This window comes from Streptomyces sp. NPDC000878 (genome assembly GCF_053599695.1).
Genome location: NZ_JBSFMT010000009.1, coordinates 56,867 through 110,094, shown reverse-complemented (window position 1 = coordinate 110,094; position 53,228 = coordinate 56,867). Strand labels below are relative to the sequence as shown.

The window sequence follows — 53,228 nt, the reverse complement described above, 5'->3', positions numbered from 1 at the left end:
CGGCTACTGTCAGTAGCGGTGACCGGACTTGAACCGGTGACACAGCGATTATGAGCCGCTTGCTCTACCGACTGAGCTACACCGCTGTGATGCGATCGGACCCCGCCTTGCGACGGGGGCCTCTCACACCAGAGCCCCAATACGGAATCGAACCGTAGACCTTCTCCTTACCATGGAGACGCTCTACCGACTGAGCTATTGGGGCGAGCGATGAAGACATTACACGCTCGGCCACCGTTCACCCAAATCCGTTTCGCGATACCCGTCCTGCCCTGTTCCGGCCCCCGTTCCGCACGCCGAAAACCCCTCCCCCAACAGCCCCGAAGCCCCCTCCTGAAACCGCTCCCACACCCCCTCGCCAGGGATCTTTCCCATCCGGCGGACCACACCGGTACGACTATTCCGCTCCTCCGCAACACGGACGGATGCCCGCCCTAGGCTCGACTCACTCTGCGTGATCTTGCGTCCCCCCTTGCGCGCAGCCGCCCCCGAGCACAGGAGCGCGATGCCCGACAGCCAGCCGCAGCCGCCCCACTCCTCGTCGCCCGCTTCATCGGGGGACCCGGCGGCGCTCCTCCTCTGCGGCGCGCGTCTCACCGACGGCCGGACCGTGGACGTACGGCTGGGCGGCGGTCGTATCGAGGCGGTCGGCACGGTCGGAAGCCTCAGCGCGTACGCCACCCGCGTGGACCTCAGCGGCTACCTCCTCCTGCCGGCCCCCGCCGAACCGCACGCCCACGGCGACACGGCCCTGTCCGCCGACGCCGACGGCCCGGTCTCCTACGACCCGCAGGACGTCCAGCGCCGGGCCACCGAAGCGGCGCTGCTCCAACTGGGCCACGGGGCAACGGCGCTGCGCTCACACATCCGCATCGGGGACGTACAGGGGCTGGGCGCGCTGGCCGCCGTACTGCAGGCGCGGCGGGCGCTGCGCGGCCTCGCCGAGCTGACGGCGGTGGCCATGCCACGGGTCCTGACGGGCGTGGCCGGGGTGGACGGTCTGGCGATGCTGCGGGACGCGGTGAAGATGGGCGCGTCGGTGGTGGGCGGCTGCCCGGACCGCGACCCCGATCCGACGGGCTACGTCGAGGCGGTTCTGGAGGTCGCCTCGGAGCACGGCTGCCCGGTCGATCTGCACACGGACGGTGACGACCCGGCCCGGCTGGCCCGCCTGGCGGCGATGACGGGCGGGCTGCGTCCCGGTGTGACCATCGGCCCCTGCGGCGGCCTCGGCCGGCTGCCCGCCGAGGTGGCCTCGCGGGCCGCGGACCAGCTCGCGGCGGCGGGCGTGACGGTGGCGTGCCTGCCGCAGGGCGGCTGCGGGGGCGCGGAACGCCGTGCCACGGCTCCGGTACGACTGCTGCGGGCCGCCGGGGTGCGGGTGGCGGCGGGCAGCGGCGCGCTGCGGGACGTGGCGAATCCGGTGGGCCGCGGGGACCCCCTGGAGGCGGCGTACCTGCTCGCCTCCCGCCACGGTCTGCGCCCGGAGGAGGCGTACGACGCCGTGAGCACGTCGGCGCGGGCGGTGCTCGGCCTGCCTGAGGTGCGCGTGGAGGCGGGCTTCCCGGCGGAACTGCTGGCGGTCCGCGGCGACCGCCTGGCCGGCGCACTGTCCCTGGCCTACAGCCGAATCGTGGTGCACAGGGGGCGCGTTGTGGCACGGACGAGCGCGGTACGGGAGTACTGCAACACCCCGGCAGCGGCGGCCCTGGACCTGCCGAGGCAGGGGCGTACGGAGCTGTCGTGAGATGAGTGTGCGGGCCCTGTGGGAGCTGTGCGGCGAACGGGTCCGTCCGGGCGTACGGTCGAAGGCATGCGCATTGTCATAGCTGGAGGTCATGGTCAGATCGCACTGCGGCTGGAGCGTCTGCTCGCCGCGCGCGGTGACGAGGTCGCGGGCATCATCCGCCGCCCCGAACAGGGCGACGACCTGCGGGCGGCCGGCGCGGAACCGGTCGTCTGCGACCTGGAGTCGGCATCGGTGGAGGAGGTCGCGGAGCTGCTGCGGGGCGCCGACGCGGCGGTCTTCGCGGCGGGCGCGGGCCCGGGCAGCGGAACGGCCCGCAAGGACACGGTGGACCGGGGCGCGGCGGTGCTGTTCGCGGACGCGGCGGTCCGGGCGGGGGTACGCCGACACCTGGTCGTGTCGTCGATGGGCGCGGACCCGGCCCACCAGGGCGACGACGTCTTCGACGTCTACCAGCGCGCGAAGGGCGAGGCGGACGCGTACGTCAGCGGCCTGGACGCGCTCGACTGGACGATCCTGCGCCCCGGCGCCCTGACGAACGACCCCGGCACGGGCCGCGTACGCCTGGAGGCCGACACGGGGCGCGGCGCGATCCCCCGCGACGACGTGGCCGCCGTCCTCACCGAGCTGCTGGACACCCCGGCGACAGCGGGCCTGACACTGGAGCTGATCGGCGGCTCGACACCGATCTCGGTGGCGGTCAAGTCGGTGGCGGGGAACTGAGGGCGCGGCGACGAGGGGCGGAGGCCGGGGCCGACCGGCAGGGTCCGGCAGGGTCAAAAAGGGCTCTAGAAGAGGGGCAACTGGCCGGGGAATTCGGGGACGACGTACCCGTCCAACGCGGGCTGGGCCGCCCCGAGTTCCGCCTGCCGCCGAGACCCGGGGCACGAGACGAGTTCACCACTCCCCCGGGCTCCCGGCGGATCGTGCCGCGCGAACCTCCCGGCGACGACGGCGATCTCCCGCCGGCACTCGGGACAGCGCCGACGACGGGACGACGACACGAACGACGGTCGTGACAGCGATGACATGGGGTCACTCTCCCTCATGGCCTCGGCGCGTTCCGGCAACGAAAAGGCCCTCTTTCCACTGCGTTATCGCAGTGGAAAGAGGGCCTTTTACCGTGGCGGCGCCAGGGTTCGAACCTGGGTAGGCTGAGCCGGCAGATTTACAGTCTGCTCCCTTTGGCCGCTCGGGCACACCGCCAAGGTTTGCTGCCCTTCGAACCGCTTTTCGGCGGTGCTCCGTGGCAACGACGTAAACGATACCCGATGCACAGGGGTGCTTCGCCACTCGATTGAGCGGCGCTCGGGGGGTAGGGGGTGGCTACGCTTATGCGGATGCGGCCCGGGACGTACGCCGGGCTCGGCTGCTGCCCCCACGCATGCCGATACGCAATCCACAGATCACGACAAGCACCCCATACAAGGAGCCACAGGACATGGCCGACTCCAGTTTCGACATCGTCTCGAAGGTCGAGCGGCAGGAGGTCGACAACGCCCTCAACCAGGCCGCCAAGGAGATCTCCCAGCGCTACGACTTCAAGGGCGTGGGTGCCTCGATCTCGTGGTCCGGCGAGAAGATCCTCATGGAGGCGAACTCCGAGGAACGGGTCAAGGCGGTCCTCGACGTGTTCGAGACCAAGCTGATCAAGCGCGGCATCTCGCTGAAGGCCCTGGACGCCGGTGAGCCGCAGCTCTCCGGCAAGGAGTACAAGCTCTCCGCGTCGATCGAGGAGGGCATCTCCCAGGACAACGCGAAGAAGGTCGCGAAGATCATCCGCGATGAGGGCCCCAAGGGCGTGAAGGCCCAGGTCCAGGGCGACGAGCTGCGCGTCAGCTCGAAGAGCCGCGACGACCTTCAGGCTGTCCAGGCACTGCTCAAGGGCAAGGACTTCGACTTCGCGCTGCAGTTCGTGAACTACCGGTGACCCGAGCGGCTGACCTGCACTAACGGGAAATCGTTGCGACCGGAGGGCACAACGCGGGCACATCGCCGAGGACCGCCTCGACGGCCGCCCGCGTTGTGTCCTCGTCGTCCGGCCAGAGATGGGTGTAGATGTCGAGCGTGATCGACGGCTTCGAGTGACCGAGCCGACGCTGAACGGTTTTCACACTCTCGCGGTGCTTGATCAGCGCTGAGGCGTAGAAGTGCCTCAGGTCGTGCATGCTCGTGCCCTCCGGCACGCGCACCGGTGCGGGCTCCTCGCCCTTCGGCCGGCCTCGCTGCACCCACGCCGAGTACGCCTCCGCGTAGGCCTTGTTGAGCGACTCGTTCGCCCGCTCTTCCATCCGCGCCCACACGTGCGACCAGCTGGCCCGCTTCAGCACCACGCCGCGTTCGTTGGTCCACAGCATGGTGGCCTTGCGCCGCTTCGGCTTCCGCGTGTCCGTACGGTCCTCGATGTCGACCACGGCGGCCGGGTACTGCTGGAGGTGGGCCGCCAGGGCGTCGACCGCGAGGCCGACCAGGGGCACGGTGCGGTAGCTCTCGTGCGTCTTCGGCTCACCGAGGTACGGCTCGGGAGGCTCCTCCTCGTCGGCGTCGACGTCCTTGTCCGGAGTGATGAGCTGCTGTCGCACCGTCACTTCCCTGCGCAGGAAGTCGACGCAGTCCACCTCCAGGCCGAAGACCTCGCCCTGGCGCAGCCCGGAGGCGACGGCGAGCAGGATCATCGCCCGGTACCGGGCGGGTGCCGCCTCGATCAGGGCGCGGACCGCGTCCTGGTGCAGGGGCACGATCTCCGGGCGGCGCACCTCGGGGAGCTTGATGCCGGCGCACGGGTTGATGGCGATCGTCCGGTCGCGTACGGCGGTGTGCATCACGGTGACGAGGTAGGAGAACGTGACCCGGAGCGTGGATGCGGCGAGGACCTGCGACCGGTCCTTGACCCAGGCCTGGATCTCCGAGGGGCGGATCGTCACGATCGGGCGGTCGCCGAACGTCGGGTAGATATGGATCCGTAGACCCCGCTCGACGCGCGAGGGCGTCGTGCCCTTGTGCACGGCGGACGTCCGCCAGCGCTCAGCGACCGCGCGGAAGCTCTCCTTGCCGGCCGCCGGGTCGACATACAGGCCGCGCGCGAGGTCGGCCCCGATCGTGTCCCCGCGGGTGTCGGCCTGACTGCGCTTGGCGAAGTTCTCCTTCTGCTGCTCCCCCGCCGCGTCCCGCCAACGGACCTGCCAGCGCTTGCCCTTGCCGTGGTCCTTGCTGGGCACCAGGACATTCGTCTTGCTGGAGTGCGCGGCGCAGGGCTCGGCGCCCTTCTTCGGGCGGGAGAGGTGCCACCGGTCGTAGACGCTAGCCATCGGCGGACTCCCCCTCGCGCTTGACTTCCTCAGTTTTCTCCCGGAGGCCGATGATCGACCTCATTCGGCGCTGATCGATAGTGCCGCGGGCGAGCGCATCGGCAAGAGCCGCAGACAGCTGAGCCCGGGCCTCCATTTCTTCCTTCACCAGCGGATCAGCAGCATCCGGGTTATCGCCAGCCTCGCGCTCCTCAGCATCGGTGACGAGCTCCAGGAGGCTGACCTGAAGCAGCCGCAGGGTATCGATGCTCCCGGTCAGCATGGGTGCGAGCTGCCTCAGTGAGTCGATGTTGGCACGCCGGAGCCAATCCTCCGGGGCCTCCGGCGCCACCACTTGGGCCAGCCTCATGGCATCCACTGACGCATTGGGCAGTGCGATAGCTCCCGTCCGGGCCGGCCCGTGGGGCGCAAGGAGAAACGGGACCTCGCACTCAAGCACCAGGGCAAAGGCGACCAGTTCGGCCGCTGTAAATGCCCGCTTGCCCTTCTCCGCCGAGTGCACGGCCTGCCGACTCCAGGGCTTTTCGAGATACACGCCAAGAGCCTCGCCTAGATCTGCCTGCGACAGCTCCTGCTGCGTGCGCAGCTTGGCGATGTTCCAGCCGATGACCTCTTCCAACCTCACATCGAGCACCTTTCGTCATTGCCGACAATGACATACGGCGACGATGCAAGGCAAGCGTTGACAGCCAGTCGAGCGGGCGTCATGCTGGGGAATGTCAGTCATTCCAGAACGGACATGGAGGGCGTCAATGCCCCGTGCCACCGTGCCCCCGCCGGCTCCCGATCGTCGTCCGCTGGCCACCGCGCAAGAGGTTGCCACCTACTGCGGCGTGCCGATCGGCACGGTCTACCAGTGGAGTTCCAGAGGTGGCGGCCCGAAGTTCATTCGCGTCGGCCGCCATCTGCGGGCCCGCTGGTCCGATGTCGAGAAGTGGCTCGACGCCCAGACCATCGCCGCGTGAAAGCGGCCCCCAGCAGGCGCGCCAACGCCTGTGATCCGGGGGCCGGAAGCACCAAACCATCCATCCCTGAACAGCCGAACGGCGGCGCGGGCCGTGAACCCGTTGCGCCGCCGTCGAAAGGAGCTTCACGTGAAGCGTACGACCCTCTCCGCGCAGACCGCCAGTAGGCCCGCCATCGCCGAGGCGCTCGCCCCGACCGGCCACCCGCACCCGCTCCTCACCGAGCAGCCCCGCCGGCACCCCGACACCGAGCAGCCGTTCGCCGCCACGCAGCGGGCGATCGCCGGCGCCGTGAACGAGGCGCTCGCCGGACTCGTCGACCACCCCCGGGACCTCGCCGAGCAGCTGCACGCAGCGGTCGACGACGCGTCCGCGCAGCACCTCGCGCGGCCGGACGTTGGAGACATGCAGCTCGACGAGGCTCGCTCCTCGGAGGCGATCAGCACCGCGTGGGAGGCGATGGACCGGGCGCTGGCCCTGTCGACGGACCGCGCCAGCACGGTGCGTGCGCTCCGCAACGTCCTCAACATGGCCATCGCCGAGGCTGGCGCGTGAACTCCCGTCACGGCCACGACAGCCCCCGCCTTTCCGGGCGGGGGCCCGTCGTACGCGCCGTACCCGACAACGCCACCACGGGCGAGATCACCGCGCTCCGCGCCGAGACGCAGGTAGCCGCGCTCGGAGTGCACAGCTGGCCCCGGTACGGCTCCCCGGACTGGCTCCGCCTCGATCCGCAGGACGCGCGTGTCTACGTCGCGACGCTGGAGGCTGCCGAGCTCCACCGTCGTGCCGAGGCCGAACGGGCTCGTCTCGACTGGCTCATGGACAACGAGCCCGACGTCTGGTGGAGGGAGATCACCGACGACGCCAGACGAGAGACCTGCCGTCGCGTGCGGGCCGCGAAGTCCATGGAGGCCGCCGTCGACGTCCGGGCCAGACAGGCCCGCGCGGGCAACCGGCCGCCGCACAAGCTCACCGCTACCCGGGGCTGGCCGCCCATCGCGATTCCAGGCCGCCCCGGCGAGTACCTCACGTACCAGGAGACCAGCGAGTGACCACCCCGTTCGATCCCGCAGGACCGCCGCCGGACATCCGCGCGGCGGGCCTGCGGGGTCCCGCCATCGCCCGGACCGACTCGGGGCTGTACGTACCAACACAGCCCGTACGGCCGGACCCCGAGACGATGTCGGGCGAGGAGTACCTCGCTGCCTGCGTCGCGCAGATGCGCACGGAACTCCTCGACACCGACGGGCTCGACAAGATCCCGTCGCTCGAACCGCTCCTCGGCGACCTGCTCCAGCTGAACACCGCCGCGCGCTTCATCGGCCCGTCGGGCACCTTCAAGTCGTTCCTGATCCTCGACATGGCCGGCCACATCGGAACAGGCATGGACTGGCACGGCCACTACGTCCGCCAAGGCACTGTCGTCTACCTCGTCGCCGAGGGCGAGCAGGGCATCCGCAAGCGCGTCCGCGCGTGGGAGCAGCACTACGGGCTCCGCATGGACAACGTCCTCTTCCTGCCCCGGCCCGTTCAGGCCAAGTCACCGGAGTGGGCCGTGTTCATCGAGCTGGCGCGTCAGATGGACCCGGCGTTCGTCGTGATCGACACGCAGGCCCGCGTCTCCGTCGGTGTCGAAGAGAACTCCAACAAGGAGATGGGCGAGGTCGTCAAGCGCATGGACGACCTGCGGCGGGCGACCGGGGCCTGTATCGGCCTGGTGCACCACACCGGCCACGTCGGCGAGCACGGCCGCGGCGCCTCCGGCGTGAAGGGCGCCATGCAATCCGAGATCAACATCTCGAAGAAGGGCGACCGCCTCGCGAACATCGTCCTCACCGTGAAGTCGTCGAAGCAGAAGGACGAGGAGGAGGGCAACGACCTCCAGTTCGGGCTGAAGCGGATCAGCATCGCCCACGAGGCCAAGCCCGACGGGCGCCCCGTCACGTCCCTGGTTGTCGAGTCTCTCGACGCGCTACCCGAGCGCGGCCCGGAGCCCGGCTCCGTCGACTGGATCGTGCAGCAGCTCGACAACGCGAACGTTCCCTACACGTGGGGGCGCGTCCGCATCACCGAGCAGCTCATCGAGATGGGCGTCAAGGTCCGCAAAGAGAAGATCGAAGAGGCGATCCGGACCCGCAAAGCACGGGCCGAGAAGCGACCTCAGAACCTGCCCCCGAACCTGCCCCACGCCTCACAGGGCGAACCTGCCCCGACTTTGGGGGCAGGGCAGGACGAAACCCCAGATCAGACCTGCCCCGAGTAGCCCGGGGGCAGGTCGGGGCATGGCGCCTCAGACCTGCCTGCCCCCTCCCTCTCTCTCAGGAGGGGGCAGGTGGGGCACCCCGGCCACAGGAGACCGACATGGAACCGCAGCACACCGACTACCTCATCGGCCACATCAACCCCGCAGCCATCGCCGCGAACTACCAGTGCGGCCACTGCACCGCCGACACCACCACCCACACCGACGACAACGGCACCGTCCGCGTCGCCGTCCACCACGACGACGGATGCCCCGTCCTCACCGGTGCCCTCTCCTCCGCCCCCGACGTCGCCCGAGCCGTCGCCGGACACCTCCCCGACACCTTCAAGGCCTGACCACGCGCCGCCGGGCATCCGGTTCCGGCCCCCCCTCGCGTCACACGCGCGCGCGGGTACATCGAGATCCCAGTTCAGGAGCACCATGCAACTCCAGCCCGCACAACTCCAGTGGAACGAACGCGTCGCCACTGAGGCCCGCAAGCGTGGCTTCACCGTGTTCGTCCAGCAGCGCACGAACCAGCGCCCGCACGAGCCCGCCTTGATCCTCACCCGCGGCCCGCGCATTGTCCTGGTGTGGCTGCGTACGGGGCGCCGTAAGCCGCTCCCGCAGGTCGACCAGCACCGCGAGGCCGGCCGTGAGGCACACCTGTGGTACCCGGCTGACTGGCCGTTCGTCGTGTCGACGCTGCTGCTCGATCCGCCCGGCAACGACGGCGTTCCCCGTGGCATCGCGGCCTGATCCGGCGCGGTCGGCGCCCGCGGTCATCGCGGCCGGCGGGGTGTTCCTGCCCGCCGAGGTCTGCCACCCCCTGTGGCTGGCCCTGCGCAAGCAGCTCGCCCACCACCGTGCCGAGGGCGGGCGCGTACGGCCCGAAGTCGCCGCGGCCCTGGACACGTTGCGCGCGGCCTCGCTCGCACACCTGTCCGCTACTGGACATCCCGCGCGGACATCACTGGACATCGAGCCACCCTCAGCCCATGACCGCCTGGTCACGACCGAGGAGCTTGCCGGCCGTCTCGGCGTGACCGGGCGTCACGTCCTCCGCCTGGCCGCCGCCGAGGGGATCACCCCCGTGGCGCGTGGCCGATGGCTCCCGGACGATGCCCAGCACCTCGTGAACAGCCACAGGAAGGCCGCCGGATGCCCGCCACTACTACGGAGTCACCCGACCCACTGACGATGACCGACGCCGAGGTCGCCGCGATCCTCACCGACGCGCGACACGAAGCCGAACAGGCCGCGAAGGAACTCCGGACCGCCGAACTCGTACTGCGCGGCGAGTTGGAGCCCGTGCCCGGCTACTCGGCGGAGGAACTCACCCCCGCCCGCCTCGCCGAGCTGCGCGCCGCCGCCGAACACGCCACGCTGCGAGTGCCGGCCGCCGAGCGCCGCCACGCCGAGATCCATGCCGCGCGCAGCGAGGCCCGCCGCACGAAGATCAGGGAGAAGATCCGCGCCGAGGCCGCCTCCGACCTCGACGGAGCCGAGGCCATCATCACCGCCCTGGACGCGTACGAGGCCACGGTGCGCGGACTGTGTGAAGCCGTCGACGCCCACAACGGACGCATCACGAAGTGGTCCAGGCTCATGGGCCAGGCCGGTATCCAGCCGATCCAGGGTGAGGGCCGCGGCAAGGACGCCCTCGCCCACATGATCGGTGGGGACTCCGCGACCGTGGGACAGAAGGTCTACCGGAAGATGCGGGGCGCGCCGCTCCTCGCCGTCGTCCTGCACCGTGTCCTGGAGCAGTACCCGCGGGACTTCCGTCTCTACGACGTGAGCCGCGAGCTGGCCGACAAGGGCGACCTGACCGACTCCAACGGCCGCATCGACGTGCACGCCCTGGTGCGGAGGGACGCCTGATGACCACCGAGCCGCCGCCGAACCCGTTCACGGTCCATCCCAACGAGGACCCCGACCACCTTGCCGCCCGCCAGTCCCGCATCGACTTCGCCGCGAAGGCGCAGGAGATCCGCGACAGCCGCGTGTGGGCCGAGGACTACAAGGCCGAGAAGCTCGCCGAGCTGTACCAGCAGCACGAGCAGGAGATCAGCGAGGCGTACGGACGGCTCACCGAGCGCCGTCAGGCCCGCCTCGACTACCTCAACGGCCTCGTACCGTCCGGCCCCGGCATCCCCGACGACGCGTCCCCCGCAGACCGCGCCGTCCTCGTCGCCGCGTTCCGTACCGCGCTGGAACAGACCAAGAACGCCCCGCGCGACCAGCGCGGACGGCTCCTCGCCGAGGCAGCACGCTACGGCGACGACGCGATGCAGCGCGCCGTACTCCAGCACGCCTCCGACAGCGGCGACGTCAACCTCGTCAACGCCTGGGTGGCCGACACGCACGGCGTACGCGGCTACAGCGACGAGAAGCGGCAGCTGAGGAGCGCCCTGAACAGCGGCCCCGGCAAGTCGGGGTGGGACTACAAGGACTTCCACACCCCGCAGCTTCCGCCTGAGGTCGCCCGGGCCATATCCGCCTGACCCCCGCCCGGCCCTGACCGGCCGGGCTCTCTCCAGCCCTACCGGTTGCCTCAGGCAATCAGAAAGGAGCCGGACCCATGGCGCTGACCATCGGCCAGCTCGTCGGGTTCATCCAGGCGGACGACTCCGGCATGCGCCGCGGCCTCGACGACTCCGAGCTACGCATGCGCGGCTTCCAACGCGACGTCAACGGCCGCCTGCGCGACATCCACGGCCGGTTCGTCGACGAGTCCGAGACCATGGCCCGGCTCCTCGGCGACAACCTCGGCGACGGCGCCACCCGCGGCGGGCTCGGCATGGTGGCCGCGATCAGATCTGCGCTACGCACCATGCGCCGCGACACCGACGACCAGACCCGCAGCACCTTCCGTCTGCTCGCCAGACTCGGCAGCGCTGGTGGAGACGACACCGGGCGCAGCCTGACCCGCAGCATGCTCAGCGCCCTCGCCAGCACGCTCCGGGCGGGGATCGGAGCCGCGTTCAGTGCCGGCATGTCCGGGCTTCAGAGCGTCACGTCGTCGTTCTCGTCGAACCCGTACGTCGGCGCGATCGGCGCCGCTCTGGCCGCGGCGATCGCGGCTGTGGCGCTCCCGTTCCTTGCCGCGCTGATCTCCGGCGCCGTCATCGCGGTCGGTGGTCTGGCCGTCATCGGTGTCGGGGCCGCGTTGCTGAAGAACGATCCGGAGGTCAAGAAGGCCGCGGGCAGCCTCATGAAGACCGTCAAGGACATCTTCCACGGCGCGGCCAAGCCCATGGCGAGGCCTCTGGCGGAAGCTCTGAAGAGCCTGGAGCAGACCGCCCGCGAGGTCGCCCCGCAGATCGACCAGGTCTTCCGCACGGTCGCCGAGAGCGGCATCATCCAGGACCTGACCGACGGCATCAGTGCCCTCATCAAGAACGCGTTGCCTGGCTTCCGGAAGATGATGGAGGACTCCAAGCCGGTCTTCGAGGGCGTGAAGCAGCTGCTGTCCGACATCGGCGAGGGGCTCGGTCTGTTCTTCGCACAGATCGGTGGAGGCGCGCCCGGCGCCAAGAAGGCGTTCGAGGACCTCGGTACGTTCATCAAGGGCGTTCTGATCATCTCGGGTGCTGTGATCGCCAAGCTGAGCGACATCTACGTCAGCGTCCGCGACTTCATTGACGACGTCGTTGGCCGCTTCCGGTGGATGTACGACGTACTGGTCGGGCACAGCATCGTCCCGGACACGGTGAACGCCATCATCAGGTGGTTCGCAGGGCTTCCCGGGCGCGCGGCTTCGGCGCTGGCCAGCCTGGGGCCGCGGATTGCCGGGGCTGCCTCGGGGGCGCTGAGGTCGATGGCTGGCCGCGTCTCGGCCGGCCTTTCCAGCACAGTGTCGTACCTGCGAGGCCTGCCGGGTCGGGCCCGTTCTGCTCTGGGCTCGCTCGGCGGGGTGCTGCGGAACGCTGGCCAGAGCTTGATCCGTGGCTTCATCGACGGCATCGCCTCGATGTTCGGGAGCGTTCGCTCCACCCTCGGCGACCTGACCTCCAAGCTCACCGACTGGAAGGGCCCCGAGGACGTCGACAAGCGGATCCTCACTCCGGCCGGCCGTCTCATCATCCGGGGCTTCCAGGCCGGGATCGACGACCAGACTCCGGCGCTGCGGGCCCAGTTGCAGCGGCTCACCAGGGGCCTGCCCGGCATCGCGCTGCCTGACTACGCGATGTCCGGCGCAGGCATGGGGGCCTTCCCGAGCGGCTCGGCAACGCCGCAGCCGCAGCAAGTGCGGCTGGACATCAGGGTGTCCGGCGAGGCGGAGATGACGCGGCTGATCAGGGGCATCGTCGCGACTGGTCACGGCGGTAACGTCCAGGCCGCGTTCGGCCGAGGCAGAGGGTAGGAGCCGCAGATGATCATCAAAATGGACGGCACCCCGTACCTCGCGGCCGTGGTGTGCAGCGGCACCTACGGCGCGCCCGGGGCCTGGACGCTGCACTTGGTCACCGAGGACGGCGAGGACATGTCCGAGGCCCTCATGAAGTGGGACCCGAGCCCCCTTCCGATCCCGCTCCTGTCCCGACTGGACGCCCTCGCGCTGATGGGGTTCGCCGTGGTCACGGGCGGCGTCGACGCGTGGAAGTGGAACGAGCGAGCAGACGGGGACGGCAGCTACTTCGTGGGGATGACCCCGGTCCGGCCCCTGCGGGACGACGAGCGGGCGGTCACGGCCGCGCCAGCGCTGGAGAGGTTCCACGTCTGAGCCATGGCGCCCGGCCCCTCGCGGTAAGGGTGCCGGGCGCCGCTCGTTGCGCGCAACCGGGCCGCGCGCCCTCGCCCGTCGCGCAATCCTCCGCAATCTGTCTGCGTAGCACGGCTATCCGCCGCATCCTGGGAGCCCACCAACGAGAGGGAGACAGGCCATGGCCCGACGGCTCCGCATGCTCGGCACGACCAGCGACGAAGGCAAGTGCCCGACCCTGTACGAGGACCTGGACACGGGCGAGGTGCTCGTACAGGGCAAGCAGGCCGACGCCGAGGACATCGAACAGATGGCGGACCCTCTCTCGGGGGAAACCCTGGTCGTCGTCCCGCGTGAGCTGCTGACCCGCTTCGCCCCCAAGGAGTAGACCGCGTGCCGCAGTTCATCGACGACTCGACGTTCGGCACGCACTTCGAGACGTTCGAGCGCACCGCGTGGCGGCTGGAGACCCGCCGCGGCTACGCCTCCGACCGCACGGGCCCGAACTGGGCCCGCTGGAAGGCCGGCGGGGACGTCGGCCATGACACCCCCGGCGCGTGGGGAGAGAACATCCAGGAGCAGACGGCGGCCGGGAAACGGTTCGAGCGCATCCGACTCGTCGACGACCCGCCGACCGACGGCCAGCGGTTCCTCCTCGCACGGGCCACGAACAACGAGGCGGCGGGCGAGGACATCCGCTATCTGTGGCGCGCGGACGCCGAACGCCTCGGTCTGCCCGCGGTCGACTTCTGGCTGTTCGACGACCGCCGCGCCCTGGTGCTCCACTTCGACGACGCTGACGAGTACCTCGGCGCCGAGCTTGTCGAAGACCCCCCGCGCATCGCGGAGTTCTGCCGCATTCGGGATGCCGCCTGGCCTCACGCGATCAGGCGTACGGACTTCGTGGCGCAGGTAACTTCGAGGGTGTGAGCACTGACTTCCAGCAGGCCCGTGAAGCCCTCGGTGCGCGGCTACGTGAGCTGCGCACCGAGGCCGGCCTGAACGGGAAGGACTTCGCGGCCCGGATCGGCTGGCAGCGCTCCAAGGTGTCGCGGCTGGAGAACGGCAAGCAAACAGCCTCGGCGGCCGATGTCGAGGCGTGGGCGCAGGCGGCCGGGGCCACGGAGGCCGCCAGCGAGCTGAAGGGCCGAGTGCGCGGCCTGGAAACCTCGCACCGCAGCTGGAAGCGGCAACTCTCCGCCGGTCACCGTGCTGTGCAGGAGGCCCACGTTGTCCAGGAGGCCGAAGCCGAGGTCATCCACCTCTTCGAGTCCGGGATCATCCCCGGCATCTTCCAGACCCCCGAGTACGCCCGTGGCATCCTCACCGACGTGTCCAACCGGCTGGGTACACCGAGGGACATCGAGGAGGGCGTGCGGGCCCGTATGAAGCGCCAAGGAGCCCTGTACCAGCCAGGCCACCACTTCCACGCGCTCGTGTGGGAGGCCGCGCTGCACGTCGTACGCTGCGCCCCCGAGGCCATGGCCGCGCAGCTCGACCGCCTCACCTCCGTGATCGGCCTCGACACGGTGACCCTCGGCATCATCCCGTTCGGCATCCGTACGCCGTTCTCGCCAAAGCACGGATTCTGGATCATCGACGAGCGGCTCGTCATCGCCGACACCTGGAACGCCGAACTCTGGCTCGACTCCGACGAGGACGTCGCGCACTACCGCAAGACGTGGGAGCTGCTGAAGGACTCGGCAGTCTTCGACCACCAGGCGCACCGCCTGATCATGCGCGCGAGGGCACAGCTCAGCCTCGCGTAAGCAACCCGCCACAACCCGCGGACCTACATGCGCAATCCCGCGCAATCGGCGAGCGTTGCCGCAACCGAACTCCCTACGGTCCTGGCCATGGCCGCAAAGCCCACCCGATCCACCAAACAAGCGGGCCAGGACTGGCTTCTGTCCTGCACCACCCAGCCCACCGACGTCTGCCGTCAGTGGGACGACGAGGAGTTGGCGCCCTTCCGTACAGGCGCCCACTGGCGTGCGGCCGAGGCTCCATTGCTTCAGTCGATGCACGCGATGAAGCGAATGGGCTGGAAGTGCCTCGGCCCGGTCCTCGCCGATGCGGAGGCGAATCTCGCATGGTGGCTGCTGCCGCCGACCGTCGGTGACGAGCTGGACGACATACGGCCCCTCACCGTGCACCCGGCTGGGTGGGTCCTCCGGTGCCCGCCAGTCCTGCACGCGGTCGGCGTGCGGATGTGGCTGGAGCGGCCTGACGGGTCTGGCCGCCTGACCGATCCCGTGCTTCTCGGTGCTGCGTTCAGCCCTGGTGGCGCTCGACTCTCCATGGAGGCATCCAGATGACCCTGACCACCACGGCCGCCGAGGACACAGACACCCCGCCGTTCGAGGAGCTGCTGCTGAAGGCAGCCGTCACGCCCCGCGATCAGGCCGCCGTACGGGCCTTGGTGGAGGAGGGGCAGATCCTCGCCTGCGACACCGTCCGCAGGGATCTGGTCTGCCATACCGATGCAGGGGGCGTGGAGTTCACGTGGCAGCACCTCGCCTGCAACCTCTACGGCCTGGGGCTGGACGAGTCGGGGCGGGCGTTCGTCGACCTCGTCCTGTCCATCGCGTGGCCGCATCAGACGAGCCTGGTGCGCGTGATGGACCTCGACGAGCAGCGCCTCGCGATCGTCCTGCGCGCGATGATCAGCCTGTCGGGGGTTGAGACGCTGGCGGTTGGTACGCGCCTTTAGAGCTGCGGTCGGTCCCGTCTCCCCCGTCGGGGCCGGCCGCTCTGACGCGGGGCAGTGATCTCGTGTCCGCTGTTCCCGCAAGAGGACGGCCCCCGGACTGGTACGCGTGTCCAGGTCTGGGGGCCGTTCTCGTACGGGGAGGGAGGCGGCTCGGGGGAGGCTGACCCGCCCGTTTCCCGTTTCCGACAGGTGCGGTGATCCGCCTCCCTTGCCTCCCTGAACTGGCATATGCGCAGGTCGAGCCCGGGGAGGCAGGGCAGGGAGGCGGTAGGGAGAACTCCCCAAGATCTAGGCGGGTCCCTCCTCGTCGTCGATGTCCGCGACGTCCTCGGCGAACCGTTCCAAGATGGCGTCCTGGACGCGCTCGCGGGCGACGACCATCACGCCGTTGGACTTGTACTGCTCGGCCCCGTACGGCTCCAGCGCACGCTTCAGGTCCGTCGGCCCCCAGCTGCCGTACTCCTCCGGGTTCCGGGCGGCGAGACGGTGCAGCACCTCCTGCGCGAGGACGCGCGTGTCGTCGGCGAGGATCGCGGCGACGTCGGCGAGCGGGTCGGCCGGCTCGAACGTCGGCTCGTCGACGACGGCCGGGCCGCCCTCGTACAGGCCCATCGCCCGTACGACCACGGGCGTCACCTCGTCGACACCCTTGTCGGGGTCACGCGCCACATAGTGGGCGCGCACCACCTCGAACGGCTTGTTGCTGAACCCCACGGTCACGGCCGTGCCCACGTCCTCGCCAGGGATGAGGGTGGTCGCGGTGACGCCGGCCTTGTGACGGCCGGAGCCGAGCAGCCCGTCGTTCGCGACGTGGTCGCCGACCGCGAACGCCACCCTGTGCGAGGTGTTGCGGGTGACGTCGCGCGGCAGGCTGTCGGCGGTCGGGGAGACGGTGACCCAGATGAGGGTGATGGCTGTCTTGCGGGCCTTCTTCATCACCTTGATGGCCAGCTCGGCGGCCTCTTTGCCGTACTCCTTGTGCATGAAGAGTTCGTGGCACTCGTCGAAGACGACGACCTTGGGCCGCATCCGCGGGTCCTTCAGGGCCAGCTCCCGTGTCACCTTCGTGGCGCCCTCGCCGAGTTCCTCCAGCAGCTTGCCGCGGGTGGTCACCTCGTCGCGCAGGTTGCGCAGGGCCTTGAGTGCGGCGTAGATGTCCTCGTCGTCGTCGCCCTTGACCAGGGTCTGAAGCCGGGGCTTGAGCGGGTCGTAGTCCGTGTTGTACGCCATGACGTACGCCTCGACGATGACGATCGGGTCGAGGATCGCGCCGAGCAGCAGGGCGATGACCAGCGACGACTTACCCGAGCCCATGATCCCGCCGACCATGTAGTTCGCCGCCATCAGCTTGCCGATAATGGCCTCGCCGCGCTGGGAGACGGCGACCGGCACGCCCTTGAAGTAGTCGGTCGTGCCCTCGGTGAGCAGCGGCCACGGCGGGACCGGCCCGGACAGCGAGCCCTGGTCGGCCACCCACAGGTCGAGGGTGCCTGGCTGCTTCGGGGGCTCGGTAGGCCACACCTCGACGGGCTTCCTGAGCAGGTTGTGGGCGAGGACGTTCTTCTTCCCGCAGATCATCTCGACGGTGACGCCCATGGGCAGCTGGAGCTGTGTGTGCCAGCCGGTCCCGGAGCGGGTGGTGGGCTGCTCCCAACGGGGCTGCCAGCCGTCCTTGATGGCCTTGTTGAGCGGGGCGATTCCCAGGTTGCCGAGCGCGCGCAGGATGGCGCCCTCGTCGGGCACGACATCCCGCTCGTCGCCGCCCGTAGGCAGTGCCCACGACGGTGCGGTCTGCCGGTGCCGGCCGACGGCCCACACACCCATGAGAGCGAGCCAGGGCAGGGAGTACAGCAGCGGCTCCCACAGCACACCCGCGATGAAAGCCACCCATCCGACCAGCTCAATGACCGTATTCAAGGGGGTCAGGATGTCTCGGACGTCGTGGTTGTACCAGGCCAGCATCAGGCCGACCATGAGCAGCACGCTGCCGGTACTGAGGACGGCGGAGGCGATGGCCTTCGGGGCGGTGAGGATCATCTGCAACAGGTCCATGCGCCGCTTGTGCCTGGCGAACCTGTACGCATACGCCCGCTGCTCCCACTGCCGTACGAGTTCCTCGTTCCCCGCGGCCTCGGCCTGGCGCATCATGCGCGCGTGCATGGCGGTCGTGCGGGCCTCCCAGGTACGGCGGGTGAGGACGCGGGTACCCCCGACGACGTACGCGCCGTGGCGGACGAGGATGCGGTACGCGGTGTGCTCGCGGGCTTCGACGACGACCCGCCGGAGGCTGGCGATACGGACGCGGCGGCGGGGCTGTACCTCGGTCGCGGGTACGGGGGTACCCGCTGTACCTGCGGGTGCGGGTACCTCGGGTACAGGTGTACCTGTCGGGTCGGTGTGGGCGGGTGCGGTCGTGTCCGTCATCCTGGTTCTCCGTCGTTCCTCTGGGACGTTCGGGACACGGGGCGGCCGGTGTACCTGTGCCGGGTACGGCCGCCCCGTGGTGTACCTACTTGCCGTTCGTGCGCTTGCGGGCGCGCTCCTTGATGCGGGCGATGCCGCGGTCGATGTCGGGCTGGTCCTGGATGTTGGCGATGGAGCGGCGGGCGCCGCGGACCTCCAGGCGGACGATCTGGAACTTCTCCCAAGCGGTCAGCTTCGGCTCAGCCACGGTCGGTCTCCTCGGCCGTTACGCGGGCGATGGCGGCCTGGGCGCCGGCGATGTCGGCCCACAGGGCGCCGACCCTGGTGAGGTCGGCGAGCCGGGACCTGATGTCGCCGTTGCTGATGCACCGTTCGGCCTCGGCGGCCAGGCGGGCGGCTCGGGCGACGGCGTCCGTCGCCAGGGCAAGGTTCGTCCTGCTGGTCATGCGGCACTCCCTGGTTGTGGGCCGGGCTGTCCGACCCCACCGCACCCCCGCAACCGTGGGGCAGATGCCACGGTTGGCGGAGGACGGAAGGGCAGGTCAGCGGCCCTTGTTGAAGTCGCGCCACATCGAGCGCAGGACGATCAGGCAGGCGGTCGCGCAGCACGCGCCGATCGCGACCGCGACGGCGAACAGGGCACCGACCAGACCCACGGACACGATCACGCCCCCGATGACGAGCCACTTCCGGGCCTCGAACCGGGGCGGTGCCTGGTGCTGGCACGGCGATTGCTGAGCGTTCAACAACTGCTGTGCCTGGAGAACGGCCGCGATCATCTCCAGCTGTCTGGAGTTGGCGGCTGCCTCCACGGCCTCACGGGCTGCATCGGAGATCTCCTCGCTCACCGACCCCACCCCCGCAGGCGGGCCAGGCTCGGCCGGACCGCGAGGCCGAGCGCGAACGCGACGACGAGGGGCTGCGAGGCGAGCGCCGCCACGGTGGCGACGACCAGGGCGAGCAGCGCCGGGAAGACGAGCAGGAGACCGAGCAGCACACCGAGGAGAACCCACCTCACGGCTTCACCCCACGGTGCGCCTCAAGAACGGTGTCCGCGGTGGCCCGGATCGCCGCCCGCGCGGCAGCCCGGTTGTGCTCTGCGGTGTCCGGCGTCTGCATCGTGCTGCGCAGCACGACCAGCGCCGCACGCAGCGGCTCGTCGAGCCGGAGCGCGAGCACATCGTCCGCCACAACGGTGCCCGCCGTGAGGGACGCCGGCGGGGGCTGCTTGTGGAGGTCCCTGCGCACCGTCTCCTTGGAAACCCCCAGCTCATCCGCGATCTTGGCCGGGCCCATGCCACGCTCCGTGAGGTGCGCGACAACCATCCGGCGGACGCCAACCGTCATGCCACTCATCGGCCACCCCCGAGGAGCGCGTGCAACTCGTCGGCGAGGTCGCGCAGCCGATCGGTGTACCTGTCGAGAGCACCCGCCAGGTCGTACAGGCCGACCGGGTTGAGGGTGACGCCCTCGATGATCAGCGTGAGGTGGGCCTCGGTGAGGCGGCTCGCGTGCTCGGCGAACGGGCCCTGAACGAGCCCGGCCGCGCCGAGCTGCTTGCCGCGGAAAGCGAACGCACGGGCGGGGCTTCGGTGGAGGAAGTCGGAGCGGCACCCGGCGGGCTGTCCCTCGTGGCCGGCGCACCAGGCCGGTTCGGGGATCGTGATCTCGCCGTGGTCGAGGGTGGGCACGGTGACCGTGCGGGGCTCGGTGCTCATCGACCGGCCCCCGCACGCGTGGCACGCCAGTGCCGGTATCCGACGGGCGGGTGTTCGGCGAGCCGCTCGCGCAGGTAGGTGGTCGTCCACTCGATGCCGAGCGGGTGCTCTTCCAGGGCGCTGCGGAGGGCGATCTTCGCGTGCATGGCGCGGTCGTTGAGGACGCGGTCGTGCGTCTCGGTGTCGCCCATGGTGGCGGGCGAGGGGATGTCGAGGGCTTCGAGGACGGCCGCGAGTAGATCGCGGACGGCACCCTGCGGGGTACGGTCCTGCATGGGTCTGACTCCTTGATCGGAAGGGGTTCGGATCAAGGCGCCGTTCGGTGGTGACACACCGGGCGGCGCCGCTCTGTCTGCGCGAGGCAGACGAGCGGAGTCGGGGAGGACCCCGGTTGCGCAAGGGCACACTCAGGGCACAAGACCCCGAATAACGCTGCGCAACAGTGACAAACACTGTCAGTAGTTTTTGCACGTCAACCGCCCTATCGGCGCTAACGTGCAGGTCAGACGATCAAGCGGCCGGTACGTGAACTACCGGTAGTCCACGAGTCGTTGATGAGTTGACGAGGGGTGGGCGCCGTAAAGCGCCCACCCCTCCTCTCATGCCTGCTGCGGACCAGGCTCACGCTCAGTCGCGCGAGTTGCCGAACAGAATGCGGTACGCGACCAGCAGCACGAGCGAGCCGCCGATCGCCGCCGCCCATGTGGTGCCGTCGTAGAACTGGTTGCTGATGGGGTGGTCGAGGAAGCGCGCCGAGATCCAGCCACCGATGAACGCGCCCGCGACGCCGATGACCGTCGTGCCGATGAAACCGCCCGGGTCGCGCCCAGGCAGCAGGAACTTGGCGATGGCCCCGGCCAACAGCCCCAGAATGATCCAGCCGATGATGCTCATGCCGTGAACCTGCCCCTCCGTGCTGTGCTCGAACTGTCCCGGCGCTGTGACTTCGTCGACCCTGTATGGCGTGATACCGCCGGTCGGCTTCACCGCGCTCGTGCCGGTGCGTTCGGGTTGGTGCGTTGTTGGTGCCGTGTTGCTGTACACGACGTCAACGCGCTGCCCGGCGGTTGCACCGGTCAGTAGGGTGCGGCGCATGGCACAGCCCGGAGCGGAACCGTCCGCCGAACTACGACGCACCCTTGGCGTCGGCGACGCCGTGGTCATCGGGCTCGGCTCGATGATCGGGGCCGGCGTCTTCGCAGCCCTGGGACCCGCGGCACACGCGGCCGGGTCCGGGCTGCTGCTCGGGCTCGCCGCAGCGGCCGTGGTCGCCTACTGCAACGCCATGTCGTCCGCCCGGCTGGCCGCCCTGTATCCCGCCTCGGGCGGCACCTATGTGTACGGGCGTGAGCGGCTCGGTGACTTCTGGGGCTATCTCGCGGGCTGGTCGTTCGTCGTCGGGAAAACGGCCTCCTGTGCGGCGATGGCGCTCACCGTGGGCGCGTACGTCTGGCCGGGGCAGGCGCACGCGGTGGCGGTCGCGGCCGTGGTGGCACTGACCGCGGTGAACTACTGCGGCGTCCAGAAGGCCGCCTGGCTGACGCGGACGATCGTGGCAGTGGTCCTCGCTGTCCTCGCTTCCGTCGTGGTGGTGTGTCTGGGCTCCGACGCCGCCGACACCGGTCGGCTGGACGTCGGGGCCTCCGGTGGTGTGGGCGGCGTGCTTGAGGCGGCCGGGCTGCTGTTCTTCGCGTTCGCCGGGTACGCCCGGATCGCGACCCTCGGCGAGGAGGTCCGGGATCCCGCGCGCACCATCCCCCGCGCGATCCCCTCGGCCCTGGGCATCACGCTGGTGGTGTACGCGGCGGTGGCGGTGGCTGTCCTTTCCGTGCTGGGATCGGGCGGTCTCGGGCAGGCGACCGCCCCACTGGCCGACGCGGTCCGGGCGGCGGGCGTGCCGGGGCTGGTTCCTGTCGTACGGGCCGGTGCCGCCGTGGCCGCGCTCGGCTCGCTGCTCGCCCTGATCCTGGGCGTCTCACGGACGACGCTGGCCATGGCCCGTGACCGTCATCTGCCCGGTACCCTGGCCGCCGTGCATCCGCGCTTCCAGGTGCCCCACCGGGCCGAGTTGGCCGTGGGCGCGGTGGTCGCGGTGCTAGCCGCGACGGTGGACGTACGAGGTGCTGTCGGCTTCTCCTCCTTCGGGGTGCTGGCGTACTACGCGGTGGCCAACGCCTCCGCCTGGACGCTGAGTTCGGCGCCGACGTCGCGGGTGGTGCCGGCGGTGGGGCTAATCGGCTGCGTGACGCTGGCGTCCGCGCTTCCGGGGGTGTCGGTGGTCGTGGGCACGGGGGTGCTGGGTGTGGGGGCGGTCGTGTACGGCGTGCGACGGTGGTGGCCGGCTTCGGGGTCGTCGGCCTGACCTCACCGCTGACGGAACTCGTGTCGGTTACTCGGTCACGAGGCCTGGGTCGGCAGTGTCGCTGCCGTCGTGCGTATGCGGAGGCCTGGCCAGGGCTCCAGGTCCATGTCGGCGTTCAGTTCCTGGTACCAGCCCGTGCCGTCGAGCCAGGCCCGCAGCCACTCCGCGAGGCCCGGGGCGTCGGTGTACCACGCGTGGTCGGCGTCGTCGGTGTTCGGCTCGAAGAGCAGGACGGTGCCTTCGGGTGTACGGCAGTCCACGCACGCGTACATTCCGCAGCCCCAGTGGGATATCGGCAGGATGCCCTCGGGCCAGGGCCAGTCCGGGTCCTTGCGGGCCTCCTCGCGATTGGCGAGGTACTGGGCGACGACGGCCGGCTCGCCTGCGGGCGCGCTGTCGAGGAGGGGCAACAGGCCGTACTCGGGGCCGAATCCGCCGTCTCCTATCCGGAGGTAGAGCGCGGCGAGGAGGGGCGGCAGAGGGAAGCCGAGGGCGGTCTCGGCGCGGTCGAGCGTGGCCGCGTCCACGGGGGCGGGGAGTGAAGGCCAGCCCCACGGCCGGGTGTTGCGGGCCTCGGCCGCCACCCGTGTCAGCAACTGCTCGATCTCGGTCATGGATTCATCATGCAGGCCGCCACTGACAATCGGGCGGCCTGTGGATAACCGGCTGGCCGGGACGAGATCCCACCGGCAGCCTGTGGATAACGGTCGGGCTGGGAACCGACCGCTTCCCCTCTCCGGCCGGACTACCAGCGCGAGCTGAACGGCTGGTCCGTCGGCACGATTTCGCGGCCGAGCGGCATCAGCGAGACCGGGATGAGCTTGAAGTTGGCGAAGCCGAAGGGGATACCGATGATCGTGATGCACAGCAGAACGCCGGTGACAACATGGGCCAGTGCGAGCCACCAGCCCGCGAGGACCAGCCACAGGACGTTGCCGATACATGAGGGGGCACCCGCGTCGCGGCGCTCGACCGTCGTACGGCCGAAGGGCCACAGGGCGTACACGCCGATACGAAACGCGGCGATGCCGAACGGGATCATCTCCGAACGTTCCTGATCACGCTACAAGGGCGCTGCGGTTCCGCCTGAACGCGTGACCAGCTGATACTGGTAGTAGCAGGCAGTACCGGCGGACCGACCTGGAGAGGTACCGATCATGAAGCTGTTCAACCTGCTACTGAACATCATCTGGCTCGTCTTCTGTGGCATCTGGATGGCGATCGCCTACGTGATCGCCGCGCTGATCTGCTTCATCTTGATCGTCACCATCCCATTCGGCATCGCGTCGCTACGCATCGCCGGCTTCGTCATCTGGCCGTTCGGCCGCACCACTGTGGAGCGGCCGGGCGCTGGGGCAGGCTCGTTCATCGGGAACGTGATCTGGGTGATCTTCGCGGGGTGGTGGCTGGCGCTGGCCCACCTGGTCACAAGCATCCCGCTGTTCGTGTCAATCATTGGCATCCCGTTCGGGTGGGCCAACCTCAAGCTCATCCCGATCTCTCTCATGCCGCTGGGACGTGAAGTTGTTCCGACAGATCAGAAATTTGGCCGCTCCTGAGTGCGCGATGCCAGCACCTGCGACATCGATCTATCGTGCAGGACGCGGATATTGCGGAACATGATCTGCTGGCTGCGCAGGTAGCGGCGATCCGTAGGTCTCGCGGAAACCATCGCGCAGGACCCTTCATCATGTGACCCATGAAGGATCTCCAGGGAATCGGGGCGATCGCTGCGGCCGTCGTCGCAGCCGTCGGCATCGCGTCAACGATCCTCATCGGACGTTGGACGTTGAGGGGCGCGCTGCGCGGGGCGGAAGAGACCGCTCGTGCCGGTTTGGCGCAAGCAGATGCGAGCTACCGGGCTGCACTTGATGCCGTGCGAGCGCAGGGCCAGAACGACCACCTACAGTGGCGGCGCAGCGTTCAGCGAGACGCCTACGCGGCGTTCCTACAATCGGTTCTCAACTACACCGACAGCGCCCACAACAACCTCGGCCGCGCCTCTGGGCTGGAGGAAACCCGGGCCTGTATCGCTGCTTTGCGAGGTCTGGAGACGGACATGTCGCACAGAGCTTGGGTAGTGCAGCTGGAAGGCCCCGACGAAGTCGCCGGAGCAGCCATCACCCTTGAAGCGTCTGCCAAGATCCTGGTGGTGGCCGAACAAACCCACGCGCTCAAGATGGCCGCGATGCACGAAGTCCGTCTCCGCAGTCGCACACACCGGCAAGAGGTAGTGCGCATCTGGGAGTTGGTTCCCGTGGCCCAAGGCTTCTGGCGCACCATTGGCACTCCCGACATGGAGGACAGCTCAAATGAGTTGCTGGCAGAGCTGCGTGCTCTGTTCAGCAGGTGTGAGCTATCGACTGGCCTGATCGCCACGCTCTGCCAGCCGCACGACCACGACCCGCTGCTCGCGGACATTCCCTCGGTTAATGAGGCCATCAAGGGCTTCATCCGTGCGGCGCGTGAGGCACTGCACCCTGAAAGAGTGCCCGCTCTATGAACTCCCGGCGGGCGCCTACACGACTGTGGGGGCTCTTACGATTCGGGGGTCGTCCTCGTCGACGTGTGACGCCGGGAGCTACCGACCGGAGGACCGAGGGCCCCGCAGAGAAGCTCCCACATAATCCTAGCGAACTAGCCCTGCCGCAGGGCATCCTGTAGACCTCCACAGACGATGGTCTGGAACCCCCAACTCCTCCTACGGAGTCGGCGTCGGCTCGGGCCATAGTGACGACGACCTGAGAGCCGCCAATGAATGCCATTTCTCAAAAGGAAGTAGAGCAACGCCTCGGTCTTGGGCGAGTGCACTCGCAAGAGCTGGCACACATCATCAGCGAAACCCTACCTCTGGCAACTTACCCGACCGCATCAAGGATTGATTTCTTCCCAGAGCACAAGAAAGATTTCGCCCTCTCGTTGATCTTTGACAAAAAAGGCGATCTACAGAGAGTCGCCCCTACTCCCCACCTTACGGCAGACACTCTGAGCCAAATCGTAGAAAACGTAGAAAGGAAGCTACTCGATCCTCCTATCCCCCTAGTGTCCGACTTGCTCCTTTTCACCCATCGTCCCGTTTGCGGGTATTGGCGCTATAAAGATAAAATCACGATCCGACCGGTACCCGAGAGTGCACCTCGCATCGAAGGACTCAATGGGGACCACCCCCTGATCGTGGAAGTAAAGTTCGACGGATCACACGATTGGCACCTGAGCAACTTGCGCGCTCAAAGGGAGCCACGCCAGCTGACGCTTTTGCTTTCATTGCTAGTTCCAGGGATCAAGATTCCCACCATAGACAAACGCAGGCACTGGGTCATGAGGCACACAGCTGAGGGAGTGCGGCAAAGCCTGTACATGCATGAGGGTTATTACTCTGGCCAACCTTCAGAGATTTCACCCGTCTGGCCCCCGCCCCCGATGTGGGGTAAACCACCTGCTGCATTCACACCTCAGGGCGACCTGCCAGAGATCGAAATGACTGAGGCTTTGCCTCCTCTGTCGCAAGCGCGCGACAGGTTCGTACTGCCGTCCAGCATGGAAGAAAATCTGGACATCTTCTTTGAAATGCCACAGGAGCAACGGGAGAGGATTTTGCGATCGGCTTATTGGCTTCATCACGCAATGTACGTCTCCCATGCATCAAGGTCCGATAGCTTCCAGGCGCTGATCCAAGCTATTGAATCCCTAGTTGAGACTCCGAAGAATCTCCCCCGCTGCGGCGAGTGCCGAAAGACCAAGGAGGGCCCGACTGCCCTATTTAAGGCATTCATCAACACGTATGCACCTGTTCTTTCTTCAGCAGACGAGAAGGCGCGCAAAGTCCTGTACGGAAAACGCTCCGACCTCACCCACGGAAAGGTTCTCTTCATCGAAGATGCGAATGTCGGCTTGTGGCATTACACACCTCAAGCCATTTATGAGATGCAGCTCGCCGAGCAAGCCCGAGCGATATGCCACCGTGCGATCATGGGATGGCTTTCCGCTCAGAAACGTCAGGAGGGCGCCCATACCTAGGAATGAACCAGCTAGCCGACAGATCCGACCTTCAGATAACGGCTCGATAGAGGAGAGTTACTTTGCCGAAAGACCGCCCGAAGATTCCATCTTCAGTTAAACGCGAAGTGCGCAAACGGTGCGGTTTTGGCTGTGTCATCTGCGGTATTCCACTGTACGACTACGAGCACATGTTTGAGTATGCAGAAACGAGAAGTCATTCCGCCGATGAACTCACCCTGCTTTGCAGTAGACATCACGCCGAGAAGACGCGCGGATTGCTTCCTAGAGCTGCCGTTCTGCAAGCTAATGACAATCCTGTCAACATTCGCAACGGAATTTCTGAGCCCTATGGCCTCCACCTTCAGGGGGATCGCTGCGAAATTGAGATTGGGGGAAACAAATTCTTCTCGATAAACGCAAGACTGGTACCTCTACTGATTAACGGGCAAGAGGTATTTATCTTCGATTTCACGGACGGTCAGTTGCTAATGAGCTGCCAGATTCAAGATAAGGACGGGAACCCTTCCCTGATTGTTGATCAGAACGAGCTGATATATGTGATCGACTCTTGGGACATCGAGTTCACCGGTGGAACCCTCACGCTTAGAAACGCGCCTCGGGAATTTCAATTTCAAGTCAAGTTCGAGCCTCCGTCTAAAATCAATGTCACGCTCCTCAACGTGAAGTATGTCTTGCCGTACGGGCAAGTACATGCTTTTGCGGATCCGAGTGGATTCCACGTGAACGGCCCTGGCAGTCGTACACGCAGCCTGCGAAACGTGACAGTGTGGGGCGGCTATGAGTACGCACTCGCGCTGGATTCCCCGGCGGTTCGTGGGGCTGGGGCCTATCTTTAGCGCACATCGCCACCACCTCTACATTTCTTAGAAAATGTCCTGCAACCGATATCGAGATTACTGCGGACCGATCATAGAAATAGCCAGTTTCAGCATTTCCGTCATGCGTCGCAATAGGGCAGAGGCGACAACTGCTATCTACTTCACTCCAGCTCATGAATGAAAAGGATCCAGCCATCAAACCGGAAACCAGCCCCGGGCGATAGCGCCCGCTGGTCGTCCAGCAGCCATATACCTTCTGTCCCTGCTCTGAAGCATTCGCTTCGCACAGGGACTCACGCCATCAGTATCCCGCTGCCCGCGGGTCTGAAGCGTTGATCTCCCGATGATGGGATCTGAGACCTTTTACGTGATCGTGGGTACGGTCGTCACTGAGTCCTGCGCACGCCGGGTTGGTCACCCGTAGACGTGCGCTGGTTGATCGCGTGCGACTAGGGGAGCTGGTACGGGCATGGCGGTTGGTGCTGCTCGGTCGGAAGAGGGGTTTACGTCGGCGGGGGCTGCGCGGGTGTTAGATGCCGCGTGCCGGGCTGCGGGGCTCGATGGCAGTGGGGCGGAGTTGATCCGGCTCGGGGAGAACGCGTTGTTCCGGCTGGCTTCTGTTCCGGTGATCGTGCGTGTGGCGCGGGGGGAGGAGTGGTTGCCGACGGCGCTTACAGAGGTGGCTGTCTCGCGGTGGCTGGCGACGGAGGGGTTCTCTGCGGCTCGGATCGTTGAGGATCTTGAGCAGCCGCTCTTGGTGGACGGTCATCCGGTGACGTTCTGGCATCTGATCGTGGAGGGTGATCGGAAGGCGACCTACGGGGAGTTGGGGCGTGTCCTGCGGGATCTGCACTCCCTGACTGTGCCGGATGGCCTTGTGCTGCCTTCCTTTGATCCCTTCGACAAGCAGGAACTGCGGATGGACCGGGCCGTGGTCTCTGAGGATGACAAGGTCTTCCTGCGTAAGCGCTGGTTCGAACTGCGTGACAGGTACGTCGAATTGCGGTTCGAGACTCCCAAGGGGCCTGTGCATGGTGATGCCCATGTGCAGAACCTCATGGTGGACGATCAGGGGAAAGTGATTCTGATCGACTTCGAGGCCTTCTGTTTCGATCATCCTGAGTGGGATCTGATGGTCACGGCGGTGGAGCATCACAGTCTTGGGTGGCAGACCGACGAGCAGTACGCCGAGTTCGTGGCCGCGTACGGGCGGGATCTGTATGACTGGCATGGTTACGGGACGCTGCGGGGGCTGCAAGAGTTCGGTATGACGACGTGGCTGATGCAGAACGTGCAGGAGGATGAGCGGACGGCTGCCGAGTATCGCCGGCGGATCGCTGGGCTGCGCAATGATGATGCGCCTCGGGACTGGCGGCCCTGGTAGGGGCTACTCGTCGTCGTCCAGGCGGGCAAGTGCGTCGCGGACCTGGTTGTTGAAGGCGGCCACGACCGGGTTCGTGGCGTGGGTGTTCACCTCGGCCTGGAAGTCGGTGACGTAGCGCTGGAAGCGGTTGGACTGGAGGGTGTCGCCGCCGTCCACTGCCAGGCTGGCTGTTGTGACGGCGGCTTCCAGGTCACCGTTCAGGAGGTGGCTTTGGGCGAGCACCATGCGGCAGAAACCGAGGGTGCGGGCGTACTTCGGGTCGGTGTCGTCGACCGCGCGTTGCGCTGCTGTCACGGACTCCCGGCGCATCCTGAGGTCTCGGAAGCAGTGGCAGATTTCGCCCATGAGTTCCGCGGAGTCGAAGTAGCCGAGCCACGCGGGGTCTTCGGCGGTGTCCGCGCGTTCGAAGTAGCGTTCTGCTTCGTTCATCGCGCGTCCGGCGCCGATCGGGTCGCCTGCGTTGGACAGTGCGCGGGCCTCCATCGCTGAGTTCAGTGCCATTGCTCGCGGGGTGGCCCGGCCCTTGGCGCCCTCGACTGCCGCACGTGAAAGCCGGATCGCCTGGGCGTGGTTGCCGAGGTAGTTGGCCTGGTGGCTGAGATTGCCGAGGATGCGGGCGCCGAACATGCGGTCGTCGATGACCTGCGAGAGGCGGAGTGTGGAGGTGAGGTAGCGGTGGGCGAGTCGGTGGTTTCCGGTGTCGTACGCGGTCCACGCGAGCAACTGGGAGACTTCGGCGGCGGCACCGAATAACGCCGTGCCCACCCGTTCGCTGTAGCTGGCATCCAGGAGGGGTAGGACTTCGTGGCGGAAGTAGTGGCGCAGTGCTTTGTGGCCGTGGCCTCCGCCGTACTTGAAGTCGAGCTGCATGAACATGCTGGCGGCGTCTCTGATCGCGCGTACGTCCCGCATGCCGATGCGCTGGCCGGCGGGCTTGTCGGCCTGGATGCCGTCGGGGCGCGCGATCATCCATGACAGGACAGCGGAGTTGAGGTCGGCTTCCGCAATCGTCAGTTGGTCGGATGCGGGGGCTTCGGCGCGCTGGTCGGCCAGTCCTGCCAGCATCGACAGCACGTCGGGGACCGTGCCGGGGTAGCCGATTTGCTGCGGGCTGCTCGGACGTGAGTGATCGAAGAAACCGAGATCGCCCGGTGTGATGCGGCGGCCCAGCTTGGCGGAGAGCGTGTCTGCCATGATCGCCGCTGTCTGCGGCTGGATACCGGAGCCGTCCCGCCATCGCTGCACGGAGACGTGCGTCGTGCCGAGAGTCACTCCTCGCTGGGCAGCGGTGTCCTGCATCCGCTTCGCGAGACCCTTGTTCGAAACTTGCGCCTCGCCCATGACGGCGATCAGCTGTGTGTTCGGCTCTCGGCTCATGCTCCCCTGCCAACCCGAGAATGACAGCGAGTGTCCATCGTGTCACAGCAGTCTCGTCTTGGGGGGTTCATTGGTGAACCCCCTTTGCGCTTGCCGGTGTTCACGTGAACCCCCTGGTGAACGCTCCCGCCTGCGCTTCCTGCGTCGTTCACTGGTCGGCACAGATCGACGGGCTACAGGGCCTGTCAGTGCTCGGGAGGGGACGCGGTGGAAGCACAGCAGAGCAGACACGCAGCGAATACGTCGGCGGTGGGTGCTCCGCGTCGTTCGATTCATGATCCGGCAAACGGACACTTCCGGGCGCTGACGCTCTTTGCTGAATCGCCGGACTGTGTCAAGGCTGCGCGGGACATGGTCGGCTCGTACCTCACGACCTGGCGCCTGGAGCACGCGGTGGACGACGCGCGGCTCGTCGTGTCGGAACTGGTCGGCAATGTCGTTCATCATGCGGTGCCGGACAACCGGCTGGCGCTGCCTGGTTCTGGGCGGCGTATCGATGTGTCGCTGATGACGTATCCGGAAGTGCTGGTCATCGGGGTGTCGGATGAGGACTCGACTCCGCCGGACCTCCCTGCGGGTGAGTTCTTCTCACCTGATCTTGCGGGCAGTTTCTCCGAAGCGTTGTTGCCGGATCGGGGGCGTGGGCTGCTGATCGTTCAGCGGCTGGCGGACGCGGTGTGGTGGTCGCCGGGGATCAGGGCCGGGAAGACGGTGTGGTGCCGCCTGGACCTCGACCGCCTATGGGCTGAGAACTCGGCCTGACCGACCCCGGGTCGCCGCCCCGTTCTGCTCCCTCGCGATCGGGAGTGGACGGCGATCCGGTCAACGGCCGGAGTCTGACCACTCCGGCCACAGGGGCGCGGCTCCTCGGAATTCCGGGAGCTCCCCTCCCAAACCGGGGGGCCGCGCTTCACAACCTCATACCGAGACCGGACCACCCCCTCGCCTGGCAGCTATCGGGGTGGTCCGGGAGGGGACGCGACGGTCCCCGGTGCCTGATGGTACCGGGGCCGTCGCGTTGCGTCGCTTCTAGCCCTGGAATCAACGGAGTTGACGATCCATTACCTGCAACAGGGCTGGGGTGAAAAGGCGTGAATGACTCGGGTGAGGACTGGATCCATGACGGCTTGGACGATGTGGCGGGCACAGATGCCGGGCTGTGGCTGCCTGGTGTCGACTACATCGCGGGCTGGCGCGAGGCACGTGAGTCTGCCGACCGGCTGAACCGCGCGCTGCTCGGTACCGGGTTCGAACTGTCGGCCGTGCGCGCGGTCGCCTCGGTGGACGAGAGCGGGTGTGGGGTCGTTCGGCTGGCGGGCTGGTCTGATGCCGTCAACAGGCTCGCCGCGCTCCTGGAGTCGGCGGTATGAAACGCCCTGTCGCTGGTGAGTGGCGCGGGTGGGCACGTCGCCGGCCGCAGAGACTTTGGGCGGGAGCTGCCATGGGGCGAGTGAACAGGGGGCCTTACGCTCGCCAGCGGATCGGGCAGGCCTTGGAGCTGCCCGCAATAGCCCGATCGGCCCCCTGTTCTTCGAGGCTCGCCCCATGGTGGCTGCCTAAAGTCTCGGAGGCCGTCGACCCCCAGCCCACCACACCCCGGCCCACCATGGCCGGTCGACGCCTCAACTCCCCTGGCGTGCTGCGGTGGGGGGCGCTGGCCGTCCGGACGGGATCGGCGGCCACGCCGCACGCCCGGCCGGGGCGGCCGGGCGCCCCGGCGCGCCGCAGGCGCGCCCTTGAGGAAGTGAAGGCTGTTTCGACCGATGACCCTTGGCACTCACGCGCGGGCGCGTCGGGCGGGCGGCTTGTCGGTGGTGATCCGGTAGGCGAGTTCGGCACGGTCCGCCCCGGTGCACAGCTCTTCAAGGATCAACGGGCGGCCGTCGGCGGCGTGCGTGACACGGGCCAGGTGCAGGACCGGGGTCGCGTCCGGCAGGCGGAGAGCGGTGCGCTCGTCGGGCAACGGCATGCGGGCGCGGACCGTCTCTGTCCAGGACAGCTTGTGCCCCTCCTGGGTGAGCAGCCCGTAGATCGCTGCCGGTTGCGTGGACGGCTCCTCGGCGAGCAACGGGACGGTCTCGGCGGTTGTGAAGGGGATCAGCGTGCGGTGCATGGCGCGCGCCCCGGCAGTTGGGGCGATCAGGAGTCGGTCGCATCCGAACAGGGCTTCTTCCGCGCCGAGTTGGAGGAGTCGGCCGGTGTCCTTCGTGGTACGGGTGCGGTAGGCGCTGGCCTGTTCGGCCTCGTCCCAGACCTCGCCGCCTGGCATCACGAACGTGCCCTCAGTGGTGCGGGTGATGCGGCGTTCGAGGGTGAGGGCGGGCTGGCCGCTGGTGCGGACGAAGCTGCCTTTGCCGTGGCGGACGTCGATCAGGCCTTCCGCTCGCAGGGCGGCAATCGCGTTGCGGACGGTGGGGCGGGATACGCCGTAGCGGGCCATGAGCTGGGCCTCGGACGGCAGCAGGGAATCGGGCGCGAACTCGCCCGCCAGGATCGCTTCCCGGATGGCGGCGGCCACCTGCTGGTAGAGGGCTCCGGGGCGCTGGATCTCCGACATGGCGGCATCTCCGGGTTCAGGTCGTAGTCACGTCGCACGCGCGACATCACTCGTCAGCATAAGTATTTGCATCCTCGCCGTACAGCACTTCATAGTCATCACTCGTAAGGACAAGTGACGTCTGAATATGTCAGGCGTCCCAATCGGCCAAGGAGGCCACAGACATGCAGTCCATTCCCGTGGACACCGGGCGGCTCGGCGTACTGCGCTGCGCCATCGCCCCGGAAGCAAAGATCAGCAATCAGGAGACACAGGAGGTCAAGAAGGACCGGGACGGCAACCCCGTCTACACCGTCGCCGTCACCGTGCGCCAGGACCGGCGGCGCATCTCCGTCATCGAGATCGCCGTCACCGGCGAACCCAAAGGCATCGAGGAAGGCATGATCCTCAAGGTCACCGGGCTGACCGCGTTCATGTGGGCGATGGGAGACCGGCACGGCGTCAGCTTCCGCGCCGACGCCATCACCCCCATCACCGGCGCCTTAAAGGCCGGTGGTGCGTGATGACCGCCATCCTCGCTCTCACCCTTGGGCTGTTGGTGCTGGTGTGGGTGCTGGGCGGCGGTGATCTGCTGCGGCAGCATCGTCCCGTCTGGCACTGGTACCTCGCCGGATACCCGGCCACTGCATGGCGGGTGGTGTTCACCTGGCGCAAGGTGGCTGTCCTCACCGACCTTGCCGTGTCCCGTCGTCCGGCGCGCGGGCTCCTCGGTGACCTGGTCGTCAAGGGCGATCCGCTACGGCCGGTGCCACCGCGCATCTCCTTCCCCCGCGCCACCCGCATGGGGCTGACCGTGGTGGTGCGGCTGCACGCGGGCCAGACCCCCGCCATGTATCTCAAGGCGGCCGATGCCCTGGTGCATGCGTGGAAGGTGCATGCGGTGCGGGTCACCTCACCGGAACGGGGGCTGGCTCTGCTGACGGCAACGGCCACCGATCCGCTGCAACGCCCCGGCCTCGCTACCGCCCCGCCGGCACTGCTCTCGGCCCTCATCGGGGTGCTGGAGAGCGGCGGCGCGTGGGTGATGGATCTCCTGGTGGTGCCGCACTGGCTGATCGCCGGGGCCACCCGTTCCGGCAAGTCCACGCTACTGGCCCGGCTGATCACCCAACTCGCCCCGCAACCCGTCGCCCTGGTCGGCATCGACTGCAAAGGCGGCATGGAACTCGGCCTGTTCGCACAGAGGTTGAGCGCACTGGCGACCTCCCGTCGTGAGGCGGTCGCCGTGCTCGCCGCGCTGGTGGTCGAGATGCAGGACCGGATGAGCGTCTGCCGCACGGCCGGCGCCCGCTCCATCTGGGAACTGCCCGTCAGGTTCCGGCCCGTACCCGTCGTCGTGATCGTCGACGAGATCGCGGAACTGTACCTGTCCGACGGCAGACGCGAGAGCAAAGCAGAAGCCGAACAGTGCTCCACCCTCCTGCTGCGCCTGGCACAACTCGGCGCCGCCCTCGGCATCCACCTCGTCGTCGCCGGCCAACGCGTCGGCTCCGACCTCGGCCCCGGCGTCACCGCACTGCGCGCCCAACTCGGCGGACGCATCTGCCACCGGGTCAACGACCCAGGCACCGCAGAAATGATCCTCGGCGACCTCAACAAAGACGCCGTGGCCATCGCTCAGTCGATCACCGCTCAGGAACAGGGCGTCGCCGTGTGCACCGGTCCAGACGGCGGCTGGAACCGCGCCCGCTCCCACCTCACCCCCACCCAAGAAGCCGTCGCGATCACCCGCAAGCACGCGGGCCTGGTCCCTGAACTGCCCACCGTCACCCGCGCGCTCGCCGCCCTCGAAGGAGACTCCCAATGATCAGCACAGGTGCCGCCGTGTCCCTCGTCGTGGTCTTCGGGATCATCACCTTCCTCCTCGTCCGCTCCCGCGACGTCCGCGCCTGGGAAGCAATCTGCATCGCCCTCTTCGGCCTCTACCTCGGCCAGACCCCCGTCAGCCTCACCATCAACGGCTTCGTCACCTGGATCCTCAGCGGCTTCTCCCACTTCTAGACCAAGCAGGAAGGGACATACGGCCATGCCCATGCGCCGCGTGAGATGCACCGTCTGCAAGGGCGACGGAGCACGCAAAACCTGGACCGGACGACTGCGGCGCTGCCGCGTCTGCCGGGGCACCGGAACCATCCGCTGAACCCACCACTTCGACCGACCCGCCCGACCGCACAAGGAGTGATCCCCATGGCCCACACCGCCCCACCAACCCCCATCCGAGCCGCTGCGGCGGCCCACCCCGGAAGGCCACCACCATCACCCCGCAACACGTAACCCCGGCCGACAGGCGCGCCGTCCTCAACCGCGCGGCGCGCCTGCGCCAACTCCCCGAAACAGACCGAGACGCCCTCCGCATCGCCCAACACCCCCAATTCCCGCGCTGGCTGGACCAGATCACCGCAACCGGCGGCTGCGCCCACCCCATCCACCTCTCCGGGTCGACAACGACCCTGGACGCAACAACCGGCGAGATCCTCCGCCACTACGACACCCGCACCGAACCCGGCGAACGCCTCTCCGTCCGCTGCCGCAACCGGCGCGCCAGTGTCTGCGCCCCCTGCTCACGACTCCACGCGGGCGACACCTACCACCTCGTCCGCGCGGGCCTCCTCGGCGGCAAGAACATCCCCACCACCATCCGCAACCGCCCCCGACTCTTCATCACCCTCACCGCGCCCTCCTTCGGGCCCGTCCACCGTGCTGGGGAGAGTCGTTGCCGCCCCCGTCGCGACGGCGGAACTTGCGCGCACGGTCGTCCTATCGGCTGCCGAGTCGTCCACGCCCCGGACGCTCCTGCCGCGGGCCAGCCGCTGTGTTCCGACTGCTACGACTACACCGGACATGTGCTCTGGCACGCCCACGCGGGCATCCTGTGGGACCGCTTCACCCGCGACGTACGACGCCACCTCGCCACCTCGGCAGGCCTCGTCCAGTCCCACTTCCCGCAGCACGCGCGACTGTCCTTCGCCCGCGTCGCCGAATACCAGAAGCGCGCTGCTGTCCACGTGCACGCCGTCGTCCGCCTCGACGGCCCGGCCGGACCCGACGACCAACCTCCGCTCTGGGGCACCACCGACCAACTGACCGACGCCGTACGCGCATCCGCCGAACGGGTCCTGGTCCGCACCCCCTACAGCCCGGCCGTAGGCGAACTGGCCTTGCGCTGGGGCACCCAACTCGACGCCCGCCCCCTGCACACCGACGCCGACGGAGCCGACGACGACGCGGTGGCCGCGTACGTCGCCAAATACGTCACCAAAGGAGCCAGCGAGACAGGCGCCGGCACCGACCACCCCATCACCACCCGGGACGAAATCCACGCCGCACCCGTCAGCGAACACGTGCGCACGCTCATGCACACCTGCTGGCGCCTCGGCGGCCTCCCCGAATACGAGCCGCTCCGCCTCCGCGCCTGGACTCACACCCTCGGCTACCGGGGCCACATCCTCACCAAATCCCGCGCTTACTCAACGACATACGCGGCCCTCCGCGCCCAACGCGCCCACCACCTCGGCCACGCAGACATCCCCGACACAGTCACCGAACGGAACTGGCGCTACGTCGGCTCCGGCCACACCCCCGGCGCCGCACTCATCGCCGCCGGAATCGCCGAGGACCTAGCGATCGGACGGGAGCTGGAGCGGGAAGCCAGGTCCGACCGAGGGGGCCGCGATGCCTGACACCAAGGTCATCTGGACTCCCGACAAGTCGCTCTCGCCGGCGGAGCGCGCTCTGCTCCTGCGGATCCTGTTCGGCGCGCAAGCACTCAGCAGAAGACTCAAAAGACCCGACGAAAAGTCACATTCCGGAGATACCTTGGGAGTTGACACGAACGCCCCGGCAGCGGATGGCACCGCCCCGGGGCTGGCCGACTGATTGGGAGTCGACATGTCCAATGAAAGCACACCCCTGCCTGCGGCATTTGAGACAGCCACTCGGGCAACCGGCACACTCGCCCTGCGCGCCGTCGACTACCTACGGGTGTCCACGGAAGACCAGAAGAAGGGCTACGGCGTAGCCAGGCAGAGCCGGAAGACTCTCCGGCACATCGCCCTCAAGCAGTGGTCCCACGGCGGTACTTACAAGGACGAGGGCGTCTCCGGCTCCCTCGAAGCGGCAGACCGTGGAGACTTGAAGCGTCTAATGGAGGACGCACAGCGGACACCCCGCCCCTTCGACATCGTCGTGGTACCGGACGCCCGTGTGATCGGCCGCAAGGGTCGCGCCTTCTGGCGGTGGGTCTGGGCCCTCGAAGACATCGGCGTCTTTGTCGCTGTTGTCGCCGACGACTACGACAACACCACGTCTGAGGGGCGCAAGAAAATGCGCCGTGACGCCGACTATGCCGAAACCGAGTGGGAGACGATCCGTGACCGCACTCAGGGGGGATTGCAGGAGAAAGCTGAGCTGACACCCGCCGCGCACATCGGCGGGCGGCCTCCCTACGGCTACCGCATCGCCGACAAAGGGACTCCCGGCTCGTACCTCGTGATCGACGAGGACGAAGCGAAGGTCATCAGGCACGTGTACGACCTGGTGGTGGGCGAGGGACTCAACCTTCGCAAGGCCACCATCCGTCTCATCACCGACGGGGTCACAGCACGCTCCGGCAAGACATGGACGCGTGACAACCTTCGGGATCGCGTCATGTCGACGCCCGTACTAGACGGCGCTCTCGTCTTCCGTGGGAAGCACGCCAAGACCGATGCGAACGGAAGTCCCATCTGGGGCGACTCCGTGAGGATTGAATTGCCTCGGATCCTGACCGAGGAACAGAGCACAGAGCTGCGGCGCAAAGTCGCCGAAACGGCGAAGCACAGCAGCGGCCAACGCTCCTTCTACCCGTTGAGCGGCCGAGCCGTAAGTTTGTGTGGGAAGACATACGCGGGAATCAGCTTCTCCGAGCGGGAGGGCGCCCGGTTTTACCGGTGCTCTGGAAACTCACCCAAAGATCCCAACCAGAAGTCCTGCGGTTGCTCGCGCATCGATGCCAACGCGTTTGAGAAGCACGTCTGGAAGAACGTCACCGAGATCGCGAGCAACAGTGAGAAGCTCCAAGAACTGGCTGCCGAATGGATCGGGATGGCGGCAGGCGACACGACTGCCCTGGTCGACCGGATCGCGTCCCTTGATCAGCAGATTGAAGGCATGAACGCGTCGATGGCGGCCGTCATCGTCGCAGCAGCCAAGCAGAGCAAGTCAGCTGACGCCATTGAGGCAGCTACGGCCGTCCTCAGTGAAGAACTTCAGCAACTCCAAAACCTTCGCGACGAGGCGGCTGAATGGCTGGCGGAGCTGGAAGAGTCCGATCAACGCGCCCGTGACCTTATCGCGCTGGCAAGTATGGCGAAGAAGTCGTTCGCGGACATGGCCCCGGAGCAGCAGGCCGCCATCCTGTCCATGCTGGAGTTGAAGGTCACTATTACCGGCCCGGTTCCCACCGATCGGCGGGGCGGTGTCCCCTGCACAGTCCGGGCCTGGTACGCCGCCAACGGCCGTGGCATCCCTGCTGCCACACTCTCCGACGAGGAGTGGGCCAAGGTCGCTCCCCTGCTCCCCGAGGGGCGTAGGGGCACCGTTCGGCGGTCAGTGGATGCCATCTTCTACAAGGCACGCACCGGCAAGTCCTGGCCCTGCGTACTCAAGGAAACCGGTGCCTCGATCCAAGCCTCAAAGCACTTCAACGCCTGGACGTCCGACGACACCTGGAGCCGCGTGAACTCTGCTCTGTCGGACGTGGAACAGGTCCCGCTCCCGGAGCTCCAACTGCTGCCCTCAATGGTCATCGAAGGGCGAGTCGACCCGAGCGCGATGCTGAACGTAGAAGAACGATCCCGAACGGAATGCCGATGATCGTGATGCAGAGCAGCGCGCCCGCCAGCAGATAGCCGAGGAACAGCCAGAAGCCGCTCAGGACGAGCCAGATGATGTTGAGGATTGTCTTCACTGAGGGCGACCTGCCATCTTTTCGAGCCGGGCGATGCGCTCCGCCATCGGCGGGTGCGTGGAGAACATCTTGGAGAGTCCCTGGCCTGGGCGGAAGGGGTTCGCGATCATCATGTGGCTCGCGGTCTCGATCCGCGGCTCGGGGGGCAACGGGAGTTGTTTCGTGCCCGCTTCCAGTTTACGCAGGGCGCTCGCGAGGGCCAGTGGGTCGCCGGTGAGCTGGGCGCCCGACGCGTCGGCCTCGTACTCCCTGGAGCGGCTGATGGCGAGCTGGATGAGGGTCGCCGCGAGCGGGCCCAGGATCATGATCAACAGCATGCCGAGGATGCCGGGGCCGTCGTCGTCGTTCGAGCGGCCGATCGGGATCAGCCAGGCGAAGTTGACCAGGAACATGATCACGGAGGCCAGGGCGCCGGCGACCGACGAGATGAGGATGTCGCGGTTGTAGACATGGCTCAGCTCATGGCCGATGACGCCGCGCAGCTCACGCTCGTCCAGGATGCGCAGGATGCCTTCGGTGCAGCACACGGCCGCGTTGCGCGGGTTGCGGCCCGTCGCGAACGCGTTCGGTGCTTCGGTCGGCGAGATGTACAGGCGCGGCATGGGCTGGCGGGCCTGGGTGGAGAGGTCACGGACCATGCGGTACAGGGCCGGGGCCTCGAATTCGCTCACCGGGCGCGCGCGCATCGCGCGTAGAGCCAGCTTGTCGCTGTTCCAGTACGCGTACGCGTTCGTGCCGATCGCGATGAAGAGTGCGATCACGAGGCCCGTACGGCCGAAGAAACTGCCGATGACGATGATGAGTGCGGACAGTCCCCCGAGGAGGACGGCTGTCCTGAGCCCGTTGTGCCGGCGGTGCACGGTACGCCCTCCAAGTGGTGCGGCAGGGGAACCCTGGTGTCAGGTCCAGTGGACCCTTCTGTACTGGTCAACGCCAGGCGGGGGTTCGCAGTTCCCTTGCGTACGCGCAGGGGCGCGTCGGCCGTTCGGGTGAGGGGCCACGCGCGCGTGCGGGCGCGGCGGGTCAGAAGAGTCCGGTGTCGGCGAAGCGCAGCACCAGCTGGGGCGCGCCGGACAGGGCGATGCCGAGGACGGCGGTCAGGGCGATCGCGGCCGTGAGGGGGGCCGGGGCGCGGTGGTGTTCCTCGGCTCCCTGGGGGGTGCGGAAGAGCAGGGCCGTCCACTGGAGGTAGTAGAAGAGGGCGATCACCACGTTGACGGCCATGACCACGGCCAGCCAGCCGAGTCCGGCGTCGACCGCCGCGGAGAAGACGGTGACCTTCGCGAAGAGGCCGATGATGCCCGGCGGCAGTCCGGCAAGGCACAGCAGGAAGAAGCCCAGGACGAGCGCTGCCAGGGGGCGGGTGGCGTACAGGCCGCGGTAGTCGCTGACGCGGTTCAGGGGCTTCGTACGGGCCACCAGGGCCGCCACCGCGAAGGCGCCGAGGTTCACGGCGGCGTACATGAGGGCGTACGCGACGGTGGAGCCGATCGACTTCTGGGCGTCGTCGGAGTACGCGGCTGCGGCGATCGGCACCAGGAGGTAGCCGGCCTGGCCGACGGAGGACCAGGCGAGCAGGCGTACCGCGCTGTACGCGCGCGTGGGCTGCTGACGCAGGGCGCCGACGTTGCCGACGGTCATGGTGAGCGCGGCCAGGGCTGCCAGTGCGGGGCCCCAGACGTCGGCGTACGACGGGAAGGCGACGACGGTGACGAGGATCAGGCCGGAGAAGCCGACGGCCTTGCCGACGACCGACAGATAGGCGGCGATCGGCAGGGGCGCGCCCACGTAGGTGTCGGGTACCCAGAAGTGGAAGGGCACGGCGGCTGTCTTGAAGGCGAAGCCGATGAGGGTGAGGACGACGCCCGCCTGGGCGAGGGTGTGCAGCTGTGGGTCGACGTCCTGGATGCGGTCGGCGATCTCGGTGAGGTAGAGGGTGCCCGTGGCGGCGTACACGAAGCTGATGCCCATGAGGCTGACCGCGGTGGCTGTCACGGAGGACAGGAAGAACTTCAGGGCCGCTTCGGAGGACTTGCGGTCGCCGTGCCGGATGCCTACGAGGGCGAAGGCGGGCAGGGAGGCGACCTCCAGGGCGACGATCAGGGTCGCGAGGTCGCGGGAGGCGGGCAGGAGGGCCGCTCCGGCGGCGGAGGACAGCAGCAGGAACCAGTACTCCCCTTCGGGGAGTCCTCGGTCGGCGTCCTTGAGGGCGGTGACCGAGAGGAGGGCGGCGAGCAGCGCGCCGCCCAGCACCAGGAACTGGATGACGAGGGTGAAGCGGTCGGCCGTATAGCTGCAGACGTCCGTGCTGCCCGTGAGGCAGAAGGTGGAGCGGTCGCCGTCCAGGAGGGGCAGCAGGAGGAGCGCGGACGCGGTCAGGCCGGCGACCGAGGTCCAGCCGAGGACTGCCTTCTTGTTGCCGCCGATGAACAGGTCGGCGACCAGTACGGCGAGTCCTACGACGGCCGCGAGGGTGGGCGGTGCGATGGCGAGCCAGTCGACGGACTGGACGACGGACTGAGCCGCGGACTGGGCCAGGGCGCTCATCGGGGGCCTCCTGAAAGGAGCTGCTGCACGGCCGGGTCGGTCAGCCCGAGGAGGGCCTTCGGCCACAGTCCGGCGACGACGGTGAGGGCGACGAGCGGGGTCCAGGCCGCGAATTCGTACGTCTGCACGTCGGCGAGCTGGGGGGCGTCCGGCTGCGGGGCGGCACCCATGCAGACGCGGCGGACGACGACGAGCATGTACGCGGCGGTGAGCAGGGTGCCGAACGCGGCGATCGCCGTGAAGGTGAGGAAGGCGGGGCGGCTGAGGTCGTCGGCGGGGTCGAACGCGCCGAACAGGGCCAGCATCTCGCCCCAGAACCCGGCGAGGCCGGGCAGTCCGAGCGAGGCGACGGCGGCGAAGGCCACGAGGCCGCCGAGGCGCGGGGCACGGCCGTAGAGGGCGGCGCCGGTGCGGTCGGCGAGGGTGTCGAGGTCGCTAGTGCCCGTGCGGTCCTTCAGGGCGCCGACCAGGAAGAAGAGGAGGCCGGTGATGAGGCCGTGGGCGATGTTGGCGAAGAGCGCGCCGTTCACGCCGGTCGGGGTCATGGTCGAGATGCCGAGGAGCACGAAGCCCATGTGGCCCACGGAGGAGTAGGCGATGAGCCGTTTGAGGTCGCCCTTCGCGCCCTGCCGGGCGAGGGCCAGGCAGGCCAGGGAGCCGTAGATGATCCCGACGACGGCGAAGGCTGCGAGGTAGGGCGCGAACGTCCGGAATCCGTCGGGTGTGATCGGCAGCAGGATGCGCACGAACCCGTACGTGCCCATCTTGAGCAGAACACCCGCCAGCAGGACCGAGCCGACGGTCGGGGCGGCGGTGTGGGCGTCCGGCAGCCAGCTGTGCAGCGGCCACATCGGCGTCTTGACCGCGAGCCCGATCCCGATCGCCAAAGCGGCGGTGACCTGCACGGATGTGCTCAGTCCAGGGCCGTTGTCAGTGGCGAGTGCCATGATGTCGAACGTGCCCGCCTTGATCCCGATCAGGAGCAGGCCCAGCAGCATGACGACGGATCCGAGCAGGGTGTAGAGGATGAACTTCCAGGCCGCCCGGGTCCGTTGCTCACCGCCCCAGCGGGCGATGAGGAAGTACATCGGGATGAGCACCATCTCGAAGGCGAGGAAGAACAACAGCAGGTCGAGGACGGCGAAGGTCGCGAGGGTGCCGGACTCCAGGACGAGCAGGAGTGCGACGAAGGCCTTCGGGGACGGGCCTGCGGGGAGCTTGAAGTAGGAGTAGAGCGCGCAGAGGAAGGTCAGGAGCGCGGTCAGGACCAGAAGGGGGAGGGAAATGCCGTCGACACCGAGGTGGATGCGCACGTCGAGTGCCGGGATCCAGCTGATGTCGGTCGTGGCCTGCATCTTCGACGGATGGTCGTGGTCGAAGCCGAGCGCGAGGACGATCGCGGCGATGAGCACCGCACCGGTGACGGTCACGCCGTGCCGCAGTACGGCCTGCTCGGGCGACTTCCCCTTCAGCCCTGGCGGGGCCGGCAGGAGAGCGGCGACGGCGCCGATGAGCGGGCCCACGACGAGGAATGCCAGAAGGAACTGCATCACTGACTCGTTGATATCGATCACGCCTGCTCACGCTCCCGTGGCGACGAGGAGGACGGCGACCACCAGGACGACGGTGCCGGCGAGCAGCGCGCTCACATAGGTCTGTACGTTGCCGGTCTGGGCGCGCCGTACGGCGGCACCCAGCAGGCGGGGCACGGCGCTCGCGCCGCGTACGTAGGTGTCGACGACCTCGCGGTCGAGGAACCGGACGAGGGTGGCGCCGGCCTGGACCGGGCGGACGAACAGCGCTGTGTACAGGGCGTCCAGGTGGAAGCCGACGGCCGCGTGGCGGTGCAGCGGGCCGAGCAGGAGTCGTCCGGGGTCCGCCGGGTCGGGTGCGGTGGCCATGTCTCCGTAGGCGGCGGTGTGGGTGGCGATTGCCTCGGCCTCGACCAGGCCGCCGTCCGCGTCCGGGTGGGCCGCGACGGCGCCCAGGGGGACACGGGCCGCCAGGGCGGTGGTGTGGCGCCAGGCTCCGTAGGTGACGAGGCCGCCGACCAGGGCCACTCCCGTGCCGAGGACGGAGGTGGTGAGGGTCGGGGTCAGGTCGTGGCCGTCGAACCAGTCGGGCAGCCTGCCGTAGGCGAACCCGCCCAGGGCGAGGGACGGGACCGCGAGCACCCAGAGCACGGCGGTCATCGCGACGGGCTGCCTGCCATGGTCCGGGGCCTCGACGCCCTTGCCCCGGAAGACGAGCAGCCACAGGCGGGTCGCGTAGGCGGCGGTGAGCAGGGCCGAGACGAGGCCGGCGACGAGGACGATCCAGCCTGCGGCGTCCGGGATGCCCTCGGCGTGGCCGGTGGAGACGTGTTCGGCGGCGCCGAGGACGGACTCCTTGGAGAAGAAGCCGCTGAAGGGCGGGATCGCGGCGAGGGCGAGGAGCGCCACGGTCATCGTCCAGTAGGCGTCGGGGACGCGGGCGCGCAGGTTGCCCATGCGGGACATGGCGGCCAGCGAGTTGGTGCCGGCGGCGTGGATGATCACGCCGGCCGCGAGGAACAGCAGCGCCTTGAAGGCGCCGTGGGTGAGGAGGTGGAAGACGGCGGCACCGCGGTCGCCGACGGCGAGGGCGCCGGTCATGTAGCCGAGCTGGCCGATCGTCGAGTAGGCGAGGACGCGCTTGATGTCGTCCTGGGCGAGGGCGGCGAGGGCGGAGCCGGCCATCGTGACGGCGGCCATCACGGCGAGGACGACCAGTGCGGCCGAGGAGGCCGCGAAGACCGGGAGGAGCCGGGCGATGAAGTAGACACCGGCGGCGACCATCGTCGCGGCGTGGATCAGCGCGGAGACGGGGGTGGGGCCCGCCATCGCGTCGGGGAGCCAGGTGTGCAGGGGGAACTGCGCCGACTTGCCCGCCACGCCGGCCAGGAGCAGCAGGGCGACCAGTGTCGGGTGGTCGAGTCCGCCGGTCGCGACGGTGCCGAGGATCTTCGTGATCCGGAAGGACCCGGCGTCGGTGGCGAGCGCGAACAGGCCGATCAGGAAGGGGACATCACCGAGTTTGGTGACGAGGAAGGCCTTGAGGGAGGCGGCGCGGGCCTCCGGGGTCTCCCAGTAGTGGCCGACCAGGAAGTACGAGCAGATGCCCATGATCTCCCAGCCGACCAGCAGCACCATCAGGTCGCCGGAGTAGACGACGAGCAGCATCGCGGAGGTGAAGAGGGAGACGAGAGCGGCGTACGAGGGGTAGCGCGGGTCGTCGCGCAGATAGCCCGTCGAGTAGATCTGCACACAGGTCGCGACCAGGACGACCAGGACGGCGACGAGGGCGGCGAAGCCGTCGATGTGCAGGGCGAGTTCGACGGGGACCGAGCCGGTGGGTGTCAGCTCGGTGGCGGCGTCGACGGCCCGGTCACCGCCCTGGCGTACGGCGACGACGACGGCGAGGGCGAGCGCCGTGAGGGTGGGCAGTACGGCGAGGGGGCGGACGAATCCGGGGGCCGTGCGGCCCAGGAGCAGGCCGGCCGCGGCGCCCAGGAAGGGGAGGAGGGGGACGAGGACGGCGAGGGTGGTCGTGGTCACGCGGTGGCCTCAGCCTTCTCGTCTTCCGTCTTCTCGTCGTCCGTGCCGGTGGCTTCGTCGGGGCCGTGCGGCTCGGCGGTGTCGCGGAGCTTGTCGATGTCGGCGGTGCCGCGGTTGCGGTGGACGGCAAGGACGATCGCCAGGCCGATGCCGATCTCGGCGGCGGCGATGGCGATGGTGAACAGGGTGAGGGCCTGGCCGGAGTGCAGGGTTTCGCGGGCGGTCCTGCTGAGCCAGACGTCGAAGGCGACGAGGTTGAGGTTGACGGCGTTGAGCATCAGCTCGACGGACATCAGGACCAGGATCGCGTTGCGGCGGGCGAGGACGCCGTAGAGGCCGGTGGAGAAGAGGAGGGCGGAGAGTACGGCGGGATAGGCGAGGTGCATCAGCGGGCACCGTCCTGCTCGGTCGACTCGGTTCCCCTGACCGACCCATTTCGCCTGATCGGGTGATTACGGGAATCCGTGACAGAGGGGGAACTACCGGTCGCGGCTCGGGAGTTCACAGGGGGAGAGCTCGACTCCGCCTTCGTCTTGCGGGACAGGACGATCGCCCCGACCAGGGCCGCGAGGAGAAGGACGGAGAGGGCCTCGAAGGGAAGGACCCAGTTCTGGAAGAGGCTCGCGCCGGTGACGGCGGTGGAGCCCGCGGCGGCGCCGTCCAGGTCGATCCAGGTCGTGCGGAAGGCGTCGACGACGACCCAGACCAGGGCGGCGGCCGAGGAGAGGGCCACGGCGAGGGCGGCCCACCGGTTGCCGGAGTCGGCGTCCGGGGAGCGGCCGATGGGAGCCCTGGTGAGCATCAGGCCGAAGAGAAGGAGGACGACGACGGAACCGACGTAGATGAGGACCTGTACCCAGGCGATGAACTCGGCCGTGAGGAGGAGGTATTCGACGGCGAGGCCGCCGAGGGTCACCACCAGCCACAGGGCGGCGTGCACCAGCTGCCGGGTGGTGACGGTGACGAGCGCGGCGCCGAAGGTGACCAGGCCGACGAGGAGGAAGGCGATCTCGACGCCGGTCGGGGAGAGGAAGCCGTGGGTGTCGGAGGCGGCATCGGAGGCGGCGGTCGTGACGTGTGCCGCCGTCGCGGTGGCTGCGGCGAGGGTCACGAATCTCCTCCCTGTCCCTGGGGATCGGCGGGCCCGGGCGGCTCGGTCGGTCGGGGCGACCCGGTCGGTTCGGTCTGCGTCGCGGTCGGCGGTTCGGTCTGCGCCGCGGTGGCGAGTTTCTCCGCCGTCTTGCGGGCCGCCGCGATCTCCTTCGGTTCCTCGGCGGCGGGGTCGAGGGCGGGCGGGGCCGGGACCGTCCACATCCACTCGCGGAGCTTGTCGCGTTCGTGGGTGAGTTCGTGGATGTCGGTCTCGGCGTACTCGAACTCCGGGGACCAGAAGAGGGCGTCGAAGGGGCACACCTCGATGCAGATACCGCAGTACATGCAGAGGGAGAAGTCGATGGCGAAGCGGTCGAGGACGTTGCGGCTGCGCTCGCGGCCACCGGGGGCCGCGGGCGGGACCGTCTCCTTGTGGGAGTCGATGTAGATGCACCAGTCCGGGCACTCGCGGGCGCACAGCATGCAGACCGTGCAGTTCTCCTCGAAGAGTCCGATGACTCCGCGGCTGCGGGGCGGGAGGTCGGGCTGGGTGTCCGGGTACTGCGCGGTGACGGTCTTCTTCGTCATCGTGCGGAGAGTGACGGCCAGGCCCTTGGCGAGGCCGGCGCCGGGAATGCGGGACCTGGAGGGCGGGAGTGGCTCAGCCATGGTTACGAGATCACCACCTTCACGATGCCGGTGAGGGCGATCTGGGCGAGGGAGAGGGGGACGAGGAGGGTCCAGGCGAGCTTCTGGAGCTGGTCCTCGCGCAGGCGGGGGTAGGTGACGCGCAGCCAGATGACGACGAAGGCGAGGACTGCTGTCTTCAGGAGGGTCCAGACCCAGCCGAGGCCGTCGGCGGACCAGGGGCCGTGCCAGCCGCCCAGGAAGAGGACGGTGGTCAGGCCGCACAGGACGACGATCCCGGCGTACTCGGCGAGGAGGAAGAGGGCGAAGCGGAGGCCGGTGTACTCGGTGTAGGCGCCGAAGATGATCTCCGAGTCGGCCACCGGCATGTCGAAGGGGGGCCGTTGGAGTTCGGCGAGGCCGGCGACGAAGAAGACGATCGCGCCGACGATCTGCCAGGGCAGCCACCACCACTCGAAGGCGTCGACGATGCCGGGGAGGGAGACCGTGCCGGCCGCCATCGCGACCGAGGCGGCGGTCAGCAGCATCGGGAGTTCGTAGGCGAGGAGTTGGGCGGCGGTGCGCAGGCCGCCGAGGAGGGAGAACTTGTTGGCCGACGCCCAGCCGGCCATCAGCGAGCCGAGGACGCCGACGCCCATCACGGCGAGGACGAAGAAGATGCCCGCGTCGACGGCCTCGCCGACGGCACCCTCGCCCGGGCCGATCGGGATGGCCAGGAGGACGAGGAGGTACGGGAGGAGGGCCACGGCCGGGGCGAGCTGGAAGATACGGCGGTCGGCGCCGGCCGGGACGATGTCTTCCTTCTGGGCGAACTTGACGCCGTCCGCGACGAGTTGGGCCCAGCCGTGGAAGCCGCCGGCGTACATCGGGCCGAGGCGGCCCTGCATGTGGGCCATCACTTTGTGCTCGGTCTGACCGACGATCAGGGGGAAGGTGAGGAAGACGACGAAAACGATCAGGAGTCGCAGGGCGACGTCGAGCGCGTCGTTCACTGCGAGCCTCCTGGGGGGTTCTCGGAGGTGGGGTCGTCAAGGGCTGAGTCGTCGGGGGGTGAGTTGTCAGGGGGTGAGGCTTCGGGGGTGGTGGCCTCGGAAGAGGGAGCCTCGGGGGTTGGGGCCTCTGGAGCAGGTGCCCCGGGTGGCTCGGTGGCCTTCGGGGTGGGGTCGTCGAAGGCGGGGCGGGCGTGGTGCCAGGGGGCGTCCGCTGTGGGGGATGGCTTGGGGGTCTCTGTCGGCGGGGGCTCGGGCGCGGCCTCGGTCGGCGGGGGCTTGGGGGCGGCCTCGGTCGGCGGGGGCTTGGGGGCGGCCTCGGTCGGTGGTGTCTGGGGGCGCTGTGATGCCGAGCCCTGGCTTGCGCTGCGCGACCGGCGGGGGGTGGCCGGCGGGGCGGCCTCCGTGGGGGCCTCCGTTGCCGGGGGCGAGCCCGCCGGGGTCTGGCCCGCCGGGGCTGCCGGGGACGGGTCTGCCGGGGCTTGGCTTGCTGAGCCTTCCGATGTCGTGCGGGTGCGGCGTACCGGGCGGTCGGTTGTCGCGCGGCCCGCGGTGGCTCGGGCCGGGCGGGTTGGGGCCGGGGGGAGCTGGCCCTTCAGGGGGCCCCATTCGTTGGGGTCGGGGACGCCCGGCGGGAGCATCTGGCGGCGCTTCGGGCCGCCGTGTTCCGACTCCCCCGGTTCCTTGGCGCCGGGCCAGGCCTTGGCGACGCGGGCCGCGAGTACGAAGTCCTTGCGGAGGGGGTGGCCCTCGAAGGTCTCCGGGAGGAGGAGGTGGTTCAGGCCCGGGTGGCCCTCGAAACGTACGCCGAACATTTCGTGGGTCTCGCGCTCGTGCCAGGCCGCGCCCGCGTAGACGTCCACGAGGGAGGGGAGGACGGGGGACTCGTGCGGGACTGTCGTGCGTACGAGGAGGCGGCGGACCGGGGAGAGGGCGACCACGTGGGCTGCGACGCGGAAGCCGGTGCCCGGTTCGTCGACCGCGCTGAGCCAGTCGAAGTAGGTGCAGGAGAGGCGGTCGCGGGCGGTCTCCAGCGCCGTGGTCCAAGAGGTCGGGGGTACGTCGACGGTGAGGACGTCGTAGGACTCCTCGGCCGTGGCCTCCGTGCCGAAGAGGTCCTCGGTGGGGGCGGGCAGCCAGCCGGTTGCCGTCATCTGTTCGACTCCCCTGCGGCCGGGGGCTGTACGAGGGGGCTCTGGAGTGCGGCCGGGGACGGGCGGGTCGTCTGTGCGGACGCGTACCGCTCGCCCAGGGACTCCCGGGCGATCTTCTCCTGGAGCTTGAGGATGCCCTGGAGCAGCGCCTCGGGGCGGGGCGGGCAGCCGGGGACGTACACGTCGACCGGGATGATCTGGTCGACGCCCTTCGTCACGGAGTAGGAGTCCCAGTAGGGGCCGCCGCAGTTGCTGCAGGCGCCGAAGGAGATGACGTACTTCGGCTCGGGCATCTGTTCGTACAGGCGGCGTACCGCCGGGGCCATCTTGTCCGTGACCGTGCCCGAGACGACCATCAGGTCGGCCTGGCGGGGCCCGGGTGCGAAGGGGATCACGCCGAGGCGGATGAAGTCGTGGCGGGCCATGGACGCGGCGATGAACTCGATGGCGCAGCAGGCGAGGCCGAAGTTGAAGACCCAGAGCGAGTAGCGGCGGCCCCAGTTCAGGACGACCTTCATCGGCTCGGGGGCGAGGCGGGCGAGGGCGCCCAGCCGTTTCGGCTCCGGCAGCAGCACGGGTTCGGACACAGGCACTGGCTCCGGCGAGTTCGTTTTTGGCGTCACGCCCATGTCAGGACGCCCTTCTTGTATGCGTAGAGCAGGCCGACGGCCAGGAAGCCGAGGAAGACGAACATCTCGACGAGGGTGGTCGCGCCGTAGCCCGGAGCGGCGAAGACGGTGGCCCAGGGGAACAGGAAGATCGAGTCGACGGCGAAGATGACGTACAGGAAGGCGTAGACGTAGTAGCGGACCTGAGTGTGGGCCCAGCCCTCGCCGACGGGGTCGACACCGCATTCGTAGGTCAGGAGTTTCTCGGGGGTCGGGACCACGGGGCGCAGCAGGCGGCCGGCCCCGAAGGCGACCGCGACGAAGAGCACGCCCACGACGGCGAGCAGTCCGACCACGGAGTAGGACTGGAAGTACTCCGACGCCACGAGGTGCTCCGTCGTGGCAGCGTGCTCCGCCGTGGCGGTGGCGGTCCGTACCGGCACGTCCGTCCCTCACTCCCTGGCCCTGGCCTCGTGACAGCTCGCCCCTGGCGTTCGGCGATCTGTACGGACGGGAGTCTAGGGCCTGCTAAAGAGACCGTAAGCAGCCCGTCACACATGGCCATGCCCGAAGTGATGTGCAAGGTGGGGTTTTCCCCCGGGTCGGCGGGCGGTCCACCTCATGGCGCCGGGGCGCGGCGGCGGGCAGGCTGGCGAACATGACCGCACGTATCGCCGCCACCAGCGCGGGAACCGAGGGCGACCGACTGCCCCCTGTCCGTTTCGCCCTCGATCCGCACACCTGGAAGGAGATCGCCCATCTCCTGGCCAACCTGCCGATGGCGTTGTTCGGTTTCGTGTACGTGGTGACCGTGGTGTCGACGGGGTTCTTCCTCACGTTCACGGTGATCGGAGTCCCGCTGCTCGCCGCCGGGTTGATGGGCGCACGCCAGCTGGGCCGGATCGAGCGGGCGCGGGCCAGGGCGCTGCTCGGGGTGCGGGTGGACGAGCCGAGTCCGCTGCCGCTGGGCGGTGGGCGGGGCGCCCGTGGCCAGGAGCTGGGGTTCTTCGGGCAGTTGTGGATGGCGTTGAAGGACCCGGTCGGCTGGCGCACCATCCTGTACGACTTCGTCCGGCTGCCCTGGGCCGTTCTCACGTTCACCGTCGTGCTCGTGTCGTTGTTCGTGCTGTGGCCGGTGCTGCCGTTCGTGGCGCGGGGGCTCACGAACGTGGACCGGGCGATGGTGCGCGGGCTGCTGTCGCCCTCCGACGAGCTGGAACGCCGTATCGCCGAACTGGAGTCCGACCGGGGGGTCGTGGTCGACACGGCCGCCGCCGATCTGCGGCGGATCGAGCGCGATCTGCACGACGGGGCGCAGGCCCGGCTCGTGAACCTCGCGATGGGACTCGGGCTGGCCAAGGAGAAGCTGCTTGAGGGCCAGGCCGACGAACATGTGGCGGCGATGGTCGAGGAGGCGCACGGCGAGGTGAAGCTCGCGCTTCAGGAGCTGCGGGATCTGGCGCGCGGGATCCATCCGGCGGTGCTGACCGACCGGGGGCTGGACGCGGCGCTGTCCTCGGTGGCCTCGCGGTGCACGGTGCCGGTGCAGGTCACGGCCGATCTACCGGCCCGGCCTGCCGCCGCCATCGAGGGCATCGCCTACTTCACGGTCTCCGAGCTGCTCCAGAACATCAGCAAGCACAGCGGGGCGCGGAACGCCTCCGTCGATGTGTGGCGTACCAAGGACCGGCTGCTGATCCAGGTCTGGGACGACGGGCGCGGTGGTGCGCGGCTGGACGGCGGTACGGGGATGGCGGGGCTCGCGGACCGGCTGGGCGCGGTGGACGGGCTGTTCGTCATCGAGTCGCCGGAGGGCGGGCCCACGACGGTCACGGCCGAGCTGCCTTGGCGGGAGCGGGTCGAGCAGTCGTAGGCCGCGCGCTGCCGAAGGGCCCTTCTTTTCAGGGTCCAGGTAGGGAAAACCCCCGGGGGAAGACCCCTACGTGCTCCATGGTCCGTGGGGGTCCGTGCGAGCAGGCTGATGTTCAGACGGACAGGCAGACCGACAGACACGTGGATGGACTGCCGGACGCGTTGACGAGCCGGCTGGGACTAGTAGGACGGGACTGGGGCGATGGCCATGGAGTACGGACAGGGGTACGGGCAGCAGGGCGGGCCCGGGGCCGGATTCCACGGGGCCGGGCATGGGCGGCGGTTTCGGTTGCCGGCCGCGTTGCGGGCGCCCGTCGAGGCGCGCAGTTGGCGTGAGTTCGGGTATGTGCTGCTGAGCCTGCCGGTCAGCGTGCTGATGTTCACGTACGCCGTCACCATGGCCTCCGCCGGTGCGGGACTGCTGATCACCTTCCTCGGGATTCCGGTGCTGGCCGTGGGCCTGGCGGGGTGCCGCGGGTTCGGTGTGCTGGAACGGAAGATGGCGCGCGCGCTGATCGGCGCCCACGTGGCCGAACCGGAGCCGTTGCGGACGCGGAAGTCGGGGGCGGCGGCGTGGATGGGGGCCGTGCTCAAGAGCGGTACCTCGTGGCGGCATCTGCTGTTCTCGGTGCTGCATCTGCCGTGGGCGATGTTCTCGTTCCTGGTTGCGGTGATCTTCTGGGTCTACGGGTGGGCGCTGCTCACTTATCCGCTGTGGTGCTGGGTTTTCCCGATGTACGGCGGGCAGGACGGCCTTCAGCTGTACGGCGACGAGACGCACCGGATCTACCTCGACAACCCGTTCGAGATCACGGTGACCGCGCTGGTCGGGCTGTTGTTCACCATGGCCACGCCCTGGATCGTGCGGGCACTGACCCTGGTGGACCGGCTGATGGTGCAGGGGCTGCTCGGGCCGTCGCGGCTGGCGACGCGGGTCGTCGAGTTGGAGTCCGACCGGGGGGTCGTCGTCGACACGGCGGCGGCCGATCTGCGGCGGATCGAGCGGGATCTGCACGACGGGGCGCAGGCGCGGCTGGTGGCGCTGGCCATGGATCTGGGGCTCGCGAGGGAGAAGCTCACGGAGGATCCGCAGGCCGCGGCGCGGATGGTGGACGAGGCGCACGGTGAGGTGAAGACGGCGTTGCAGGAGCTGCGGGATCTGGCGCGCGGGATCCATCCGGCGGTGCTGACGGATCGGGGGCTGGATGCGGCTCTGTCGGCGGTGGCGTCCCGGTGTGCGGTGCCGGTGCAGGTGGAGGTGGATCTGGTGGAGCGGCCGGCTGCGGCGATCGAGGGGATCGCGTACTTCACGGTGTCGGAGTTGCTGCAGAACGTGAGCAAGCATGCGCGGGCTTCGTGGGCGTCGGTGGATGTGTGGCGGGTGGAGAGTCGGTTGATGTTGCAGGTGGTGGATGACGGGGTGGGCGGTGCGGATGCCTCCGGCGGTTCGGGGTTGAGGGGGTTGGCGGGGCGGCTTGATGCGGTGGACGGGATTTTGGTGGTGGATTCTCCGGTGGGGGGGCCTACTCGGGTTACTGCGGAGTTGCCTTGGCGGGGGTGAGTGCGTGCGTGCGGGGGCGGGTTTTTCGCCCCCGCCGCCCTTACCCGTCCCATCCCTGGGGGGGGGGGGGCGGCCCCCCCCCCCCCCCCCCCCCCACCCCCCCCCCCCCCCCCCCCCCCCCAACCCCCCCCCCCGCCCCCCCCCGACCAAGCCCGTCCGGCGTTTGAGGACGAGGCCGTTCAGGCCGAGCGTTTTGCCCACCCACCCCGCCGCACTTTCACCCCAGCCCCCGGGCACCCCCAGCCCGTCCGGCGCTTGAGGACGAGGCCGTTCAGGCCGACAGCGGGGGTCTGGGGGCGGCAGCCCCCAGGGATGGGACGGGTAGGGGCGGCGGGGGCGAAACTCCCCTAACATGCGCCAAGTCGCACGCCAGTTCCCACCACCCCGACGAGGAGCCCCCCGCTCGTGGCCATACCCCCGCCCCCTGGACCCGGCCAGCCACAACACCCCCAGTACCCCCAGGGGCCCTACCCCTCCCACCAGGTCCCCTACGCCCCCTGGGCCCAGGGCTACTCCCCGTACAACCAGCCCACCCCCGTCAACGGCGTAGCCATCGCCTCCCTCGTGCTCGGCATCCTCTGCTTCCTGCCCGCCCTCGGCCTCGTCCTCGGCATCATCGCCCTCGTGCAGATCCGCAAGAAGGGCGAGCGCGGCAAGGGCATGGCGGTCGCCGGGTCCGTGCTGTCGACCGTCGGGCTCGCCCTCTGGGCGCTGCTCCTCGGCACCGGAGGCCTGTCCGACGCCTGGGACGGCTTCAAGGATGCCGCCAAGGAGAACAACAGCACCTTCTCCCTCGCCAAGGGCGACTGCTTCAACTCCCTGGACGGCTCCCTGGAGGGCTACGCCTACGACGTCGACACCGTGCCCTGTTCCCAAGCCCACGACGGCG

Annotated in this window: 63 protein-coding genes, 3 tRNA genes and 1 pseudogene (1 of these 67 cut by a window edge); 36 read left to right on the top strand and 31 right to left on the bottom strand. The window is 68.6% G+C overall.

Annotated features, from left to right (window positions below; translation table 11 throughout):
• Nucleotides 1-13: 13 nt before the first annotated feature.
• Nucleotides 14-86: transfer RNA gene (locus tag ACWDR4_RS11405), tRNA-Met, on the bottom strand.
• Nucleotides 87-132: 46 nt separating this feature from the next.
• Nucleotides 133-205, bottom strand: a tRNA-Thr gene (locus ACWDR4_RS11400).
• 300 nt (nt 206-505) lie between these two features.
• Between ACWDR4_RS11400 and ACWDR4_RS11395 the strand changes: the two genes are divergently transcribed.
• Together ACWDR4_RS11395 and ACWDR4_RS11390 are read left to right on the top strand one after the other, a co-directional pair.
• Entirely contained in the window at nt 506-1,747 is a 1,242-nt protein-coding gene (locus tag ACWDR4_RS11395; protein WP_450406896.1) for an amidohydrolase family protein, read from the top strand.
• A 66-nt stretch (nt 1,748-1,813) separates the two neighbouring features.
• A complete protein-coding gene (locus ACWDR4_RS11390) occupies nt 1,814-2,470 on the top strand; it encodes an SDR family oxidoreductase (protein WP_450406894.1) in 657 nt (218 codons plus the stop codon).
• Between the two features lie 65 nt (nt 2,471-2,535).
• Here the strand turns inward: ACWDR4_RS11390 and ACWDR4_RS11385 are convergent, their stop codons facing one another.
• Together ACWDR4_RS11385 and ACWDR4_RS11380 are read right to left on the bottom strand one after the other, a co-directional pair.
• On the bottom strand, nt 2,536-2,778 hold the full coding sequence (locus ACWDR4_RS11385) for a hypothetical protein (protein WP_450406892.1): 243 nt from the start codon (nt 2,776-2,778) through the stop codon (nt 2,536-2,538).
• A 93-nt stretch (nt 2,779-2,871) separates the two neighbouring features.
• Nucleotides 2,872-2,953, bottom strand: a tRNA-Tyr gene (locus tag ACWDR4_RS11380).
• A gap of 235 nt (nt 2,954-3,188) precedes the next feature.
• Here ACWDR4_RS11380 and ACWDR4_RS11375 point away from each other — a divergent pair.
• Nucleotides 3,189-3,677, top strand: coding sequence for a YajQ family cyclic di-GMP-binding protein (locus tag ACWDR4_RS11375; protein WP_450406889.1), 489 nt, complete (start codon nt 3,189-3,191; stop codon nt 3,675-3,677).
• A gap of 19 nt (nt 3,678-3,696) precedes the next feature.
• Here ACWDR4_RS11375 and ACWDR4_RS11370 read toward each other — a convergent pair whose 3' ends face one another.
• Nucleotides 3,697-5,055: a tyrosine-type recombinase/integrase gene (locus tag ACWDR4_RS11370; RefSeq protein ID WP_450406887.1), complete on the bottom strand. Its 1,359-nt coding sequence runs from the start codon at nt 5,053-5,055 to the stop codon at nt 3,697-3,699.
• A complete protein-coding gene (locus ACWDR4_RS11365) occupies nt 5,048-5,674 on the bottom strand; it encodes a helix-turn-helix transcriptional regulator (RefSeq protein ID WP_450406884.1) in 627 nt (208 codons plus the stop codon). Before ACWDR4_RS11365 ends, ACWDR4_RS11370 begins: the two co-directional genes overlap by 8 nt.
• A gap of 133 nt (nt 5,675-5,807) precedes the next feature.
• Here ACWDR4_RS11365 and ACWDR4_RS11360 point away from each other — a divergent pair, with 133 nt between their 5' ends.
• The 16 genes from ACWDR4_RS11360 to ACWDR4_RS11285 all read left to right on the top strand — a co-directional run bounded on the left by ACWDR4_RS11360 (nt 5,808) and on the right by ACWDR4_RS11285 (nt 15,686).
• Nucleotides 5,808-6,020 carry a helix-turn-helix transcriptional regulator gene (locus tag ACWDR4_RS11360; protein ID WP_450406882.1) on the top strand — a complete coding sequence of 71 codons (213 nt, stop codon included), beginning with the start codon at nt 5,808-5,810 and terminating at the stop codon, nt 6,018-6,020.
• 129 nt (nt 6,021-6,149) lie between these two features.
• Nucleotides 6,150-6,575 (top strand): hypothetical protein, encoded by a 426-nt coding sequence (locus tag ACWDR4_RS11355; RefSeq protein ID WP_450406879.1) that lies wholly within the window; start codon nt 6,150-6,152, stop codon nt 6,573-6,575.
• Nucleotides 6,572-7,075: a DUF2742 domain-containing protein gene (locus ACWDR4_RS11350; protein ID WP_450406877.1), complete on the top strand. Its 504-nt coding sequence runs from the start codon at nt 6,572-6,574 to the stop codon at nt 7,073-7,075. Before ACWDR4_RS11355 ends, ACWDR4_RS11350 begins: the two co-directional genes overlap by 4 nt.
• Nucleotides 7,072-8,286: a helicase RepA family protein gene (locus ACWDR4_RS11345; RefSeq protein ID WP_450406875.1), complete on the top strand. Its 1,215-nt coding sequence runs from the start codon at nt 7,072-7,074 to the stop codon at nt 8,284-8,286. Before ACWDR4_RS11350 ends, ACWDR4_RS11345 begins: the two co-directional genes overlap by 4 nt.
• A gap of 98 nt (nt 8,287-8,384) precedes the next feature.
• Nucleotides 8,385-8,621, top strand: coding sequence for a hypothetical protein (locus ACWDR4_RS11340; RefSeq protein ID WP_450406873.1), 237 nt, complete (start codon nt 8,385-8,387; stop codon nt 8,619-8,621).
• 85 nt (nt 8,622-8,706) lie between these two features.
• Nucleotides 8,707-9,024, top strand: coding sequence for a hypothetical protein (locus ACWDR4_RS11335; protein ID WP_450406870.1), 318 nt, complete (start codon nt 8,707-8,709; stop codon nt 9,022-9,024).
• A complete protein-coding gene (locus ACWDR4_RS11330) occupies nt 9,008-9,463 on the top strand; it encodes a hypothetical protein (RefSeq protein ID WP_450406867.1) in 456 nt (151 codons plus the stop codon). The genes ACWDR4_RS11335 and ACWDR4_RS11330 overlap by 17 nt, the downstream gene beginning before the upstream one ends.
• Nucleotides 9,427-10,149: a hypothetical protein gene (locus tag ACWDR4_RS11325; protein ID WP_450406865.1), complete on the top strand. Its 723-nt coding sequence runs from the start codon at nt 9,427-9,429 to the stop codon at nt 10,147-10,149. The genes ACWDR4_RS11330 and ACWDR4_RS11325 overlap by 37 nt, the downstream gene beginning before the upstream one ends.
• The gene (locus ACWDR4_RS11320) at nt 10,149-10,772 is read left to right on the top strand and encodes a hypothetical protein (protein ID WP_450406862.1); all 624 of its coding nucleotides are present in this window, start codon (nt 10,149-10,151) and stop codon (nt 10,770-10,772) included. Before ACWDR4_RS11325 ends, ACWDR4_RS11320 begins: the two co-directional genes overlap by 1 nt.
• 77 nt (nt 10,773-10,849) lie before the next feature.
• Nucleotides 10,850-12,634 (top strand): phage tail protein, encoded by a 1,785-nt coding sequence (locus ACWDR4_RS11315; protein ID WP_450406859.1) that lies wholly within the window; start codon nt 10,850-10,852, stop codon nt 12,632-12,634.
• Nucleotides 12,635-12,643: 9 nt separating this feature from the next.
• A complete protein-coding gene (locus tag ACWDR4_RS11310; protein WP_450406858.1) occupies nt 12,644-12,994 on the top strand; it encodes a hypothetical protein in 351 nt (116 codons plus the stop codon).
• Between the two features lie 160 nt (nt 12,995-13,154).
• The gene (locus tag ACWDR4_RS11305) at nt 13,155-13,361 is read left to right on the top strand and encodes a hypothetical protein (protein ID WP_450406857.1); all 207 of its coding nucleotides are present in this window, start codon (nt 13,155-13,157) and stop codon (nt 13,359-13,361) included.
• A gap of 5 nt (nt 13,362-13,366) precedes the next feature.
• Nucleotides 13,367-13,903, top strand: a complete 537-nt coding sequence (locus ACWDR4_RS11300; RefSeq protein ID WP_450406854.1) for a DUF6879 family protein — start codon at nt 13,367-13,369, stop codon at nt 13,901-13,903.
• Nucleotides 13,900-14,742: a helix-turn-helix domain-containing protein gene (locus tag ACWDR4_RS11295; protein ID WP_450406851.1), complete on the top strand. Its 843-nt coding sequence runs from the start codon at nt 13,900-13,902 to the stop codon at nt 14,740-14,742. The genes ACWDR4_RS11300 and ACWDR4_RS11295 overlap by 4 nt, the downstream gene beginning before the upstream one ends.
• Nucleotides 14,743-14,829: 87 nt before the next feature.
• Nucleotides 14,830-15,291, top strand: coding sequence for a hypothetical protein (locus ACWDR4_RS11290; RefSeq protein ID WP_450406848.1), 462 nt, complete (start codon nt 14,830-14,832; stop codon nt 15,289-15,291).
• Nucleotides 15,288-15,686, top strand: coding sequence for a hypothetical protein (locus ACWDR4_RS11285; RefSeq protein WP_450406845.1), 399 nt, complete (start codon nt 15,288-15,290; stop codon nt 15,684-15,686). The genes ACWDR4_RS11290 and ACWDR4_RS11285 overlap by 4 nt, the downstream gene beginning before the upstream one ends.
• Nucleotides 15,687-15,974: 288 nt before the next feature.
• Here ACWDR4_RS11285 and ACWDR4_RS11280 read toward each other — a convergent pair whose 3' ends face one another.
• From ACWDR4_RS11280 to ACWDR4_RS11240, 9 genes are all read right to left on the bottom strand, one after another.
• On the bottom strand, nt 15,975-18,110 hold the full coding sequence (locus ACWDR4_RS11280; protein ID WP_450406844.1) for a cell division protein FtsK: 2,136 nt from the start codon (nt 18,108-18,110) through the stop codon (nt 15,975-15,977).
• A gap of 85 nt (nt 18,111-18,195) precedes the next feature.
• Nucleotides 18,196-18,357, bottom strand: a complete 162-nt coding sequence (locus ACWDR4_RS11275; RefSeq protein WP_450406841.1) for a DUF6257 family protein — start codon at nt 18,355-18,357, stop codon at nt 18,196-18,198.
• Entirely contained in the window at nt 18,350-18,556 is a 207-nt protein-coding gene (locus ACWDR4_RS11270) for a hypothetical protein (protein WP_450406839.1), read from the bottom strand. Before ACWDR4_RS11270 ends, ACWDR4_RS11275 begins: the two co-directional genes overlap by 8 nt.
• 96 nt (nt 18,557-18,652) lie before the next feature.
• Complete coding sequence (locus ACWDR4_RS11265; protein ID WP_450406837.1) at nt 18,653-18,958, bottom strand: hypothetical protein; 306 nt, start codon at nt 18,956-18,958, stop codon at nt 18,653-18,655.
• Complete coding sequence (locus tag ACWDR4_RS11260; protein WP_450406836.1) at nt 18,955-19,128, bottom strand: hypothetical protein; 174 nt, start codon at nt 19,126-19,128, stop codon at nt 18,955-18,957. Before ACWDR4_RS11260 ends, ACWDR4_RS11265 begins: the two co-directional genes overlap by 4 nt.
• Nucleotides 19,125-19,457 (bottom strand): helix-turn-helix domain-containing protein, encoded by a 333-nt coding sequence (locus ACWDR4_RS11255; RefSeq protein ID WP_450406833.1) that lies wholly within the window; start codon nt 19,455-19,457, stop codon nt 19,125-19,127. Before ACWDR4_RS11255 ends, ACWDR4_RS11260 begins: the two co-directional genes overlap by 4 nt.
• A 5-nt stretch (nt 19,458-19,462) precedes the next feature.
• Nucleotides 19,463-19,828 (bottom strand): DUF6907 domain-containing protein, encoded by a 366-nt coding sequence (locus ACWDR4_RS11250; protein WP_450406832.1) that lies wholly within the window; start codon nt 19,826-19,828, stop codon nt 19,463-19,465.
• Nucleotides 19,825-20,103 carry a hypothetical protein gene (locus ACWDR4_RS11245; protein ID WP_450406830.1) on the bottom strand — a complete coding sequence of 93 codons (279 nt, stop codon included), beginning with the start codon at nt 20,101-20,103 and terminating at the stop codon, nt 19,825-19,827. The genes ACWDR4_RS11250 and ACWDR4_RS11245 overlap by 4 nt, the downstream gene beginning before the upstream one ends.
• Before the next feature lie 352 nt (nt 20,104-20,455).
• A complete protein-coding gene (locus tag ACWDR4_RS11240; protein ID WP_450407076.1) occupies nt 20,456-20,722 on the bottom strand; it encodes a GlsB/YeaQ/YmgE family stress response membrane protein in 267 nt (88 codons plus the stop codon).
• Nucleotides 20,723-20,921: 199 nt separating this feature from the next.
• Here ACWDR4_RS11240 and ACWDR4_RS11235 point away from each other — a divergent pair, with 199 nt between their 5' ends.
• Nucleotides 20,922-22,190 (top strand): APC family permease, encoded by a 1,269-nt coding sequence (locus ACWDR4_RS11235; protein WP_450406828.1) that lies wholly within the window; start codon nt 20,922-20,924, stop codon nt 22,188-22,190.
• Between the two features lie 35 nt (nt 22,191-22,225).
• Here the strand turns inward: ACWDR4_RS11235 and ACWDR4_RS11230 are convergent, their stop codons facing one another.
• Together ACWDR4_RS11230 and ACWDR4_RS11225 are read right to left on the bottom strand one after the other, a co-directional pair.
• On the bottom strand, nt 22,226-22,804 hold the full coding sequence (locus ACWDR4_RS11230; RefSeq protein WP_450406826.1) for an SMI1/KNR4 family protein: 579 nt from the start codon (nt 22,802-22,804) through the stop codon (nt 22,226-22,228).
• 131 nt (nt 22,805-22,935) lie between these two features.
• Nucleotides 22,936-23,232, bottom strand: a complete 297-nt coding sequence (locus tag ACWDR4_RS11225) for a YccF domain-containing protein (RefSeq protein ID WP_450406823.1) — start codon at nt 23,230-23,232, stop codon at nt 22,936-22,938.
• A 115-nt stretch (nt 23,233-23,347) separates the two neighbouring features.
• Here ACWDR4_RS11225 and ACWDR4_RS11220 point away from each other — a divergent pair, with 115 nt between their 5' ends.
• From ACWDR4_RS11220 to ACWDR4_RS11200, 5 genes are all read left to right on the top strand, one after another.
• A complete protein-coding gene (locus ACWDR4_RS11220; protein WP_450406821.1) occupies nt 23,348-23,749 on the top strand; it encodes a YccF domain-containing protein in 402 nt (133 codons plus the stop codon).
• Nucleotides 23,750-23,889: 140 nt separating this feature from the next.
• Nucleotides 23,890-24,693, top strand: a complete 804-nt coding sequence (locus ACWDR4_RS11215; RefSeq protein WP_450406820.1) for a hypothetical protein — start codon at nt 23,890-23,892, stop codon at nt 24,691-24,693.
• Nucleotides 24,694-24,944: 251 nt separating this feature from the next.
• A complete protein-coding gene (locus tag ACWDR4_RS11210; protein ID WP_450406817.1) occupies nt 24,945-26,207 on the top strand; it encodes a hypothetical protein in 1,263 nt (420 codons plus the stop codon).
• 62 nt (nt 26,208-26,269) lie between these two features.
• Nucleotides 26,270-27,046, top strand: coding sequence for a hypothetical protein (locus tag ACWDR4_RS11205; RefSeq protein ID WP_450406815.1), 777 nt, complete (start codon nt 26,270-26,272; stop codon nt 27,044-27,046).
• A gap of 451 nt (nt 27,047-27,497) precedes the next feature.
• Nucleotides 27,498-28,412, top strand: a complete 915-nt coding sequence (locus tag ACWDR4_RS11200) for a phosphotransferase enzyme family protein (protein ID WP_450406813.1) — start codon at nt 27,498-27,500, stop codon at nt 28,410-28,412.
• Nucleotides 28,413-28,415: 3 nt separating this feature from the next.
• Here the strand turns inward: ACWDR4_RS11200 and ACWDR4_RS11195 are convergent, their stop codons facing one another.
• Nucleotides 28,416-29,789, bottom strand: a complete 1,374-nt coding sequence (locus ACWDR4_RS11195) for a sporulation protein (protein ID WP_450406811.1) — start codon at nt 29,787-29,789, stop codon at nt 28,416-28,418.
• 207 nt (nt 29,790-29,996) lie between these two features.
• Between ACWDR4_RS11195 and ACWDR4_RS11190 the strand changes: the two genes are divergently transcribed.
• Complete coding sequence (locus ACWDR4_RS11190) at nt 29,997-30,551, top strand: ATP-binding protein (RefSeq protein ID WP_450406808.1); 555 nt, start codon at nt 29,997-29,999, stop codon at nt 30,549-30,551.
• Nucleotides 30,552-30,880: 329 nt separating this feature from the next.
• Nucleotides 30,881-31,159: a hypothetical protein gene (locus ACWDR4_RS11185; RefSeq protein ID WP_450406806.1), complete on the top strand. Its 279-nt coding sequence runs from the start codon at nt 30,881-30,883 to the stop codon at nt 31,157-31,159.
• A gap of 407 nt (nt 31,160-31,566) precedes the next feature.
• Here the strand turns inward: ACWDR4_RS11185 and ACWDR4_RS11180 are convergent, their stop codons facing one another.
• The gene (locus tag ACWDR4_RS11180; RefSeq protein WP_450406804.1) at nt 31,567-32,346 is read right to left on the bottom strand and encodes a GntR family transcriptional regulator; all 780 of its coding nucleotides are present in this window, start codon (nt 32,344-32,346) and stop codon (nt 31,567-31,569) included.
• Nucleotides 32,347-32,510: 164 nt separating this feature from the next.
• On the opposite strand from ACWDR4_RS11180, the gene ACWDR4_RS11175 reads away from it, so the two are divergent.
• The 6 genes from ACWDR4_RS11175 (at nt 32,511) to ACWDR4_RS11150 (ending at nt 38,199) form a co-directional block, all read left to right on the top strand.
• Entirely contained in the window at nt 32,511-32,849 is a 339-nt protein-coding gene (locus tag ACWDR4_RS11175; protein ID WP_450406801.1) for an SCO3933 family regulatory protein, read from the top strand.
• Nucleotides 32,849-34,153: an FtsK/SpoIIIE domain-containing protein gene (locus ACWDR4_RS11170; protein ID WP_450406799.1), complete on the top strand. Its 1,305-nt coding sequence runs from the start codon at nt 32,849-32,851 to the stop codon at nt 34,151-34,153. Before ACWDR4_RS11175 ends, ACWDR4_RS11170 begins: the two co-directional genes overlap by 1 nt.
• Nucleotides 34,150-34,347 (top strand): hypothetical protein, encoded by a 198-nt coding sequence (locus ACWDR4_RS11165; RefSeq protein ID WP_450406796.1) that lies wholly within the window; start codon nt 34,150-34,152, stop codon nt 34,345-34,347. Before ACWDR4_RS11170 ends, ACWDR4_RS11165 begins: the two co-directional genes overlap by 4 nt.
• Nucleotides 34,348-34,661: 314 nt before the next feature.
• A complete protein-coding gene (locus ACWDR4_RS11160) occupies nt 34,662-36,026 on the top strand; it encodes a replication initiator (RefSeq protein WP_450407074.1) in 1,365 nt (454 codons plus the stop codon).
• A complete protein-coding gene (locus tag ACWDR4_RS11155) occupies nt 36,019-36,222 on the top strand; it encodes a hypothetical protein (RefSeq protein ID WP_450406794.1) in 204 nt (67 codons plus the stop codon). Before ACWDR4_RS11160 ends, ACWDR4_RS11155 begins: the two co-directional genes overlap by 8 nt.
• Before the next feature lie 12 nt (nt 36,223-36,234).
• Nucleotides 36,235-38,199, top strand: a complete 1,965-nt coding sequence (locus tag ACWDR4_RS11150; RefSeq protein WP_450406791.1) for a recombinase family protein — start codon at nt 36,235-36,237, stop codon at nt 38,197-38,199.
• On the opposite strand, the pseudogene ACWDR4_RS11145 reads toward ACWDR4_RS11150, so the two are convergent.
• From ACWDR4_RS11145 to ACWDR4_RS11090, 12 genes and pseudogenes are all read right to left on the bottom strand, one after another.
• Nucleotides 38,165-38,293 (bottom strand): annotated as a pseudogene (locus ACWDR4_RS11145) (YccF domain-containing protein); the annotation flags it as partial. The gene ACWDR4_RS11150 and the pseudogene ACWDR4_RS11145 overlap by 35 nt on opposite strands.
• Nucleotides 38,290-39,153, bottom strand: coding sequence for a zinc metalloprotease HtpX (gene htpX, locus ACWDR4_RS11140; RefSeq protein WP_450406788.1), 864 nt, complete (start codon nt 39,151-39,153; stop codon nt 38,290-38,292). The pseudogene ACWDR4_RS11145 and the gene htpX, both read right to left, overlap by 4 nt.
• Before the next feature lie 163 nt (nt 39,154-39,316).
• On the bottom strand, nt 39,317-40,840 hold the full coding sequence (locus ACWDR4_RS11135; RefSeq protein ID WP_450406786.1) for an NADH-quinone oxidoreductase subunit N: 1,524 nt from the start codon (nt 40,838-40,840) through the stop codon (nt 39,317-39,319).
• Nucleotides 40,837-42,414, bottom strand: coding sequence for an NADH-quinone oxidoreductase subunit M (locus tag ACWDR4_RS11130; protein ID WP_235475575.1), 1,578 nt, complete (start codon nt 42,412-42,414; stop codon nt 40,837-40,839). The genes ACWDR4_RS11135 and ACWDR4_RS11130 overlap by 4 nt, the downstream gene beginning before the upstream one ends.
• A gap of 6 nt (nt 42,415-42,420) precedes the next feature.
• On the bottom strand, nt 42,421-44,415 hold the full coding sequence (locus ACWDR4_RS11125) for an NADH-quinone oxidoreductase subunit 5 family protein (RefSeq protein ID WP_450406783.1): 1,995 nt from the start codon (nt 44,413-44,415) through the stop codon (nt 42,421-42,423).
• Nucleotides 44,412-44,801, bottom strand: a complete 390-nt coding sequence (gene nuoK / locus ACWDR4_RS11120; protein ID WP_450406781.1) for an NADH-quinone oxidoreductase subunit NuoK — start codon at nt 44,799-44,801, stop codon at nt 44,412-44,414. The genes ACWDR4_RS11125 and nuoK overlap by 4 nt, the downstream gene beginning before the upstream one ends.
• A complete protein-coding gene (locus ACWDR4_RS11115; RefSeq protein WP_450406779.1) occupies nt 44,801-45,526 on the bottom strand; it encodes an NADH-quinone oxidoreductase subunit J family protein in 726 nt (241 codons plus the stop codon). The genes nuoK and ACWDR4_RS11115 overlap by 1 nt, the downstream gene beginning before the upstream one ends.
• Entirely contained in the window at nt 45,523-46,176 is a 654-nt protein-coding gene (locus ACWDR4_RS11110; protein ID WP_450406777.1) for a NuoI/complex I 23 kDa subunit family protein, read from the bottom strand. Before ACWDR4_RS11110 ends, ACWDR4_RS11115 begins: the two co-directional genes overlap by 4 nt.
• Before the next feature lie 2 nt (nt 46,177-46,178).
• Nucleotides 46,179-47,147 (bottom strand): complex I subunit 1/NuoH family protein, encoded by a 969-nt coding sequence (locus tag ACWDR4_RS11105; RefSeq protein WP_450406774.1) that lies wholly within the window; start codon nt 47,145-47,147, stop codon nt 46,179-46,181.
• A complete protein-coding gene (locus tag ACWDR4_RS11100) occupies nt 47,144-48,298 on the bottom strand; it encodes an NADH-quinone oxidoreductase subunit C (protein WP_450406773.1) in 1,155 nt (384 codons plus the stop codon). The genes ACWDR4_RS11105 and ACWDR4_RS11100 overlap by 4 nt, the downstream gene beginning before the upstream one ends.
• The gene (locus ACWDR4_RS11095) at nt 48,295-48,927 is read right to left on the bottom strand and encodes an NADH-quinone oxidoreductase subunit B (RefSeq protein ID WP_450406771.1); all 633 of its coding nucleotides are present in this window, start codon (nt 48,925-48,927) and stop codon (nt 48,295-48,297) included. The genes ACWDR4_RS11100 and ACWDR4_RS11095 overlap by 4 nt, the downstream gene beginning before the upstream one ends.
• A complete protein-coding gene (locus ACWDR4_RS11090; RefSeq protein WP_450406769.1) occupies nt 48,918-49,349 on the bottom strand; it encodes an NADH-quinone oxidoreductase subunit A in 432 nt (143 codons plus the stop codon). The genes ACWDR4_RS11095 and ACWDR4_RS11090 overlap by 10 nt, the downstream gene beginning before the upstream one ends.
• Before the next feature lie 215 nt (nt 49,350-49,564).
• On the opposite strand from ACWDR4_RS11090, the gene ACWDR4_RS11085 reads away from it, so the two are divergent.
• The 3 genes from ACWDR4_RS11085 to ACWDR4_RS11075 form a co-directional block, all read left to right on the top strand.
• Nucleotides 49,565-50,779: a sensor histidine kinase gene (locus tag ACWDR4_RS11085; protein WP_450406768.1), complete on the top strand. Its 1,215-nt coding sequence runs from the start codon at nt 49,565-49,567 to the stop codon at nt 50,777-50,779.
• A gap of 201 nt (nt 50,780-50,980) precedes the next feature.
• Complete coding sequence (locus tag ACWDR4_RS11080; protein WP_450406767.1) at nt 50,981-52,339, top strand: sensor histidine kinase; 1,359 nt, start codon at nt 50,981-50,983, stop codon at nt 52,337-52,339.
• Nucleotides 52,340-52,744: 405 nt separating this feature from the next.
• Nucleotides 52,745-53,228, top strand: the 5' portion of a protein-coding gene (locus tag ACWDR4_RS11075) for a DUF4190 domain-containing protein (protein ID WP_450406764.1). The gene runs 701 nt beyond the window's last position; the window shows 484 of its 1,185 coding nt (coding positions 1-484); its start codon is at nt 52,745-52,747; the stop codon falls past the right edge of the window.

What these genes read in the sequence shown, in the direction of transcription:
- ACWDR4_RS11250 (WP_450406832.1), bottom strand. Translation starts at nt 19,828, where the DNA reads ATGAGCACCGAGCCCCGCACGGTCACCGTGCCCACCCTCGACCACGGC.
- ACWDR4_RS11135 (WP_450406786.1), bottom strand. Translation starts at nt 40,840, where the DNA reads ATGAGCGCCCTGGCCCAGTCCGCGGCTCAGTCCGTCGTCCAGTCCGTC.
- ACWDR4_RS11220 (WP_450406821.1), top strand. Translation starts at nt 23,348, where the DNA reads ATGAAGCTGTTCAACCTGCTACTGAACATCATCTGGCTCGTCTTCTGT.
- ACWDR4_RS11370 (WP_450406887.1), bottom strand. Translation starts at nt 5,055, where the DNA reads ATGGCTAGCGTCTACGACCGGTGGCACCTCTCCCGCCCGAAGAAGGGC.
- ACWDR4_RS11175 (WP_450406801.1), top strand. Translation starts at nt 32,511, where the DNA reads ATGCAGTCCATTCCCGTGGACACCGGGCGGCTCGGCGTACTGCGCTGC.
- ACWDR4_RS11150 (WP_450406791.1), top strand. Translation starts at nt 36,235, where the DNA reads ATGTCCAATGAAAGCACACCCCTGCCTGCGGCATTTGAGACAGCCACT.
- ACWDR4_RS11360 (WP_450406882.1), top strand. Translation starts at nt 5,808, where the DNA reads ATGCCCCGTGCCACCGTGCCCCCGCCGGCTCCCGATCGTCGTCCGCTG.
- ACWDR4_RS11085 (WP_450406768.1), top strand. Translation starts at nt 49,565, where the DNA reads ATGACCGCACGTATCGCCGCCACCAGCGCGGGAACCGAGGGCGACCGA.
- ACWDR4_RS11100 (WP_450406773.1), bottom strand. Translation starts at nt 48,298, where the DNA reads ATGACGGCAACCGGCTGGCTGCCCGCCCCCACCGAGGACCTCTTCGGC.
- ACWDR4_RS11110 (WP_450406777.1), bottom strand. Translation starts at nt 46,176, where the DNA reads ATGGCTGAGCCACTCCCGCCCTCCAGGTCCCGCATTCCCGGCGCCGGC.
- ACWDR4_RS11210 (WP_450406817.1), top strand. Translation starts at nt 24,945, where the DNA reads ATGAATGCCATTTCTCAAAAGGAAGTAGAGCAACGCCTCGGTCTTGGG.
- ACWDR4_RS11385 (WP_450406892.1), bottom strand. Translation starts at nt 2,778, where the DNA reads ATGTCATCGCTGTCACGACCGTCGTTCGTGTCGTCGTCCCGTCGTCGG.
- ACWDR4_RS11165 (WP_450406796.1), top strand. Translation starts at nt 34,150, where the DNA reads ATGATCAGCACAGGTGCCGCCGTGTCCCTCGTCGTGGTCTTCGGGATC.
- ACWDR4_RS11195 (WP_450406811.1), bottom strand. Translation starts at nt 29,789, where the DNA reads ATGAGCCGAGAGCCGAACACACAGCTGATCGCCGTCATGGGCGAGGCG.
- ACWDR4_RS11225 (WP_450406823.1), bottom strand. Translation starts at nt 23,232, where the DNA reads ATGATCCCGTTCGGCATCGCCGCGTTTCGTATCGGCGTGTACGCCCTG.
- ACWDR4_RS11305 (WP_450406857.1), top strand. Translation starts at nt 13,155, where the DNA reads ATGGCCCGACGGCTCCGCATGCTCGGCACGACCAGCGACGAAGGCAAG.
- ACWDR4_RS11080 (WP_450406767.1), top strand. Translation starts at nt 50,981, where the DNA reads ATGGCCATGGAGTACGGACAGGGGTACGGGCAGCAGGGCGGGCCCGGG.
- ACWDR4_RS11095 (WP_450406771.1), bottom strand. Translation starts at nt 48,927, where the DNA reads ATGGGCGTGACGCCAAAAACGAACTCGCCGGAGCCAGTGCCTGTGTCC.
- ACWDR4_RS11310 (WP_450406858.1), top strand. Translation starts at nt 12,644, where the DNA reads ATGATCATCAAAATGGACGGCACCCCGTACCTCGCGGCCGTGGTGTGC.
- ACWDR4_RS11320 (WP_450406862.1), top strand. Translation starts at nt 10,149, where the DNA reads ATGACCACCGAGCCGCCGCCGAACCCGTTCACGGTCCATCCCAACGAG.
- nuoK (WP_450406781.1), bottom strand. Translation starts at nt 44,801, where the DNA reads ATGCACCTCGCCTATCCCGCCGTACTCTCCGCCCTCCTCTTCTCCACC.
- ACWDR4_RS11375 (WP_450406889.1), top strand. Translation starts at nt 3,189, where the DNA reads ATGGCCGACTCCAGTTTCGACATCGTCTCGAAGGTCGAGCGGCAGGAG.
- ACWDR4_RS11290 (WP_450406848.1), top strand. Translation starts at nt 14,830, where the DNA reads ATGGCCGCAAAGCCCACCCGATCCACCAAACAAGCGGGCCAGGACTGG.
- ACWDR4_RS11230 (WP_450406826.1), bottom strand. Translation starts at nt 22,804, where the DNA reads ATGACCGAGATCGAGCAGTTGCTGACACGGGTGGCGGCCGAGGCCCGC.
- ACWDR4_RS11255 (WP_450406833.1), bottom strand. Translation starts at nt 19,457, where the DNA reads ATGACGGTTGGCGTCCGCCGGATGGTTGTCGCGCACCTCACGGAGCGT.
- ACWDR4_RS11240 (WP_450407076.1), bottom strand. Translation starts at nt 20,722, where the DNA reads ATGAGCATCATCGGCTGGATCATTCTGGGGCTGTTGGCCGGGGCCATC.
- ACWDR4_RS11270 (WP_450406839.1), bottom strand. Translation starts at nt 18,556, where the DNA reads ATGACCAGCAGGACGAACCTTGCCCTGGCGACGGACGCCGTCGCCCGA.
- ACWDR4_RS11215 (WP_450406820.1), top strand. Translation starts at nt 23,890, where the DNA reads ATGAAGGATCTCCAGGGAATCGGGGCGATCGCTGCGGCCGTCGTCGCA.
- ACWDR4_RS11180 (WP_450406804.1), bottom strand. Translation starts at nt 32,346, where the DNA reads ATGTCGGAGATCCAGCGCCCCGGAGCCCTCTACCAGCAGGTGGCCGCC.
- ACWDR4_RS11155 (WP_450406794.1), top strand. Translation starts at nt 36,019, where the DNA reads ATGCCTGACACCAAGGTCATCTGGACTCCCGACAAGTCGCTCTCGCCG.
- ACWDR4_RS11395 (WP_450406896.1), top strand. Translation starts at nt 506, where the DNA reads ATGCCCGACAGCCAGCCGCAGCCGCCCCACTCCTCGTCGCCCGCTTCA.
- ACWDR4_RS11235 (WP_450406828.1), top strand. Translation starts at nt 20,922, where the DNA reads ATGGCACAGCCCGGAGCGGAACCGTCCGCCGAACTACGACGCACCCTT.
- ACWDR4_RS11280 (WP_450406844.1), bottom strand. Translation starts at nt 18,110, where the DNA reads ATGACGGACACGACCGCACCCGCCCACACCGACCCGACAGGTACACCT.
- ACWDR4_RS11315 (WP_450406859.1), top strand. Translation starts at nt 10,850, where the DNA reads ATGGCGCTGACCATCGGCCAGCTCGTCGGGTTCATCCAGGCGGACGAC.
- ACWDR4_RS11325 (WP_450406865.1), top strand. Translation starts at nt 9,427, where the DNA reads ATGCCCGCCACTACTACGGAGTCACCCGACCCACTGACGATGACCGAC.
- ACWDR4_RS11200 (WP_450406813.1), top strand. Translation starts at nt 27,498, where the DNA reads ATGGCGGTTGGTGCTGCTCGGTCGGAAGAGGGGTTTACGTCGGCGGGG.
- ACWDR4_RS11245 (WP_450406830.1), bottom strand. Translation starts at nt 20,103, where the DNA reads ATGCAGGACCGTACCCCGCAGGGTGCCGTCCGCGATCTACTCGCGGCC.
- ACWDR4_RS11335 (WP_450406870.1), top strand. Translation starts at nt 8,707, where the DNA reads ATGCAACTCCAGCCCGCACAACTCCAGTGGAACGAACGCGTCGCCACT.
- ACWDR4_RS11170 (WP_450406799.1), top strand. Translation starts at nt 32,849, where the DNA reads ATGACCGCCATCCTCGCTCTCACCCTTGGGCTGTTGGTGCTGGTGTGG.
- ACWDR4_RS11285 (WP_450406845.1), top strand. Translation starts at nt 15,288, where the DNA reads ATGACCCTGACCACCACGGCCGCCGAGGACACAGACACCCCGCCGTTC.
- ACWDR4_RS11340 (WP_450406873.1), top strand. Translation starts at nt 8,385, where the DNA reads ATGGAACCGCAGCACACCGACTACCTCATCGGCCACATCAACCCCGCA.
- ACWDR4_RS11390 (WP_450406894.1), top strand. Translation starts at nt 1,814, where the DNA reads ATGCGCATTGTCATAGCTGGAGGTCATGGTCAGATCGCACTGCGGCTG.